The sequence below is a fragment of the Cryptosporangium japonicum genome (assembly GCF_039524755.1).
GTDB lineage: Bacteria > Actinomycetota > Actinomycetes > Mycobacteriales > Cryptosporangiaceae > Cryptosporangium > Cryptosporangium japonicum.
In genome coordinates, this window is sequence record NZ_BAAAGX010000025.1 from 57,672 (window position 1) to 112,548 (window position 54,877).

Below are 54,877 nucleotides of genomic sequence, written 5' to 3' on the forward strand. Positions count from 1 at the left end.
CGCCTACCACCACCCGGGGACCCTCGACCCGTGGGTCGCGGGCGTGCTCGCCTCGCTGCTGACCACGTGGGTGACGTTCGTGCCGTGCTTCCTGTTCATCCTGCTCGGCGCCCCCTATGTCGAGCGCCTGCGCGGCAACGACGCGCTGTCGGCGGCATTGACCGGCATCACCGCCGCCGTGGTCGGGGTCATCGCCAACCTCGGGCTGTACTTCGCCGTGCACACGCTGTTCGCGGAGAACGACACGATCGTTACCGGCCCGCTGAACCTGAACGTTCCGGACGTGACGACGCTCCGCCCGGTGTCGCTGGGCATCGCGGTGGTCGCCGCCGTACTCATCTTCCGGCTGAAGTGGCCGGTGCTGCGTGTCCTCGGGGTCAGTGCCGCGCTCGGGCTGGTCGCCGGTTCGCTCGAGACGCTGGTGAGCTAGCCGGTCAGTCGCCGGCGACCGCGCGTATCGCGGCGGCGGGTTCGGCGTCGTCGCCCCGGTCGAGGTGGTCGGCGTGGAAAAGTGCCTGGCGCAGCAACCGGCGGACGTGGTCGTCGGCGGCGGAGTAGTACACGAACGTGCCTTCCCGGCGGCCCTTCACCAGGCCGGCCAGGCGCAGCTTGGCCAGGTGCTGGCTCACCGCGGTCGGGGCGGCGCCCGCGAGCTCGGCCAGGCAGGCGACTGATGACTCGCCTTGCAGCAGCGCCCAGAGCACCTGGTCGGTGCCGGAGGTGCGGTGGGCGGCTCTGGCGACCGCTCTGTTCGGGCTCGGCCTGGCCGTGCAGCTGACCGGCGGACCGGCCTGGACCTACTGGGCGCTGTACCTGGCGTGTTATGCCGCCGGCGGTTGGGAGCCCGGGCAGGCGGGGCTGCTGGCGTTGCGGGAGCGGCGGTTGGACGTCGACCTGCTCATGGTGGTCGCCGCGCTCGGCGCCGCCTCGATCGGACAGGTCCTCGACGGTGGCCTGCTGATCGTCATCTTCGCCACCTCGGGTGCGCTGGAGGCGGTGGCGACCCGTCGCACCGAGGAGTCCGTCCGCGGGCTGCTGGATCATGCGCCGGAGACCGCCACGGTGCTCACCCCGGACGGGGAGCGGACGGTGGAGGCTCAGGCGCTCGCGGTCGGTGATTTCGTGCTGGTGCGTCCGGGGGAGCGGATCGCGGGCGACGGCGTGGTGACCGAGGGCTGCAGCGACGTGGAGCAGGCGACGATCACCGGTGAGCCGCTGCCGGTAACCAGACAGCCCGGTGACGAGGTGTTCGCCGGCACGCTCAACGGCCGCGGCGCTTTGCGGGTCCGGGTGACCAGCCCGGCGACCGAGACGGTGCTGGCGCGAATCGTGGCGATGGTCGCCGAGGCCAGCGCCACCAAGTCACGCACCCAGTTGTTCGTCGAGCGGATCGAGCAGCGTTACTCGGTCGGCATGGTCGCCGCGACCGTCGCGCTGTTCGTCGTGCCGCTGTTGCTCGGCGCGGAGCTGGAGTCGGCGTTGCTGCGGGCGATGACGTTCATGATCGTCGCCTCCCCGTGCGCGATCGTGCTCGCGACGATGCCGCCGCTGCTCTCGGCGATCGCCACCGCCGGCCGCCACGGTGTGCTGGTCAAGTCCGCGGTGGTGCTGGAGCGGCTGGCGTCGGTGGACCGGGTGGCCTTCGACAAGACCGGCACCCTCACCGAAGGCACACCCCAGCTCACCTCGGTGCACGTCCTGCCGGGGGCGCCGCTGGCCGAGGATGAGCTGCTCTCGGTCGCCGCCGCCGCGGAAGCGCCGTCGGAGCACCCGCTGGGCCGAGCGGTCGTCGCGGCCGCGAAGCAGCCCATCGGAACGGCCACCGACTTCACTTCCGCACCCGGCCACGGCATCAGCGCGCGAGTAGGAGGACAGCTCATCGAGATCGGTCGACCCGGTGCTACGGCTCCGTTGGTCGCGGCACGGGAAACGGACGATCGGACCGTCGTCGTGGTTCGGGTCGACGGGACACCGGCCGGGGTGCTGGGCTTCGCCGACCGACTCCGCCCAGGCGCCGTCCACGCGGTCGCCGCCGTACGGGCGTTGACCGGCTCCACGCCGATCCTGTTGACCGGGGACGGTCCGGCGGTCGCGCGACGGCTGGCCGCCGAAGCCGGCATCGACGACGTGCGCGCCGGGCTACTCCCGGAAGACAAGGTCACCGCGGTTCGCGAGCTGGAGGCAGCCGGACACCGCGTCCTGCTGGTCGGCGATGGTGTCAACGACGCTCCTGCCCTGGCCTCCGCGCACGTCGGCGTGGCGATGGGCCGCACCGGCTCGGACCTGGCGCTGGACACCGCCGACGCGGTCATCACCCGAGACGAACTCACCACCGTTCCGGCCGCGATCACCCTCGCGCGCCGCGCGCACCGGGTCGTCGTCGCCAACCTCGTGATCGCCGCGACGTTCATCGCTGTTCTCGTCGCCTGGGACCTCTTCGGCACGCTCCCGCTGCCGCTGGGCGTCGCCGGACACGAAGGCTCCACCGTGCTGGTCGGCCTCAACGGGCTGCGGCTACTGCGCTCAGCGGCCTGGCCACGAGCGACCGTTCAGTCGTAGCGGACCGGACTACATGGAGCTTCCCCGCTCCACTGCGACGAGGCCCGTCTCGGGACAGCCCGAGATCCTGCAGTCGGGTGGCGAGGCCGGTCCCAGCCGAGCAGCATCGTCGGTTGAGTCGGTCAAGGGCGGGGTACCCGGCGGTTCCCGGCCTCGCAGGCGGCGAGGCGAGTACAGGAGAGGCTCGGGCCATGGGCGCGGAAGACAAGCTGAACAACAAGGCCGAAGAGCTCGGCGGCAAGGTGAAGGAAGGCGCCGGGAAGGCGACCGACGACAAGGACCTCGAAGCCGAAGGCAAGGGCGACCAGGCCGGGGCGAACCTCAAGCAGGCCGGCGAGAAGGTCAAGGACGTCTTCAAGTCCTGACGCAGGCGAGTGCCTCGACTCAGCGCCGGGCGCCGGCGCTGAGTCGGAGGTCGATCGTCTGGCCGCCGGCGCCCTTCTAGGCTCCAGGTAGTGACGCTGCTGCTGAAACTGCTTCTCGCTCCCGCGCTCGTCGCCGGATCTTCGTGGGCCGGTCGCCGATGGGGCGCCCCGGTCACCGGCGTGCTGGTCGCCCTACCGATCATGGCCGGGCCGATCCTGCTGATCACCTGCCTGGAGCAAGGCCCCGAATTCGGATCACGCGCCGCGGCTGCCGCTCTGCTCGGCCTGCTCACGTTGGCCTTGTTCACCGTGGTCTTCGCGTGGTGCGCACGGTTCACCGGCTGGGTCGGCTCGCTCGCTCTGGCCTGGACGGTCTGTCTGGCCGCGGACCTGGGGCTGGCTCGGCTGACCCTGCCGCCCATCGGGGCACTGCTCCTCGTCCTGCTGGCCGCCCGCGGCGCCCTCGCGGCCTTACCGACCGACCGCGCGGGCGACGACACCGGCACCGCACCGCCCTGGCCCTGGTGGGACCTGCCCGGGCGCGCCGCCGCCACCGCCGTGCTCGTCGTCGCCGTGACCGCGGCCGCCGGGACGATCGGGCCCGGACTGACCGGCGTCCTGGCGCCGTTTCCCGTCGCGACCAGCGTCGTCGCCGCGTTCGTCCTGGCCCGTCAGGGCGCCGACGCCGTGGCCAGGACGCTGCGTGGCGTCCCGCGTGGGCTGCTCGGCTTCGCGGTGTTCTGTTTCCTGGTCGCGGAGCTCACCGAGCCACTCGGTGTGGCCACCGCGTTCGTCCTCGCGGTCACCGCCACGCTCGGCGTTCAACTCGTCGCCGGTCGGGTGACGCCGACCGCGGATCGGTAGCGTCACCGCCGTGCCACTGCTCTTCTCGTACGGAACGCTCCGCGAACCCGCCGTCCAGCGCGCCACCTTCGGCCGTGAGTTGACCGGACACCCCGACACCCTCCTCGGATACCGACGGAGCCTGCTGGAGATCAACGATCCGCACGTCCTCGCGGTCAGCGGCCAGACCCACCACCCGATCCTCACCGCCACCGGCGACCCGGCCGACACCGTCGACGGAACGGCGTTGGAGGTCACCGAGGCCGAACTGCTCGCCGCCGACGAGTACGAGGTCGACGACTACCGCCGCGTGCGGGCTCCGCTCGCCGGCGGTGGCACCGCCTGGGTCTACGTCCGAGCCTGAGCCGGGAACGTGATCCGCATCAGCCGGCTTTCGGCCCAGTCCTCCAGCCGCGTCGGCCGGATCGTGCCGGGATCGTGGGGCTGATTGAGGTCCGCCACGATCTCCGCCAGCACCGCCCGACGTTCGGCCGGATCGGTGACCGGCGTGGCCCGGGCGGGCAGGTCAGCGCTGACCCCGTTCTTCAGATGGACGACGAAGTCGGGGTGGGCGAGAAGGTTCGCGTGCCAGTCGGTCGCCGCCCCGCCCGCGCCGCTGCACAGATACGTGTTGCCGCCGGCCCGGTAGAAGAAGATCTCGATGCGGCGAGGTCGGCCGGTTCGGCGTCCGACCGTCGTGATGTCGATGATTCGTTCGCGGGTGCCCGCGGCGGGGGTGATCTCGAGTGCTCGCCGGACGTGCTCGGGAAGGTGCGACAACGACATGGCGGCTACGCCTGGAGCGCGGGTCCGAGGAGGAGCCCACCGTCGACGACGTACTCCGAACCCGTGACGAACGACGCGTCCGACGACGTCAGGAACAGCAGTAGGCGGGTGACGTCAGCCGGTTCTCCGAGGCGGGGGATGGCGAACGGCTCGGGGGAGTAGAAGTCGGCGATCGCCGCGGTGGCGCCGGCCGCTGGTTCGTGGATGAACGGGGTCGCGATCACGCCGGGATGGATGGTGTTGACGCGGATCTGGTCGCGGCCGAGTTCGAGCGCGGCCGTCCGGGTCAGACCTCGCACGGCCCACTTGCTGGCGACGTACGGCGCGTAGTGCGCCGTGCCGCCCAGGCCCATCGTCGAGGCGATGTTGACGACGGCTCCTCCGCCGGCCCGACGCAGGGCGGGGGCGGCGGCCTTGATGCCGAGGAAGGTCCCGGTCAGGTTGACGCCGAGGATGCGGAACCACGTGGCCTGGTCCGTCTCCTCGATCGGCGCCGGCGGGTTCTGGACACCCGCGTTGTTGACGAGCACGTCGAGGGCGCCGAAGGCATCCTCGGTCGCTCGCACGGCGGCCGACCACGAGCTCTCGTCGGTGACGTCGAGGTGGAGAGCGCGGGCGCGGGGGCCGAGTTCGTCGGCGAGGGCGGCGCCGCGTTCGGCGTCGATGCCGGCGATCACCACGTTCGCGCCCTCGGCGTGGAAGGCGCGGACGTGGCTCGATCCCTGGCCACCGGTGCCGCCGGTCACGAGCACGGTCTGGTCGTCGAAGCGGCGCATCACACCAGGTCCTTCGATGGGGGAGTGGTGAGCCGATCGACTCACCACTGCCCGACAGTAGGTCGGCGGCAGTGGTGAGTCAAGCCACTCACCTCGTATGCTCGAGCCGTGACGACGTACCACCAGCGCATCGCCCAGGAGAAGCGCGCGCTGATCCTGGCGGCGGCGACGGCGCTGTTCCTCGAGCTGGGCTACGACCGGACGTCGCTGGCGCGGATCGCGGAGCGCTCCGGCGTGTCGCGGGCCACCTTGTTCAAGCAGTTCCCCACCAAAGCCGCCTTGTTCGACGCCATGGTCACCGAGTCCTGGTCGGCCGCCGACGAAGCGGACCCGCCGCCGGCAGGCGATCTCGCCGACGGGCTCGGCGCCATCGGCCGCCGCTACGCCGAGCTACTGGGCCGCCCCCGGATGAGCGACCTGTTCCGCATCGTCATCGCCGAGCTGCCGCGGTTCCCGGAACTCGCCGATGCGCAGTTCTCGCACGGCAAGATGCCGTACTTCGAGTCCGTACGCGCCTACCTGCGGTCCGAACACGAGGCGGGAACGGCGCGGATCGACGACGTGGAACTCGCCGCCACCCAGTTCCTGGGCATGATCTCCAACTACGTCTTCTGGCCGACGCTCCTCGTGCCCGGCTGGGAGGTGAGCGCCGAACGCGTCACGCAGGTGGTCGACGAGGCCGTCCGCACGGTCGTCGCCCGGTACGCCGTGGCCCCGACCGTCCGGCGTCCGGTGAAGAGTCCCGGCGGCGTTTGCGGCGGGGGAGCGCGGGAACCCGGCCCCCGGTTCGCCGCGTCCATGCGGCGGCAGACCGAAGTGGAGAAGCCGTGACCGTCGCCGGAATCATCAGCGCGCTCGTTGTCGGTCTGATCATCGGCGCTCTCGGGCGCCTGGTCGTACCCGGCAAGCAGAACCTCCCGATCTGGCTCACCATCGTCGTCGGCATCGTCGCCGCGCTGCTGGGCACGGCCATCGCCCGGGGCCTGGGCGTGGCCGACACCAAGGGCTTCGACTGGATCGAGCTGATCGTCCAGATCGTGCTCGCCGCGGTCGGGGTGAGCCTCACCGCCGGCCTCTACGGGCGTCGCGGGCACCGCGCGCACTGAGTCGATGAACCGAGGGGGGNNNNCCCCCCTCAGTGTTCGGTCGGGACGACGCCGCGAGCGAGCACTCGCAACGCGGCCGCCGCGTCGTGCAGCGGCTCGGCGCTCCCGCGCACCCTGGCCAGCATCTCGGCCCCCTCCAACAGCGCCAACGCGGTGACGGCCAGCGACCGGGCCGGTTCGTCGGCCACCCCGGCCGCGGTCAGGTGGCGCTGCAGCGTGACGATCCATCGGTCGAACGCCTCCGCCGCGGCGGCCCGTAGCGCGGGCGAGCGCCCGATCGACTCCAGCGCGGTCGCGGCCACCGGGCATCCGTCCAGCCAGTTCGACCGGGTGAGCGCGTCGGCGAGCGCGAGCGCGCAGTCGGCGAGGCCGTCCTCCGGTGCCGACGCGCGGGCCAGCGTCCCACGCAGCAGAGCGTCGACTCCCTCCGCGCCCTGGGCGAGCGCGGCCAGGGCGAGTTCCTCCTTCCCGCCGGGGAAGTGGAAGTAGAACGAGCCCATCGGAGCGGCCGCCTCGGTGGTGATCTGTTTGACGGCCGTCGCCTCGTAGCCCTGCCGGCTGAGCAGCGACACGGTGGCCGCCACCAGCCGCTCTTTCCCGCTCGGCCCCGCTTGCGCTGCTCCCATGAGCGCACTATACAGAACGCTCTACTACCAACGGGGAGTGCGATGATTCTCGAGTTGCGCCAGTACACGCTCCACCCGGGACGGCGTGACGTGCTGATCGAGCTGTTCGAGCGGGAGTTCGTCGAGCCGCAGGAGGAGGTCGGCATCGAGGTGGTCGGCCAGTTCCGCGACCTCGACCGACCGGACCACTTCGTCTGGATACGCGGGTTCCCCACCATGGAGGCGAGGAAAGCGGCCCTCTCCGCGTTCTACGGCGGACCGGTCTGGGCGGCCCACAAGGACGCCGCCAACGCGACGATGATCGACTCCGACGACGTCCTGCTGCTGCGTCCGGCGGGTCCGGACACGGGCTTTCCGTCCGAGCCGGGCGCGGACGACGCCGCGTTGACGACGGCCACCATCTACTCGTTCGCCGAACCCGTGACCGACACCGTGCTCGACCTCGTCGAGCGCGAGGTCGAACCGCTCCTGCCGCACCGGTCGGCGCTGTTGTGCACCGAGTCGTCGGCGAACACCTACCCGGCGCTGCCGGTGCGCGAGGGCGAGCAGGTGATCGTCCGATTCGGACGCTACGCCGACGAGCACGCGCACGCGGCCGCCGACTCCGCGCGCCGGCAGGCCACGGCGATCCTGGCGCCGCACCTGCGGTCCGCTCCGGTCGAGTTGCGCCTCGCGCCGACGCCCCGGTCGTCTCTGCGATAACGCCCAATGGCAGTAATTCGACGGGCGCTTCCGACCCGTCGACGCGGTCATGCTCGGTTCGTCCCCGAACGAACCGAGGAGCGTCGTCATGCCCGCGAACCCACACAACGTCTCGCTCGAGCCCGCCGCCCAGCAATTCGCCGAGGCCACGGCCGAGCCGCCCTACCTCTACGAACTCGCCCCCGCCGACGGCCGCAAGACCGTCGACAGCGTGCAGGACAGCCCGATCGACAAGCCCGAGATCGACGAGAAGTGGATCACGGTGGACGGGGGCCCGACCGGCTCGGTCAAGGCGCGCATCGTCAAGCCGAAGAACGCCGCCGGCCCGCTGCCGGTCGTGCTCTACACGCACGGCGCGGGCTGGGTGTTCGGCGATGCCCACACCCACGACCGGCTGGTCCGTGACCTCGCGGTCGGCACCGGGGCGGCGGTGGTGTTCCCCGAGTACGACCGGGCCCCGGAGGCCAAGTACCCGATCGCGAACGAGCAGTCGTACGCGGTGGCGACCTGGGTCGCGCGGCACGGTGCCGACGAGGGCTTGGACAGCTCCCGGATCGCGATCAGCGGTGACTCGGTCGGCGGCAACATGGCGATCGCGCTGACGCTGATGGCCAAGGAGCGCGGTGACGTCTCCTTCACAGCCCAGGCGCTGTTCTACCCGGTGACCGACGCCGGCTTCGACACCGACTCCTACCACCGCTGGGCCGAGGGGTACTGGCTGACCCGGACCGGGATGAAGTGGTTCTGGGACCAGTACACGACCAGCGAGGAGGACCGGGCCCAGATCACCGCGTCACCGCTGCGGGCCACCCCGGACCAGCTGCGCGGCCTCCCGCCGGCGCTGATCATCAACGCGCTCGAGGACGTCCTGCACGACGACGGCGCCGGTTACGCCGACAAGCTGCGCGCCGCCGGGGTGCCGGTCACCCACGTGACGTACTCCGCGATCATCCACGACTTCGTGATGGTCAACTCGCTGCACGACACGGACGCGTCCCAGGCGGCCGTCGCCCAAGCCGTCGCGTTCCTGAAAGCGGGGCTGAGCGCATGATCCCGCAGCTCCGAGACGTCCCGATCGGCCTCACCGACACCGGCACCCGGCGCGAGTTCGACAGCATGGGCTCGATCGACGTGCCCGCGGACCGGTACTGGGGCGCCCAGACCCAGCGTTCGCTGATCCACTTCTCGATCGGCCGCGACCGGATGCCGGTGGAGGTGTACCACGCCTACGGGTACGTGAAGAAGGCCGCTGCGCTGGTCAACCAGGCCGCCGGGCGGTTACCGGAGTGGAAGGCCCAGGCGATCGTGCGTGCCGCCGAGGAGGCCATCACCGGGCAGCTGGACGAGAACTTCCCGCTCTTCGTCTGGCAGACCGGGTCGGGCACGCAGAGCAACATGAACGTCAACGAGGTGCTGTCCAACCGGGCCATCCAGCTGCTCGGCGGGCAGCTCGGTTCGCAGGAGCCGGTGGGCCCCAACGACGACGTCAACATGGGCCAGTCGTCGAACGACTCGTTCCCGACGGCGATGCACGTCGCCGCGGTCACCGAGCTCGACGACCGGCTGCTGCCCCAGGCCCGGCAGCTCGCCGCCACCATCGAGGCCAAGGCCGCGCAGTGGGCCGACGTGGTCAAGATCGGCCGCACGCACCTCGAGGACGCGGTCCCGCTGACCGTCGGCCAGGAGTGGTCGGGCTGGGCCGCGCAGCTCCGGGCGTGCATCACCGCGATCGAACACAGCCGCGAAGGCCTCTACGAACTGGCCCTCGGTGGCACCGCGGTCGGCACCGGCCTCAACGCCCCCGCCGGCTTCAGCCGGGACGTCGCGGCGAAGATCGCCGAGCTGACCGGCAAGCCGTTCGTCACCGCGCCGAACAAGTTCGCCGCGCAGGGCTCGCTCGACGCGATCGTGCGCGCGCACGCCGCGCTGCGTGGCCTCGCGGTGGCGTTGATGAAGATCGCCAACGACATGCGCTGGCTCGCGTCGGGGCCGCGGACCGGCTTCGCCGAGCTGCTGCTGCCGCAGAACGAGCCCGGGTCGTCGATCATGCCGGGCAAGGTGAACCCCACCCAGTGCGAGGCGATCGTCATGATCGCGATCCAGGTGCTCGGCGACGACAGCGGCGTCGCGTTCGCCGGGTCGCAGGGCAACTTCGAGCTCAACGCGATGCGGCCGATCATCATCAACAACGTCCTGCACTCGGCCCGGATCCTCGGCGACGGGATGGAGAAGTTCCGTACGTTCAGCGTCGAGGGCACCGAGCTGAACCGGAAGAAGATCGCCGGGTACCTCGGCGAGAGCCTGATGCTGGTCACCGCGCTGAGCCCGGTCATCGGGTACCAGAACGCGGCGCACATCGCCGAGGCCGCGCTGGCCGACGATCAGACGCTGCGCGCGGCCGCGCTCGCGTCCGGCAAGGTCACCGCGGAGCAGTTCGACCAGATCGTGCAGCCGGAGAAGATGGTCGGCCACGGAGTGGGCGGAGCCTGATGACCGCCACCCCGACCGGTACCGCGGGTACCGCGGTGATCGCGGACGCGGTGAGCGTGCTGCATTCCAGCGGCGCCGAGACCGATCGCACGCTGGAGCGCGCCGAGCAACTGGCCCGCGCGGTCGGGGTGGAGCGGATGCACCTCGAGCCGGGCTGGTCGGTCTCCGTCCTGGAGACCGGCCCGCCCGTGGTGGCGGTCCCCGCGGCCGTGGCCATGAACCGGGTCGTCGCCGCCGACCGGGCCATCGACGACCTGGCCGCGCACCGCACGAGCGTGGAACAGGCCCGGGAACGGCTGGCCGCGGCGGCCGCGCTGCCGCCGGTGAACGTCGCGGTGTTCGCGGCGGCCTGCGCGGTCGGAGCGAGCGGGCTGGCCGTCCTGCTCGGCGTGCGGCACGTGGAGACCGTGCTGCTGATCGCGGTGTCGGCCGCGGCCGGCGCGGTGCTCCGCCGCGCGATCGGCCGCCTCGGCGGCAACAACTTCTGGCAGGTCGGCGCGGCGGCGCTGCTCGCCGGGCTGATCGGCGCGCTCTCGATCGTGCTCGACGACAGCTCGGCGCTGCGCCTGGCCGCGGTGTGTCCGTGCATGGTGCTCGTGCCCGGCCCGCACCTGCTCAACGGCGCGCTCGACGTCGCCGCGTACCGGATCCCGCTCGGGCTGGCCCGGCTCACGTTCGCGTCGGTGACGCTGCTGTGCATCGGCACCGGGCTGCTGCTGGGGCTCGGGGCCGTCGGCGCCGACCTGGCGCCCGACCCGGCGGGACGCGAGGTCCCGCTGCTCGTCGACGTCGTGGTCGCCGGCGTGGTGGCGGTCTGTTACGGCGTCTTCTACTCCGCGCCGCTGCGGATGCTGGCCTGGCCGCTGGTGGTCGGCGGGCTCGTCCACGGGGTGCACTGGCTGGCCCAGGCCCGGCTGCACTGGGACGCCGCCTCGTCGGCCGGCCTGGCCGCGCTGCTCGCCGGGCTCGTCCTGGTCCCGGTCTCGCGCCGGTTCCGGGTGCCGTTCGCGGGGATCGGGTTCGCGTCGGTCGTCTCGATGATGCCGGGCGTGCTGGTGTTCCGGGCGATGAGCGCGTTCGTCCAGCTCCGGCCCGACGACGGAGCCCTGCTCGTGCGGGCGGTCGACGACCTCACGCTGGCCGGGGCGACCGTGGTCCTGCTGGCGCTGGGGCTGCTCGTCCCGGCGGCGATCGACCGCGCGGTCCGGCGCGGGCGGCCCCGATGGTGACCCGGGCGTTGCCGCTCAGCCTGAGCTTCCTCGCCGGCCTGGTCGACGTCACCACGTTCGTCAGCCTGAACGGGCTGTTCAGCGCGCACGTCACCGGCAACGTCGTGGTGATCGCCGACCACGTCGTCACGGGCCGGAGCATCGGGCCGGCCGTCGCCATCGCGGTGCCGCTGTTCGTCGCGGTCACGGTGGCCGCCACGCTCGTCCGGGACCGGCTGGGCGACGACCGGAGACGCTCGACGAGCGTTTTCCTGACCGCGCAGACCGTCCTCGTCGCGCTCGCCGGTGCGATCGCGCTGTTCGGACCGGCGGGCGCGGCGGGCCTGCTCACCGGCCTCGCCGCGGTGGCCGCGATGGCCGTGCAGAACGCCATGCTCCACCTCGACGTCCGGCCGGTGCCCTCCACCGCGGTGATGACCGGCAACGTGGTCGCGGCCGGCATCGCCGCCACCCGGCTCCTGACCGCACGGGACGCCGCCCGCGACGACGCCCGCCGCTCGTGGTCGGCGCACTGGCCGCTGATCGCCGGGTTCTTCGCCGGCGGCCTCGTCGCGGTCGCCGCCTACCAGGCCATCGGCGCGGGCGGCTGGCTACTGGCCGTCGCCGCGTCGATCGCCGCCACACTCACCTGGCGCAGCACCGCGGTCCCGGCACCACAGCCCGAAGGAGACACCCGTGGATCGTGATGGACTGAGCGTGATGCCGGAGACGGCGCGTGCGCCCGTCGCGCGGCGGCGGGGTACGTTCCGGGCGCTCTCGTCGCGTCCGTTCCGGCGGTACTTCGCCGGTCAGGTCGCCTCGGCCAGCGGCACCTTTCTGCAGCAGACGGCGATCGGCTGGCTCGTCCTCCAGCTCACCCACTCACCCAGCACCCTGGGGCTGGTCCTGGCCGTCGGCGGGATCCCCTCGCTGCTGTTCGGCCCGTGGGGCGGCGCGCTCGCGGACCGGATCGACCTGCGCCGGCTGCTGCTGGCCACGCAGGCGCTGTACGCCGTCTGCGCCGGCCTGCTCTGGGTGCTCGCGGCCTCCGGGCACGCGTCGGTGCCCGCGATCGTCGCGATCAACGTCGTCTCCGGTGTCGTGTCGATCGCGGACTCCCCGGCGCGGCAGGCCTTCGTCAGCGCGTTGGTGCCGCCGGACGACCTGGCCAGCGCCGTCAGCCTCAACGGCGTCGTCGTCAACGGCGCGCGGGTGATCGGGCCCGCGCTGGCCGGTGCGTTGATCGTCACGGTCGGGACGACGCCCTGCTTCGCGGTGAACGCGGTCTCGTACCTGGCCGTCATCGTCGCGTTGCTGTTCGTCCGGCCGATCGCCACCGCACGCCGACCGGCCGGCGGCTCCGGCGTGCGTGCCGCGCTGACGTACGCCCGCGGCCGGGAGCAGCTCTGGGTGCCGCTGGCGATGATGGCGCTGGTCGGGCTGCTCGCGTTCAACTTCGCGGTCATCCTGCCGGTGCTGGCCGACCGGACGCTGCACGGCGGTGGGGGCACCTACAGCCTGCTCTCGACGATGCTGAGCATCGGCTCGGTGGCCGGGTCGCTGGCGGTCGGTCTGGTCCGCCATCCGCGCCGCCGGTACCTGGTCGCGGCGGCCACCGCGTTCGGCGTCGGGCTGGCGTCGACCGCGGTGGCCCCGGGCACCCTGGCCGCCTGCGTGACGCTGCTGGTCACCGGCGTGGCGGCGTTCTGTTTCGTCACGCTGTGCTCGACGACGTTGCAACTGCACTCGTCGCCGGCGTTCCGTGGCCGCGTGATGGCGCTGTGGGTGTTCGTCTACCTCGGCACCACGCCGATCGGGAGCGCGCTGACCGGCTGGATCGTCTCGGCCGGTGGGCCGCGGGCCGCGCTCTGGGTGGGCGCCGGTGCCTGCCTGGTCGCCGCGTTGATCGCCGCGCGGGTACGCACGCCCCCGCACCCCGACGACGCCTACACCGACCTCGCGCGGTGACCGGCGTCAGCGCAGCACCGACGCGGTCCACTCGGCGATCCACGCGTCCCGGTGCTCGTCGATCTCCCCGGCCGGCACCGTGAGCGGCCGGGCCGGGAGCGGCGCGTACTCGGTGAACTCGCGCGGTAGCGGGGTGTCGGGCCGGACCGGGAACATGAACTCCTGGAGCGGCAGGTCGCGCTGGAACTCGGCCGAGACCAGGAAGTCGATCAGCTTCCGGCCGCCGGCCGGGTTCTCCGCCCCGGCGAGCAGCCCGGCGAACTCGATCTGCCGGAAGCAGGTGTCCACCAGCACACCGGACGGGGCGGTCGACGGTCGTTCGGCCGCGTAGAGCACCTCGGCCGGTGGGCTCGACGCGTAGGACACGACGAGCGGCCGGTCGCCCCGGCCCTGCGAGCCCACCGTGAACCGCTGGTCGTACGCCTCGCTCCAGGTGTCGGTCACCAGCGCCCCGTTCGCCCGGACGCGCTTCCACCAGCCCGCCCAGCCGGCCGGGCCGTACGTGGCGACGGTGCCGAGCAGGAACGCCAACCCCGGCGACGAGGTGGCCGGGTTCTGCACCACCAGCTGGTCGCGGTAGGCGGGCCGGGTGAGGTCCTCGAAGCTCCGCGGCGGCGCCAGCCGGTGCTCGGCGTACCAGGCCTTGTCGTAGTTGACGCACACGTCGCCGTAGTCGACCGGGTTGACGGCCGGGTCCAGGTCGAACTGCCGGGGCACGGTGGCCGGGGCGCGGTACGGCGTGAAGATCCCGGCCTTCACCGCCCGCGAGAGGAACGTGTTGTCGACGCCGTAGAGCACGTCGCCCTGCGGGTGGCCCGCGCTCAGGATCGCCTGGTTGACCAGCGCGCCGGCGTCACCGGAGCGCAGTACCCGCACCCGGAGACCGCTGCGGTGCTCGAAGTCGGCCAGCACGGCGGGGCTGACCCGGAACGAGTCGTGGGTGAGCAACGTGACGACCGCCCGGTCGTCCGGCGACGAGCAGGAGCCGATCGCCAGCGAGGCGGCGACGCAGATCAGCGCCAGCAACCGTCTCACGGGCGTCATGCTAACGCCGGGCCCGCCTTGGGTCAGATGACGGATGCGCCGTCGCGGTCGCTGGGCTTGGCTGGGACCGTCAGCGTCCGCCGGAAGGAGCCTCGCGTGAGCCACACCGTCGCCGATCAACTGGTCGCATTTCTCGCCGACGCCGGTGTGCGCCGGATCTACGGCATCGTCGGCGACAGCTTGAACGCGTTCAGCGACGCCGTCCGGCGCAGCGGCCGGCTGGAGTGGGTGCACGTCCACAACGAGGAGGCGGCCGCGTTCGCCGCGTCGGCCGAGGCGCAGGTCACCGGTCAGCTGGCGGTCTGCGCCGGTAGCTGCGGGCCGGGCAACACGCACCTGATCCAGGGTGTGCTCGACGCCCACCGGTCCGGGGCGCCGGTGCTCGCGCTGGCCTCCCACATCGCGTCCCGCCAGATCGGCACCGGGTTCTTCCAGGAGACCAAGCCGGAGGCGCTCTTCGCCCCGGCCAGCCACTACTGCGAGACCGTCGCCCAGCCCGAGCAGCTGACCCGGATGGCCCGGTTGGCGGTGCAGAACGCGGTCGGCCGGCGCGGCGCCGCGGTGCTGGTGCTCCCCGGTGACGTCCTGGCCGCGGACGCGGTCGGGTCCGGCGGGCCGGAACGCCTGGTCACCGCGGCTCCGCGGACCGCGCCCGACCCGGCGGAGATCCGCGAGCTGGCCGACCGGATCACCCGCGCCGACAAGGTCGCGATCTTCGCCGGTATCGGCTGCGCCGACGCCAGGGCCGAGGTGCTGGAGCTCGCCGGGCGGGTGCAGGCGCCGATCGGTCACACGTTGCGCGGCAAGGACATCTTCGGCTGGGAGAACCCGTTCGACGTCGGCATGACCGGGCTGCTCGGCTACGGAGCCTGTTACGAGGCCCTGCACGACGCCGACCTGGTGCTGCTGCTCGGCACCGACTTCCCCTACGACGACTTCCTGCCCGGCGCCCGTACCGTCCAGGTCGACCGCGACCCGGCTCGGCTGGGGCGGCGCACGCCGCTGGTGCAGGGCGTGGCCGCCGACGTCGGGCTGACGCTGCGCGCGCTGCTGCCGTTGCTCGAGCAGCGCACCGGCCGCAAGTTCCTCGACCGCATGTTGCGCCACACCGAGCACACGCTGCGCACGGCCATCGAGGCGTACACCGACGAGCACCACCAGCGCACCCCGATCCACCCCGAGTATCTGGCCCGCCTCGTCGACCGGGCCGCGGACGCGGACGCGATCTTCACCGTCGACACCGGCATGTGCTGCACCTGGGCGGCCAGGTACCTCACGCCGACCGGGCGGCGCCGCATCCTCGGCTCGTTCGTGCACGGCTCGATGGCCAACGCGCTCCCGATGGCGTTCGGCGCGCAGCTGGCCGCGCCGGGCCGCCAGGTCGTCTCGTTCTCCGGCGACGGCGGGCTGGCGATGCTGCTGGGCGAGCTGCTCACGGTCAAGCAGCACCGGCTCCCGGTCAAGACCGTCGTGTTCAACAACTCCAGCCTCGGCATGGTGCGGCTGGAGATGATGGTCGCCGGGGACCCGCCGTTCGAGACCGACCACGAACCGGTCGACTTCGCGGCGATCGCCGCCGCCGCCGGCCTGTACGCCGAGCGGGTCACCGACCCCGCTAACCTGGCGGGCGCGGTCGAGAAGGTGCTCGCCCACGACGGCCCCGCGCTCCTGGACGTCGTCACGACGCCCGACGCTCTGGAGGTGCCGTCGCACGTGACCGTGGCCGAGGCCAAGGGATTCGCGCTGTCGCTGGGCAAGACCGTGCTCGGCGGCGGGGTGGGCGCGGCGATCGAACTGGCGCGGCAGAACGTCCGCAACATCCCGCACTGAGCGCACGTGGACGAACTGGCGCGCCGTCGCGTTCCGCCGATCCTGGCCGAGCAGCTCGAACACGGCTTCGGTCAGGTCTCGGCGGCGGCCCGGCAGGTGGCCGGCGTGGCCGCGTTGCTCGGCCGGCGGTGGCGGCCGGAGGACGTGGCGGCACTGCTCGGCCGGCCGGAGTCGGCGGTCCGCGCGGCGGCCGCCGAACTGGCCGCGGCCGACCTGGTCGACGCCGGGAGCTACGCGTTCCGGCACGAGTCGTTCCAGCGGTTCGCCGTCCGGTTCGTGCCACCGGCCGACCGGCGCGGCCACCGGCGGGCCTGGGTGGACCTGCGGCTGGCCGCCGGAGCGTCCCCGGTGGAGGTGGCGTCGGTGCTCGCCGTGGTGGCCGAGCCCGGCGACACCGACGCGGTCGCGATCCTGGCCGCGGCCGCCCGCGCGCTCGGCGAGAACACCCCGTCCCCGGCGGCGGACCTGTATCTCCGCGCGCTGGACCTGGATCCGCCCGGGACGCCCGCGCACGCGCGGCTGGCCGCCGAGGCCGCCGTCGCGCTGTGGGCCGCCGAACGCGGCGCGGACGGCTCCGCGGTCAGCGACGCGTCGCTGCGCGACTTCCCGGACGCCGCGACCGAGGCCGGCGCCCGGCTCGAGCTGGCGCTGCGGGTGGCGAACTACTCCTCGGTCGAGACGATCCGGCAGTGCCGGCTGGCGCTCGCGCTGCCCGGCCTCGGCGCCGAGCTGCGTGCGCGGCTGCTCTCCCTGCTTATCGGCGCGCTCTACACCGCCGACGAGTACGAGGACGTGCCCGAGCTGCAGGCGCCGGCCCGGGCGGCGGCCGGCCAGACCGACGACGTCCAGGCCCAGCTGACGACGCTGGAGTCGGGCTCGGTCGTCGCGTTCTACGCCGGCGACTGGGAGGCGGCGCTGGCCGCGCAGGACGAGGCCGACGCGCTCCGGACACTCACCCGGACGGCGGCGCCCCGGCCCGCTCCGTACGACCTGTGGCCGTGCATGCTGCTCAGCGCGGTGGGGCGGGCCTCCGACGGGCTGGCGCTGGCCGCGCCCGCGGTGTCCGGGCCCGGTCTGGCGATGCTGCGCTGGGGCGCGGTGCGCGCGCAGCTCCAGTTCAACCTGGGCCGGGTGACGCTCGCCCAGGCCGAGGCCGACGGCGTCCGCGAGTTCGCCGAGGTGGTCGACCCGGACGGCTTCGCCGGAGTGCTCGTGGCCCGGGTGCGCGCACGGGTCGCGGCGCGCCGGGGCACGGCCGACGACGTGGCCGACGCGCGCCGCGAGGTGGCCGCCCGGCTACGCAGCGAACTGCGCTGGCAGCGGGGCACCGCCCTGCTCGACGCCGCTCTCCTGGCCGAACGGGCCGGTGACGAGGACTCCCTCGCCGAGCTGATCGGCCGGGTGGGCGAGAACCGCGAACCCGAAGGCGTGCGCTTCTTCGCGGGTTCGGACGCCGCCGACGAGTTGCTCGTCGCCCGGCTGGCGCTGCGTGCCGGGCACGAGGCCGTCGCGTTGGACATTCTGGACACTTTCCACCGGCTCGAGCTCCGGAACCCGCGGCTGCCGTTCCTGCACGGCCTGACCCTGCACCTCACCGGGCTGGTCCACCGCGACCCCGGCCCGATCCTGCGCGCCGCGACCGCGTACGCGGCCTGCGACCGGGTCCTGATCCGAGCCGACGCCTACGCCGACGCCGGGGCGATGCGGATACCCGGCGGACCGGACGACGACACCGCGCTGCACCGGGCGCTGCGGCTCTACCGCGCGGCGGGGTGCCACCACGACGTCGCCCTGGTCCGGGACCGGCTGGCCGCCGCGGGCCGGCCGGTCGGACCCGTCGACGAGCCGCCGGGCCCCGAGGCGCGCGCCGCCGATCTCGCCGCGGCCGGCGCGAACACCGGGGAGATCGCGGCGGCCCTCGACGTCCCGCCGCCCACCGTCCGGGCGCTGCTCCGGCTGGCCGCCCGCCGCCGGCCGGGTCAGTGATCCTCGGTCAGCACGATGCGGGCCAGCTCCACCCGTGAGCGGATGCCGAGCTTGGCGTAGGCGTTGCGCAGGTGCGTGCTCACCGTGTGCGGGGAGAGGAACAGCCGGTCGGCGGCCTCGCGTTTGGTGGCGCCGCGGCCGATGATGCGCACCACCTCGAGCTCGGTCGCGGTGAGCGCCGCCCAGCCGGTGAGCCCGCGGGCCCGCCCGGCCCGGCGGCGGTGCACGCCCAGTTCACGCAGGAGCGCGCGGATCCGGGCGGCGTCGCGGTGCGCGCCGTGCGCGGTGAAGAGCAGCAACGCCCGGTCCAGGTAGCCGACGCCGGCCTCGGCCAGCCGGCCGGCGTCCTCGAGCGCGGCGGCCAGCGCGAGTGGACGGTCGCCCGGCTCCAGCAGGGTGACGGCCCGGTCGAGGAGGGACGCGCTGCGCTCGGCCAGCCCACGGGCGTGCGCCTCGCCGGCGACCAGCGCGGGCAGGTCGGGGTTGCGCGCGGCGTCGGCGGCGGCCCTGGCCACGACCCGGTCGGCCAGCCGCTGGTCACCGGCGCGCAGCGCGATGCGGACCAGCAGCGCGGGGTCACCCGGGTCGGGCGGCTCGGCCAGCCACGGGCCGACGCTCTCCAGCCGGGCCAGCGCGGGCGCGGCCAGCTCCAGCGCCCGCGCGGGCTCGCCGTGGGCGTCGGCGACCAGCGCGGCGAGCCAGGCACCGGTGCAGCGCACGGCGAGCGAGTCGGCGTCGAGCATGCGTTGCGCGTTGCGTGCCGCCGTGGTGATTCCGGTCTCGTCGCCGATGGCCAGCGCGGCCCGGCCCGCCGTGTAGAGACCGACGATCGCCGCGGTGTGGTCGGGCTCCATCGTCTCCGGGCGTTCCGGCACCGCCGCGGCCAGTTCGGCCGCCTCGGCCAGCGCACCCGCGTCCAACTTCAGGCGCGCCCGGAGCGCGTGCTGGAAGAAGTTCCGCGCCGGCTCGGCGTCGATCGCGGCGAGCGCGGTGCCCACCTCACCGGCCATGGTCGCGCAGACCACCGTGAGCAGCGCCGGGCTCCACAGCAGCGGCGGCGGGCCGCCCGCGAGCACCGCACGCGCCGCGGCGAGGGACTCCCGGGCGGCGGTGATGCCCTCGGTGTGCAGGCGGACGCAGGCCTGCGCCGCCAGCAGCGCGGAGACCGCCTGGACGTCGCCGATGACCCGGGCCAGCCACAGTGCGCCGGGCACGAACGGGGCGGTGGCCTCGATCTCGTAATCGCGGATCCGGATCAGCAGCTGGGTGGCCAGCAGCCGGACCCGGGTGCGGGCGGAGATGCCGGTCAGGCCGAGCGCGGTGGTGCTCTGCCGCACCGACTGCACGAACGAGTACTCCCGGTGGACGACCGCGATCGACAGCCGGATGCTCGCCTCCACCTCCGGGTCGAGCGGGCCCTGCAGTGACCGTTCGGCCAGCGCGAGCCCTTCGGCGACGCGGTCGGCGAGCACGTGTGCGCCCACCGCGTCGGCGATCAGCGTGCCCCGGTCGCGGTACTCGGGCGGCGCCAGCTCGAGCGCACGGGCCAGCAGCTCGGCGGCCCGTTCGGGCGCGGCCGCGAGCGCCGCCCGCCGGAGCAGGCCCACCGCGGCCACGTCACCGGGCAGCGCCGAGTCGAGCAGCGCGTCGGCCACCTCGAGCACCGGCCGGCCGGCCGCCAGCTCGACGTCGACGGCCTGGCGGCGTAACGCGCGGACCAGGTCGACCGGCAGGTCGGCGCTCAGCGCCTCGCGGACCAGCCCGTGCCGGAAGTGCTGCTGCTCACCGTCGGACGTGAGGATGCCTTCGCTCGCCAGCTCGCCGAGCGGGTCGGCCAGGGCCGCCGGGGAACGGTCGAGCAGCGCGGCCAACTGGCTGACGGTGAACCGGTCACCGACCGCCGCGCCGATCCGGACCGCCTCCTGGGCCGGCTCGGAGAGCCGCTCGACGCGGCGGCTGATCACCGCGCGCAGCCGGCCGGGGACCGTGCCCGACGGCTCGGCCAGGCCGCGCAGCACCTCGACGAGGAGCAACGGCTCGCCGCCGGCCCGGTGGACGAGATGCCGTTCACCCGGTTCGAGCGGGCGTCCGAGCACGTCCGACGCGACCGCGTCGACGGCGTCGTCGTCCAAGGGGTGGAGCGTGCGAACCGTCGCGCCGGCCGCGGCCAACCGGGCCGTCGTCGGGTCGGCCTCGGTGAGCCGGCTGGTCAGCACCCAGGCGACGCGATGGCCCTCGAGGCGTTCCGGGAGCGTGCGCAGCACCAGCCGGGTGACGTCGTCGGCCCAGTGCAGGTCGTCGACGGTGATCAGCAGCGGCGCGCTGCGGGCCGCCCGTTCCAGCCGGTCCTGGAGCTCCTGCAACAGCGCGAACCGCTCGTCGGTGCCGGTGGCGAGGCGGCGGGCGAGATCACCGCCGAGGATCTCCTCGACCGGGCCGTGCACCGCGTCGAGCAGCGGCGCCAACGGCACCAGCCGCGTCTCCGCCTCGGCCGCACCACCGAGCGTGCGTACCCCGGCCGCGCCGGCCAGCCCGTGGACCTCGGCCAGCAGCCGGCTCTTGCCCGACCCGGCGCCGCCCTGGAACACGACGACGCCACCGCGGCCCTCGGCCAGGCGATCGAGCAGCCCGGTCAGGACGTCGAGTTCGGCGTTCCGGCCGCGCACCGGAGACGGTCGGCGCCGGGTGCGGCGCGCCGCGTCCGCCGGGACGCCGACCGCCCGCTCCGCCGCCATCGCACCCCCCATTCGTCGTTCCTCCCCGATGGTGCCCGCCCCGTCGCGGCTCGAAAAGCGGGCGTTCGAACGAGGTATCGTCCGGGTGCTGACCGGAGTCAGGAGTGACGTGCCCGCACTGCACGGCCGAGCCGCGGAGATCGGGCTGATCACGGCGGCGCTGGCCGCCGTCGGCCGGGGCAGCGGCGACACGATCCTGGTCGTCGGCCCCCGCGGCTCCGGCCGGACCGCGCTGCTCGCGGACGCCGTCGCCAGGGCACCCGAGCACGGCGTCACGCCGCTGACCGAGCTGCCCGCCACTCCCATGGGCGAACAGCCACTGCTGGTGGCGCTGGACGACCTGCACACCAGGGACGGGGCCACCCTGCGTGCCCTCCGGCGCCGGCCCGCCACCGCGCCGATCCTCTGGCTGCTGGCCTCCGACCCCCGCCCGTCGTCGCCGGACGCCCGCGCCACGCTGGCCGCCCTGGCCGCGTCCGGCACCGAACTCACGCTCGCCCCGCTGCCCATCGACGCGATGCGCGCGATCCTGCGTGACCTGGTCGGCCCGTTCGACGACGAGGTGGCGGCGCTGGCCGAGCGGAGCGGCGGCGACCCGGGCCTGCTCGTCGGTGTCGTCGACGCGCTCCGGGACTCGCTGACGACCTCGGGTGGCGTCGCCCGGCTGGCCGGGGACCGCCGTCCGGAGCGGATGCGTGGGCTGGTCGAGGCCCGGGTGGAGCAGCTCTCGCCGTCGGCCAGGGCCACGCTCGAGGTGGCCGCGACCCTGCCGCGGCGCTTCCGGGTGGGCGACCTGGCCCAGGCGTTGCGTCGACCACCGGCCGCGCTGTGGGGCCCGGTGGCCGAGCTGACCGCGGCCGCGCTGCTGGTCGACCGGGACGGCCCGCTGGAGTTCCGGCAGGCCGTGCTGCGCGACGCGCTGGCCGGTGCGCCGCCGACGGCCGGCCGTCCGGTGATTCCGCCGGCCATCACGGAGGCCTACCGGCGCTTCGACTGGGAGCAGACGCTCACCCGGCTCGACGCCGAACTCACCGCCGCTCCGGACGCGGGCCGCGGCCTTCCCGGCGCCGCCAGGGCGTTGTTCTACGGCGGCGTCGGCTGGGCCGAGTCGGCGCTCACCGAGGTGCGCGACCGCGGTGACGGCGAGCGGCTCTGGCAGAAGGTGCGGTTCCGCCTGCTCTGGGACGCCGGCCGGCTGACCGAGGCCCGCGCGCAGCCCATCCCCGGCCTCGACCCGGCCGACCCGGTGGACGCGGCGGTGCTGGACGCCGCCGGTCGGCTCGCGCTCCGGTCGGGCGATCGGGCCGGCTACGAGCGTGCGGTGGCCACGGCGGCCTCGTCCGCGGCGACCGGCCACGCCGCGTTCGGCCTGGTCGGCGCGTGGCTCGCCGCCCTGAGCGCCGACGACCCACGACGCGCCGTGACGCTGGCCGCCACCGGCGAGCTCTTCACCGGCATCGACCTGCCCGCCGGTGTGCTCTTCGACCCGGCCGACCAGCCCCGGTACGTCCGGCTGGCACTGGCCGCCGGCGCGACCCGGGAGGCCGCGCTGGCGGTCGAGCTGGCCGAGCGGCGCGCCGAGCGCAACCCGCGGTTCACGCTGCTGGCCGCGGCCGCGACGCACGCCCGCGGCCTGCTCGAGGACGATCCGGCCGGGCTGCTCACCGCGGCCGCGCTCTACCGCGAAACCTCCCGCCGCCTGGACCTCGCCGCGGCCTGGGAGGACGCTGCCCGCCGCGGCGCCGACCCGGCCCGGCTGGACGCCGCCGCGGCGCTGCTGGAGCAGGCCGGTGTCCGCCGTCCCCGGGCGGCCGGCAGCGGACAGCCGCTCACCGCCGCCGAGCGTCGGGTCGTCGAGCTGGTCGTCGCGGGCGTGACCAACCGGGAGGCGGCCGCGCAGCTGCGGTGCTCGCCGCACACGGTGAACGCCCGGTTGCGGCGTGCGTTCGCCAAGCTGGGCGTGCACTCCCGCGTGGAACTGCTGCAACTCGCCGCCGACGACGAGCTCTGACCCGCCGTCCACGGTCAGGCCGAGTCCTCTGTGGGCGGATCGAGGCGGGCCAGTACCTCGTGCAGCTGGGCGCGGGAGGAGATCCGGAGCTTCGGGTAGATCCGGTACAGGTGCGAGCTGACCGTCCGGTGGGAGAGGAACAGCTGCTCGCCGATCTGGCGGTTGGACTTGCCGCTCGCGGCCAGGCGGGCGATCTGCAGTTCGGCGGCGGTCAGGTCGGTCAGCCCGGCCGACGGGGGCGCGTCGCCACGGATGCCGGAGCCGAGCAGCTCGGCCCGGGCCCGGTCGGCCCAGAGCGGCAGCCCCAGCGCGGTGAACGCGGCGTGCGCCGCGGCCAGCTGGTGCCGGGCGTCGGACACCCGGCGGCGTCGCCGCAACCATTCGCCGTAGCTGAGCTGCAGGCGGCTCCTGGTGAACGGACCGGTCACGTGTTCGCTGCTCAACGCGGTCCGGAACAGTGCCTCCGCGGTGTCGTCCGCGGCGAGCAGCGGCCGGGCGTAGAGCAACGCCATCCGGGCCCGCGGGCTCCCGGTGCGTTCCGCCGTGACCTCGACCCGCTCGATCAGCGGCTGCACCTCGTCGGTCCGCCCGGCACGCACCGACGCCTCGGCCAGGTCGCCGATCACCCAGCTCCCGGCCAGCGCCGAGCAGGCCGGGTCGCCGGCGGTGAGGAGCCGGAGGAAGGCGTCGACGGCCTCGCTGTACTGCCCGGCCGTCAGCAGCGTCAGGCCCCGGGCCACCTGCACCTGGGCGAGCAGCCGCCCGGCGCCGTGCGGCTGGACGACGTGCTCCACCCGGTCGATCGACGCCAGCGCGGGCTCGGTGCCACCGCGCACGCCCCCGACCACCGCTTCGGCCAGCGCGCTCGACGCGGAGCACCGTGGACGGCCGGTCCGCCGGGCCAGCCGGCCGGCCTCGGTGGCGTCGTCGAGCGCCGCCGACCACTGCCGGAGCTGGACGTGCGCCCAGGCGCGCTCGGTGAGTGCCTCGGCGAGCATGCTCTGCCGGTGCTGCGCCTTGAACCGGCGGGCGGCCTCGGTGAGCAGCGGAACCGCGAGCGCGAACTGACCGACCGCGGCGGCCGCGGTACCGAGCAGCCGGTTGCGGTCGCCGGGGGTGGGCCCCTCGTCCGCCACCGGCAGGTCGGTCAGGAGCTCGGTGAGGCGCCGGGCGGTGGCCTCCGGTGCGGCGAGCGCCTCGACCGCGAGCCGCTCGGCGACCGGCAGCCGGCCGGCGGCGGCTCGCAGTGCCTCCCGGGCTCGGCGGCCCGGATCGGTCCAGCGGCTGTGTTCGGCCACCGTGAGCAGCAGCGAGCTGGCCGCCTCCGGTGCGGCGTCCGCGGCGTGGCGGGCGGCGTCGCGGACCACGGCGGGTGCGGGCGGCGTCGGCTCCTGGGCCAGGCGGAGCAGTCGCACCCGCTGCTGGTCGGCCGGTGCGAGCGGCAGCGCGTCGGCCAGGTCGGCGGTGCGCAGAGCGTCGTCGCGGTCACCGAGCTGATCGGCGAGAACGGCGGCGTCCACCAGCCGGCGGCCGCGGTGCTCCGGGTCGGCGGAGAGCCCGGCGGCGGCCTCGTAGCACCGTGCGGCCAGCGCGACGCGGCCGCGCCGGCGCACCTGTTCCGCCACGGTGTCCAGCGCGTCGGCGAGCGCGGCGTCGGGTCCGGAGGCGATCGCGGCCCGGTGGTAGACGCGCCGGTCGATGCCGGTGCCGTCGTCGGCGTGCGGCTCGAGGACCTGGACGAAGGCCTGGTGGGCGCGGTACCGGTCGGCCCGGGACGCGTCGGCGTAGATCGCCCAGCGCAGCAGCGGCTGGGTGAACGCCGGCCGCCCGGCGGTGAGCGTGACCAGGCCGCCGTCGAGCGCGGGCAGCAGCTCGGCCGGCTCCACTGGACGCCCGGTGAACCGCGCGCCCGCGGCCAGCAGCTCGGCCAGCGTGCCGCCGGCGTCGGCGGCCAGCAGCAGGAGCAGTGCCCTGGTCGAGGGCCGGAGCCCGAACAGTTCGCTGGCGAAGGCGTCGGCCAGCCGCGGGGTGAGCGGTACGCCGTCGAGCTGGTCGGTGCGGGCGCCGCGGCTGCGCGGCAGCTCACGCAGGGCCAGTGGGTTCCCGGCCGCCTCACGCAGCCAGCGTTCGCGCAGGACCGCCGGCGCGTCCGGGTGCTCCTCGGCCAGCAGGCGGACGGCGAGCTCGGCCGGGAGCGGCCCCAGTCGCAGCTCCGGCCAGTCGAGCCCGGACCGCGGCTCCGGGCTCGACCGGCGGGCCACCACCAGCCCGACCGGCTCGCCGTCCAGCCGCCGGGCGACGTACGCCAGTGCGCCGAGCGTCTCCTCGTCCAGCCACTGGGCGTCGTCGACCAGGAGCAGCAGCGGCTCGTCGCGCCCGGCCGCGGAGAGCAGGTCCAGCGTGGCCAGCGCCACCAGGAACGGATCGGCCGCCGCCCCGCCGAACGCCGTGCTCAGCGCGGCCGGGAGAGCGTTCGCGCCGGCCAGCAGCGGACGCAGCAACCGGTGCAGGCCGCCCCACGCCAGCGCGAACTCCGGTCGGCACCCGGCGACGCGCAGGACCCGCGGGCCACCCCGCTCGGCGTACGCGGCGACGAGGTCGAGCAGGAGGGTCTTGCCGGTCCCGGGTCCGCCGCGCACCGAGAGCGCCGCGCCGCCGGCCGCGTCCACCAGGCCACGCAGGCGGTCCAGCTCGGCTTCCCGGCCCAGGGGCGCCGGCGCGGTCTCTCGGGCTACGACTGTCATGACCGTACTGTCGGCGCCTCCGCCGCCGGGCACATCGCACGATCGTGTGCACACATGTCCGACGTAGTGAACCGCCGTGCGAGACGCAGTAAATCGACGGATGCGTGGTCCGGGCCGGACGCAGCAGCATTCGGGTCGAACCGGTCCCGCCGACCCGTAGGAGTTCCCATGCCCGGTCCCACGATCGTTCTCGTCCACGGCGCGTTCGCCGACTCCGCGAGCTGGGCACCGGTGACCCGGCTGCTGCTCGACGCCGGGTACGACGTCCGGGTGCCGCCGGTGTTCAACCGCAGCCTGTCCGGCGACGCCGCGTACATCAAACGCTTCGTCGAGCAGATCGACGGCCCGGTGCTGCTCGCCGGGCACTCCTACGGCGGCGCCGTGATCACCGTCGCCGGCGTGGCCGAGAACGTGGTCGGCCTCGTGTACGTCTCCGGGTACGCGTTGACGGAGGGCGAGAGCCTCGGCCAGCTCCAGGGCGGTTTCCCCGACTCCGACCTGGCCGCCAACCTGGTGTACGAGCCCTACACGCTGCCGGACGGCACGGACGGCACCGACGTCTCGGTGAAGATCGACGCGTTCCCCGCGATCTTCGCCGCCGGTGTCGACCCGAGGACCGCCGAGGTGCTCGCGCACTCGCAGCGGCCGCTCTCGGCGATCGCGTTCGGTGAGGGTGCGACCGACGTGGCGTGGAAGTCCAAGCCGGCGTGGGGGATCGTGTCGACCGCCGACCACACGATCAACCCGGACGTCGAGCGCTTCGGCTACCAGCGGGCCGGGCTGCGCGGTGTCGTCGAGATCGACGCGCCGCACCTGGTCATGCACTCGCACCCGGCCGAGGTCGCCGCGGTGATCACCGACGCGATCGCCGACCTGGCCTGACGGTCAGCCGCTGCGGTCGCGGCGGACCTGGCTCGGGGTCGTGTCCGTCCAGCGCTTGTAGGCCCGGCGGAACTCGCGGGGATCGTGGTAACCGAGCTCGGCCGCGATCTCCGTGATCGACCGGCGGGTGTTCGTCAGCAACGTGTCCGCGTGGCGGCGTCGCACCCCGTCCTGGATCGCGCCGAAGCTGTGCCCGGCGTCGGCCAGCCGGCGGTGGAGGGTGCGGGGGCTGACGCCGAGTTCGGCCGCGACCTGCGTCGCGGTTTTCCGGCGGCGGAGGTCGGCGCGGAGCGCGCCCTCGACGGCGGCGACGAGCGCGTCGACCGGCTCCGGGTCGAGCAGCGCCCGCGTCGCGCTGAGCGCGGCCTCGAAGTGGGTCGCGTTCGCGGTGGGGATGCGTCGCGTCTCGAGGGTGCGGGGGAGCGTCAGCGTCGTGCGGTCGCTGTCGAACGTGACCGGGAAGCGCCAGAGCCGCGCGTACGCCGACGCCCACGGCGGCGGTGGGTAGGACAGGTGCGCGGCCGCCGGCCCGGACGACGCGCCGAACGTCAGCCGGATCAGCGTCACGATTCCGGCGAACGCCTCCTCGGTGAGGAACACCAGCAGGTCCGGCTCGCGGGTGCGGGGTACGAGCTCGACGACGGTCTCGTCGCCGGTGTGGGTGCTGAAGAAGTCGACGAGCGTGCCCGAACCCTGGTGGTAGTCGAGCGCGACGCGGATGGCCTCGGCGACGGTGGCGGCCGAGCGCATGGCGATCCCGAGCGGCCCCCAGGTGAGCAGCGGGTCCCGGTTGCCGATCAGCAGGCCGAGCGGCCCGGCGGGCAGCGTGGCCAGCGCGCGGCGGATCACGGTGATCGCCTGCCGGTAGGACACCAGCGTGCCGGGCTCCTCCAGCCGGGCCCGGTCCAGCCCGGTGCCGGCGAACCAGGCGCCGGTGGCCACCTGGTGCTGGTCGGCGACATCGAGCAGGCCGGTGAGCACCCCGGGCGGGATGGTGGCCCGCGAGAGCGTCCGGTCCTCCACGGGCTCCGTCCTCGCCAGGTAGGTCTTCGCGCCACGACGGGGGGCAATGTTGCCACAAGCGTCGTGCGACGCACATCGACCAGCGGTTTTGTTCTTACGTTCTCCCACGTTCGCGCATCGACGGGGAGGAGTACGGATGAGGATCGGCTGCGTCGGCGTTCACGTCCTCGATCACCTGGTGATCGGGATCGAGTCGATCCCCGAGCACGGTGGCGGGCAGCTCGTCGAGACGATCCGGCTCAGCGCCGCCGGTACCGCCGGGGGCACCGCGCTGGTCGCGGCCCGCCTCGGGGCCGACGTCCGCAGCATCGGGGCGATCGGCGCCGACGCGCTCGGCGACACCCTCGTCGCGCTGCTGTCCCGCGAGGGGATCGACACCGGCGGGCTGGTGCGCACCGACGGCCACCAGACGTCGGCCTCGGTGTTGCCGATCCGGCCCGACGGCGCCCGCCCGGCCTGGCACTGCATCGGGGCCAACGGGGCGTTCACCGTCGACGACGTCTCCGACCAGCAGCTCGACGGCCTGACCCACCTGCACCTGGGTGGCCCGGAGTTCCTCGGCGGCGACGCGGCGGCCCGGCTGTTGCGTCGCGCCCACGAGCGGGGCGCCACGACGTCGGTCGACGTGCTGGCGCCCGGCGAACCCTGGCTGCTGGAGTGGATCGCGGCCGCCCTGCCCTACACCGACTACCTGCTCCCCAGCGACGAGCAGGTCCGGGGCTTCACCGGCGCGTCCGACCCGGCCGACGGCGCCCGGGCCCTGGTGGAGCTGGGCGCCGCCTGCGTCGCGGTCACCCGGGGAGCGCGTGGTGCGTCGGTGGTCACCGACGACGGGGTCCTCGACGTTCCCGCCTACGCCACGCGGGTCGTCGACACCAGCGGATGCGGTGACGCGTTCAGCGCCGGCTTCCTGCGCGGCCGGTCGATCGGGCACCCGCGTGCGTCGGCCGAGCTCGGCTGCGCGACCGCGGCCCAGGTGGCCGGTGGCCTCGGCACCGACGCCGGCTCGTACACCCTGGACGACGTGGTGGCCTTCGCGGCGACCGCGGATCGGCTGCCGGTCCGGTGAAGCCGGCCACGCTGATGGTGTCGGCCGCGTACGCCGCCCAGGGCGTGGGGTACGCCGCGGTCGTCACCGCGCTGCCGGCCGCGAAGGACCGGATGGGCCTTCACGACGCCGTGGTCGCCGCGATCCTGCTCGGGGTCTGCGTGGCCGCCGCGCTCGGCTCCGGGCTGGCCGACACGATCGCGGTGCGCCGCGGGAGCCGGACCGCGCTGTGCGTCGGGTTCGGTGTGCAGTGCGTCGCGCTGGCGGGGATCAGCCTGGCCCACCACCTGCCGGTCTACCTGGCCGCGGTCGCGCTGTACGGGCTGGGGCTGGGCACGGTCGACGCCGGCAGCAACATGCAGGCCGTCGCGCTGCAGGCGCGCGCCGGGGTGCCGATGCTCGGCCGCCTGTACTCGGTCTTCACCGTCGGGAGTGTTCTCGGCGCGCTCCTGTCCGCGGCCGTGGCCGCCCTGCACGTCTCGGCGTTGACGCTCGTCGGCGCCGTCGCGTTCGTCCAGCTCGGGCTGGCGGCGGCCGGCCGGAGGTGGCTGCTGCCGACCGTTCCCGCCCGGGACACCGGCGCGAAAGCGCGGGCGCCGCTGCCGCGGACGGCGATCTGGGCGGTCGGGTCGCTCGTGCTCGTCGCCTACGTCCTCGACTCCGCGGTGTCGACGTGGAGCACGATCTACCTCTCCGACGGCCTGCGTGCCTCGGCCGTGCTCGCACCGGTCGCCTACGCGGTCTACCAGGCGACGGTCCTGCTCACCCGGCTCGCGACCGACCCCGCGGTACTGCGCTGGGGCCGGCGCGCGGTGGCGGTGGCGGCGCTGCTCGGCGGAGCGACCGGGTGCGCGCTGATCGTGCTCGGGCCGACCGCGGCGGTGGCGGTGGTCGGGTTCGCCGTCGCCGGGCTGGCCGTCGGCGCGGTGGTGCCGATCGCCTTCGCCGCGGCCGGCCAACTGCTCCCGGCCCGGAGCGACGAGGTGATCGCCCGCGTCAACGTCTTCAACTACGCCGGTGCCGTCGCCGGCTCGGTCGTCCCCGGCCTGCTCGGCACCGGCGCGGCGCTCCGCTTCGGGTTCGTCGCCCCCGCGCTCGCGCTCCTGCTGGTGCTGCCCGTCGCACGCCGGCTCCGCCCTTCCGTCCCCTGAGGAGAACCAGCATGACCGACGTCGACGTCGTCGTGGTGGGTGCCGGTCTGTCCGGCCTCACCGCCGCACGCGCTCTGCAGCAGCGCGGCCTTCGTGTCCGGGTGTTCGAGGCGCAGGACCGGGTGGGCGGCCGGGTCCGTTCCGCCACCGTCGCCGGCGCCGTGGTGGATCTCGGCGGCACGTTCGTCGGTCCCGGCCAGGAGCGGATCCTCGCGCTGGCCGACGAGGTCGGCGTCGCCCGCCACCCGACGTACGACTCCGGCGACAACCTGCTGCTGTGGCGCAAGGACCGCAGGCGTTACCGCGGCCTCGTCCCACCGCTGGGCGTGGCCGGTCTCCTCGACCTGGTCCGGGTGCGGTCCGCGCTGGAGCGGCTGAGCCGCAAGGTCCCGGTCGGCCGCCCCGGCGACGCGCCCGACGCGGCCGGCCTCGACGCCCGGACGCTCGGATCCTGGCTCACCGCCAAGCGCGCCGGCCGAGGCACGCACGACCTGATGGCCGTGGTCAGCCGCACCTCGTGGGGATGTGAGCCGTCCGAGCTCTCGCTCCTCTACGCGCTGCACTACGTCGCCCAGGCCGGCGGCCTCGACGCGCTGCTCGGGACCCGCGGTGGCGCGGTCGAGCAGCACTTCGTCGAGGGCGCCCACGAGGTGGCGGTCCGGGTGGCCGACGCGCTCGGCGACGGCACGGTCCGGCTCGGCTCGCCGGTGCTGCGGATCGACCGGTCCGGTGACGGCGTCACCGTCTCCACCGACGACGGCCCGACCACCGCCCGCCGGGTGATCGTCGCGGTCCCACCGGCCCTGCGGCGGCGGATCCGGTTCGCTCCGGAGCTGCCCTCGGCGCACCGCCGGCTCGCCCAGCGCTGGTCGCCCGGGATCCTGTCCAAGGTGTACGCGGTCTACGACACGCCGTTCTGGCGGGGTGATGGTCTGAGCGGCATGGCCGTCTCCGACGAGGGACCGGTCTTCATCACGTTCGACGCCAGCCCTCGCGACGCGTCCCGTGGTGTTCTCCTCGGGTTCGTCGGTGGGGACTACGCCCGCGACTGGGACGCCGTCGACGCCGCCGAGCGCCGTATCCGCGCGCTGTCGGCCCTGGCCGACCTGTTCGGGGAACGCGCGCTCCGGCCGCTCGGCTACACCGACCACCGCTGGGCCGAGGAGGACTGGCTCGGTGGCGGCCCCACCGCGGCGCCGGGCCCCGGTGCCTCCGGCGCGCTGCACGCCCGGCTGACCGAGCCGGTCGGCCCGATCCACTGGGCCGGCACCGAGACCGCGACCCGCTGGGCCGGTCACCTGGACGGCGCGGTCTCCGCCGGGGAGCGCGCGGCCAGGGAAGTCACCGTCGCACTCACGCTGGAGGCCGTCCGATGACCTGGAGCCACCACCACAGCGAGCTGACCACCGCCACCCCGGCCCAGCTCTGGACCCGCTGGACCACCGCCGGCTACTGGCACGTCGACGACCCCGGCGTCGAGTGGGCCCGCTTCGACGGCGCGCTGGTCGAGGGAGCCACCGGTGTGGTCAAGACCCACGGCGTTCCGGCGCAGACGATCGAGTTCACCCGCGTGGAACCCGGCCGGGCGATGGACTTCACCATCCGGCTGCCGCTGGCCACCCTCGCGATCACCCACGACATGGCACCGGCCGCGGGCGGAACACGCACCACGCACGGCGTCGTCCTCGACGGTCCGCTGCACCGGATCTACGCGCTCCTGCTCGGCGGGACGCTCGCACGCGGCCTGCCCACCGTCGTCCGCAACGTGACCGCCGGCGCGCTCCGGGACGGCGACGCGTGACCGCCCGGCTCTCCGCGCTCGCCGCCGTGCCCGGCGACCGCGGCCGCATCGCCGTCCACTGCCCGGTGGACGGGGAGCGGATCGGTGACATCGCCCGCGCCCGCCCCGAGGACGTCGCTCCGGCCGCCGCCCGCGCCCGTGCCGCCCAGCGGACGTGGAGCCAGGTGCCGGTCCGGGACCGCGCGCACGTCGTCCGCCGCTTCGGACGGCTGGTGCTGACGCGTCGGGCCGAGATCCTCGACGTCATCCAGCGGGAGTCCGGGAAGTCACGGGCGGACGCGTTCGAGGAGGTGCTCGACGTCGCCCAGGTCAGCCGGTACTACGCCACCGTCGGCCCCGGTCTGCTGCGCACCCGCCGGCGACGGGGCGCCATCCCGGGCCTGACCGTCACCCACGAGGCCCGCCACCCCAAGGGCCTGGTGGGTGTCCTCTCGCCCTGGAACTATCCGCTCGCCCTGGGCATCTCCGACGCGCTGCCCGCGCTGCTCGCCGGCAACGCGGTGCTGGCCAAACCCGATCACCTGACGCCGTTCTCGTGCCTGCTGGCCAAGGAACTGCTGACCGAGGCCGGGCTGCCCGACGACGTGTTCACCGTGGTCACCGGCATCGGGGCCGAACTCGGCGAGGCCGTGGTCAGCTGCGTCGACTACGTGATGTTCACCGGCAGCACCCGGGTCGGACGTCTCCTCGCGGCCGGCGCCGCCGAGCGCCTCACCGACTTCTCGATGGAGCTCGGCGGCAAGAACGCCCTGCTGATCTGCGCCGACGCCGACCTGGACCGGGCCGTACCCGGCGCGGTGCGCTCCTGCTTCGCCAACTCGGGCCAGCTGTGCATCTCCACCGAGCGGCTCTACGTCGACACGAACGTCTGGGACGACTTCGTCCCGCGGTTCGTCGACGCCGTGCGTGGCCTGCGGCTGGGCTCCGGGCTCGACTGGTCCTACGACCTGGGGCCGCTGATGTCGACGCGCCAGCTCGGAACCGTCCAGCGGCACGTCGACGACGCGGTCGCGCACGGCGCCACCGTGCTGACCGGGGGCCGGGCCCGCCCCGACCTGGGCCCGACCTTCTACGAGCCCACCGTGCTCACTGGCGTCACCCCGGCCATGGCCGTGTCCGCCGAGGAGACGTTCGGCCCGGTCGTCTCGCTCTACCGGGTCGACGGCGACGACGACGCCGTCGAGCGGGCCAACCGGAGCGAGTACGGGCTCAGCGCCTCCGTCTGGACCCGCGACCGCGCCCGCGGCCGACGACTGGCGTCGCGCCTGCACAGCGGCAACGTCAACCTCAACGAGGGGTACGCCGCCGCCTGGGGTTCCGTCGACGCGCCGATGGGCGGGTGGGGCGCCTCCGGCACCGGGACCCGGCACGGCTCCCACGGCCTGCTGAAGTACACCGACCCGCAGACCGTCGCCCGGCAGCGCCTGCGGAACCTGAGCCGGCCGCCCGGCGTCCGCGGCGAGGTGTACGCCCAGGTGATGACCTGGGCGCTCCGCGCGCTCGACCGCGCCGATCTCAGGCGAGGGTGAGCTCGGCGGCGCCGAACGACACCGAGAAGCGCTTGCACCAGATCGTGACGCTGCGCAGACCCTCCACATCGGTCGTCGCGGGCAGGTCGTACACCTGGTTGCCGCGGTTGCCGCGCAGCGCCGCCACCTCCAGGTAGCGGCCGTCGTCGAAGACGTGCCAGCCGGCCCGCCCCGGGCGGACGGCCTGGTCGGTGAGCCAGACCCGCAGGTCCGGTCCGTCGGAGGTCCGCAGCCCGAGCAGGACGAGCTGGTGCGTGCCGCCGGGGCGTTCGATCAGCTGGACTCGGCCGGAGGTGTCGTGCTCGTGGGTGACGAACGTGCCGGTGGCCACCAGCCGGTTGCCGACCGGCGGGGCGCTCGCCGACGCGCTCGCCGTGGGCGCGGGTGCCGGCACCACCGGTACCTCGTCGGCGACCGTGGTGTTCGTGGCCAGGCGCCACGGTTGGAACCAGTACAGGCCGAAGCCCGCAGCGGCCAGCAGCACCGGGATGAGCACCCACGTCAGCGGTCTCGCGAACATGGTTCCCAGGCTAGGGGTGGCCGCGGCGCCACGACCCTTACGAACCCCTTACGTCCAGTTGACCGTGGCCCGGCGGCGCCACGTGTCGAGCACGCCGGGGTCACCGTCCACCGTGAGCCGTTCGGTCCCGGCGCGGTTCCACAGCAGCCGGTAGAGGTCGGTCGCCGGACCGGTGAGGCGCAGCGTGGCGGGGTGGTCGCCGGGGACGACGCGGAGACCGGCGGGGGCGAGGTGCACGGTCCAGGCCGCGTCGACGTCGTCGGCGGCCAGCGAGAGCGTCACGGCCGGGTCGGCGGTGATCCGGCCGGGACGGCGGGCGAGGAAACCGTGGAGCAGTTCGTCGATGCCGTCGGCGGCGAACGCCGGCTCCCAGTCCGGGATCGACGCGCCGGCGGCCTCGGCGTCGGCGCGGTGGATCGCGGTCTCATGCGCCTGGCGCCGGGCCCAGAACGCCAGCGGCGAGGGCGCGGTGAGGAACGTCCAGCAGTGGATCGTCGGCTCGGCGTCGGTGAGGGTGCGGACGAGGTCGCGGTGCCCCTCGCGGAACCAGCCGAGCAGCGTGTCGTCGGCCGGGGCGGCGAAGAACCGCTTCTCCTCGTCCGCGCCGAACGGCTCGGGCCGCTGCGTGGCGACCAGGGCGGCGGCCCACCGGTGCACTCCGCCGACGTGGGCGAGCAGGTCACGCACCTGCCAGCCGGGACAGGTCGGCACCGGGGCGTCCGGGCCGGCCCGCTCGGCCGCCCGGCCCAGCGCCTCACCGTCACGACGCAGCACGTCCACGAAGTCGTCGATCCGCACCCGGTCATCGTGCCGTACGACGCCGCCTCGCGCGCCCATGCCGTGGCCCGGGTGGCGCGGTGGGCCGTGACGGCCAGCGCCAGCCCCCACCCGACGAACACGAAGAGCGTGCGGAACACCGCCCGGCCTTCGGCGACGTCCGACCACAGCCAGTACACCCGGATCAACGCTTCGCCGGCCAGAGAGATCAGCACCATGTGATCCAGGCTCGCGGGACCGGGCTCCACGGTCTCGACGCCGACGCCCAGCTCACGACCGATCTCCGCGTTGGACCGCCCGGTCGCGAGCAGGCGGAGGACGTCGAGCTCGCGACGATCCGCCGGGCGTCGTACACCTAGTCGTCGTTCTCGAACGTGGCGACGACCAGGACACGCGGCGGGGCCACCGAGCGGGGACAGCAGCAGGCGGGTGGCCTGCAGCCCGTCGACACCCGGCATCCGGACGTCCGTCGTCGACGCCGCCGGCCCGGACGTCGGCGCACCGGCGCGGTAACTCGGGTGAGCTCCGGTGCGTGCGTGGCCTCGTCGCCGCGGAGGGCGCCGAGCGCGTGGTCCAGATCGGCCACCGCGCTCCGGCTCGTCTCCTCGATAGTCGCCAGCGCCCGCCGGGTCGGTGTCGAACACCCGCTGGGCCGCGGCGTCCTGCAGCGTGGCCGCGGTGAGCGTGTGCCCGATCGGATCGTGCCGCTCGCGGGCGAGGCGGTTCCGTTCGGCCAGCGGGCGTGCCGTCTCCTCGGCCGCGGCCGCCTGCTCCGCGGCGGACGGCCCGAGCAGCACCGGTGCCATCACGGCGGCCAGCGCCCCGAAGCCGGCGGCGACGTACCCGACCACGACCGCAGCACCAGCACCGCCCCGCTCATCACTGTCGGTCAGCCACCGAAGATAATATCCTCCTTGACAAAAATATTTTTCGGTACGACGCTGGGCCCATGCAGGACATCGCCGTGATCGAGGACGCCGCCGCGGCGGAAGCTTCGCTCGATCCGATCCGGGCCCGGATCCTCGCCGAACTCGCGGAACCCCACACCGCCACCACGCTCGCCGCCCGCCTCGGGCTGGCCCGCCAGAAGGTCAACTACCACGTCAAGACGCTCGAGCAGCACGGGCTCGTCGAGCTCGTGGAGGAGCGGCGCAAAGGCAACATGACCGAGCGCGTCGTGCGCGCGTCGGCCGCCGCCTACGTCATCTCCCCGGCCGCGCTCGCGGCGGTCGCCCCCGATCCGGCCCGGTCGCCCGACCGGTTGTCGGCGCGGTGGCTGCTCGCGCTCGCCGCCCGGCTGGTGCGTGAGACCGGCGCGCTCATCAACGGGGCGGCGCGGGCCAACAAACCACTGGGCACGTTCGGCCTCGACGCCGAGGTGCGGTTCGCCACGCCGGCCGATCGGGCCGCGTTCCTCGGCGAGCTGACCTCGTCGCTCGCCGAACTGGTCAGCAAGTACCACTCGGAAACCGGGCGAGGGCACCGCGTCGTCATCGCGGTGCACCCGAGCCTCACGGAAGGCGGAGACAAGTCATGAGCCACCCCTTCGAAATCCACGGCGAGATCACTGTGGACGCCACCCCGGAACAGGTCTGGGACGCGATCACGACCGGGCCGGGTGTCGACTCCTGGCTCATGGGCCGCACCGTGGTCGACAGCGACAGCAAGACCAGCACGTTCGACATGTTCGGCGCCACGTCGACCGCGAACATCACCGCCTGGGAGCCGGGGCGCCGGTACGCGACCGAGGAGGACAAGAACCCGGACGGCACGTTCACGGCGTTCGAGTGGCTGATCGAGTCACGCGACGGAGGTGGCACCGTCGTGCGTTTCGTCCACAGCGGCGCGCTCGGTGACGACTGGGAGGCCGAGTACAACGGGCTCTCGGTCGGCGACCAGGCGTACCTGAGCAAGCTCGCGGTGTACCTCGAGCACTTCGCGCCCCGCACGGCGGAGCACTCGACGTTCCTGCCCGGGCCGGTCGCCGAGGGCCCGTGGGCGGCGATGACCGCGGCCGTCGGCGCCGGCCTCGACGCGGCGGACGGGCAGCCGGCCCGGCTCAGCGTGCCCGGCATCGAGCCGGTCGACGGCGTCGTCGAGTTCGTGCACTCGACCAGCTTCGTCGGCATGCGCACCGGCGACGCGATCTACGTGCTGATCCACGGCTACACCGGCATGGTGTTCGCGACCGCGCACTACTTCGACGGCCGCGACCGGTCGGCCGAGATCGAGGCGTGGCAGGCCTGGCTCGGCTCGCTGGGGTAGTGCAGGCGCTACCTCGGCTGACCAGTTGGCGGCAATGTTCGCCGGCGGCCGTCTCGCCAGGATTGAGCCATGACGAACACGGCGAACATCTTCGGGAAGACGGCGCTCGTGCTGGCCGCGGCGGCCGCGCTGACCGGCGTCGCGACCAGCCCCGCGTCGGCCACCGGCGGGCCCGGGGTCGACGACGCACTGCAGCGCGAGGTGGCCCAGCACGTGCTCGAGGCCGGCCCGCCCGGGTACCTGGCCCGGATCGACAACGGCCGCCAGGTCTACACGCTGGCGCGTGGCGTCGCGGACCGGTCGACCGGCCGCCGCATCAAGGCCACCGACCAGTTCGAGGCCGGCAGCAACACCAAGACGTTCACGTCGGTGCTCACCCTGCAGCAGGTCGACCGGGGCCGGGTCAGCCTCGACGCCCCGGTCGAGAAGTACCTGCCGGGAGTGGTGCCGAACGGCAAGAACATCACCGTCCGGCGGCTGCTCAACCACACCAGCGGCCTGTTCAGCTACACCGGCGACGAGAACTTCTTCGCCGGTATGGCCAAGAACCCCCAGCACGTCTACACCGACGCCGAACTGCTGAAGATCGCGTTCAAGCACCAGCCCTACTTCGCGCCGGGCCAGGGCTGGCAGTACTCGAACACGAACTACACGCTGCTCGGGATGATCCTGCAGAAGCAGACCGGCAAGTCGATGGCCACGCTGGTGCAGGAGCGCATCGCCGGCCCGCTGGGGCTGGAGGACACCTACTACGCCGACCCGCGGGCGACCGACACCGGGGACGGGTTCGCGCACGGGTACGCGATCGAGTTCGCCAGTGGCAAGCCGGTCTACACCGACACGTCCGACTGGCCGATCGGCAGCTGGGGCGGCGCCGCGGGTGCGATCGTCACCACGGCCGACGATCTCTCCACGTTCTTCTCCGGTGTGCTGCAGGGCAAGCTGTTCTCGCAGGCCCAGCTCACGCAGATGAAGACGACGGTTCCGCTGCCCGCGGCCTTCCCGATCAAGGGCGGCTACGGCCTCGGCCTGTTCAAGACCGACTCGCCGTGCGGCACGGTGTGGGGCCACGGTGGCGACACGATGGGACACCACAGCACGGCAGTGGCCACCGAGGACGGCCGGCGCACCGCGGTCACCGACGCGACCGGTGAGCCGCTCGAGGCCACCGAGAACGCCGGCGTCACGCGCTACTACGAGACCCTCGTCTTCGGTGCCGACGCGGTGACCACGTGCCAGATGCTCGGCCAGCCGGTTCCGGCGAAGGTGCTGGCGAGCCTGCGAGGCAAGTGAGCCTCGCACCCCGCCGAACCCGGATCCGACGTAGAGCCAGCTCTACGTCGGATCCGGGGCTCTGCCGTCCTGCCCGGGGCGGTCGGCCTTGATGTGCTGGATCGATGACACGACGTACGACGATCTGGCCGTTCCTGCTCCTCGCGTTCGGTATCGCCTGGGGCTGGGGTGCGCTCGCCTACTTCGTGTTCGACCTCTCGCTGGTGAACCCGCTCGTGCAGATCCCGGGCGGGTTCGCGCCGGCCGTCGCGGCGGTGGTGGTGCGGCGCTGGATCAGCCGCGAGGGCTTCGCCGACGCCGGCGCCCGCCCGCGGCTCCGGGCGGCCTGGCCCTACTACCTGCTGGCCTGGCTCGCTCCGCTGGGCGTGGCCGCGGTCGTGCTGGCGGTCGCGGCCACGTCGGGCCAGTGGGAACCGGGCCTCGGCGACGTGGTCCCCGGCGTGCCGGTCTGGGCGGTGCCGCTCGTGCTCGGCCTGCTGGCGCTGGTCACGACCCCGCTGTTCTGGGGCGAGGAGTTCGGGTGGACCGGCTATCTGCTGGTGCGCATCGCCCCCGGCCGCCCGCGCGTCGCCGCGCTGGCGGCCGGTCTGGTGGCGGCGATCTGGCACTACCCGCTGGTCTTCACCGACTACGGCCAGTACCGGAACGTGCTGTTCGGCCTGGCCGGCTGGACCGCGTGGATCATGTGCCAGGAGGTGCTGCTGGCCTGGCTGCGTGAGCGCAGCGGCAGCGTCTGGCCGGCCTGTCTGGCGCACGCGGGCAACAACATGATCCTGGCCCCGCTGACCGGAGTACTGACGACCTCGGGCGCGGTCAGCAACGAGGCCGTGCAGGTGCTCGTCGTCGTGGTGCTGGCCGCTCTGGCGCTCCGGCCGCTGCTCACCGCCCCCCGATGAGCCGGTCGGCGAGCGCGGCGAGCGTGCGGAAGTCCTCGGCGGCCGGAAGGCGGTCGCGGGGGTGGTCGGGGTTGGAGTCCAGGACGACGTACTCCGCGCCCAGTTCGATCAGCGTGCGGAAATCGGCCGCGACCTGGTCGAGGCTGCCGGTGCCGGGCGCACGATCGGGTGCGGAGTCGTGCGCCGTGACCCGAGCACGCATCCGGGGACAGAACGCGACCCCCTGCGTCTTCGGGAGACCGACGTCACGCAGCCAGTCCAGCGGAGCGTTGTTCGGATGCCAGGCGTCGCCGTGCGCCACCGCCCGGCGCAGCACCGCGGGCGCGGTACCACCGATCCAGATCGGAGTGTGGCGGGCGGCCCCGGTCGCGACGTCCCGGTAACCGACGAACTCGCCGCTCGCCGACGTGACCTCGTCGCGGAGCGCGGCGCGGATCGCGGCCACGTACTCCTCCGACATCCGTCCGCGGGCGTCGAAGTCGAGCCCCAGCGCGTCGAACTCGTCGGCGGCCCAGCCGGCGGCGACGCCGAGCACGAAGTGCCCGTCGGTGAAGTCGTGGAGCGCGGCCGCCATCGAGGCGGTGAGCAGTGGGTGGCGGTACGGCAGGATCGTGACGGTCGTGCCGAGCTCGAGCCCCTCGGCGTACCCGGCCACCCAGCCGAGGGTGGTGAACGGGTCGTAGAACGGCGGCGGGTAGAGGTCGGCCACCTGCGGGGTGACGGCCACGTGGTCGGACATCATCGCCAGCGTGAAGCCGTGGTCCTGGGCGAACCGCACCCAGTCGCGCATCTCGCGCGGCGAGGTGCTGAAGTTCGGGATGTTGATGCCGAGTTTGACCATCGCGCTCAGCCGTTCAGGTAGCGCGCGAACGGCGCGGTGCGGTCGGCGTGGTCGGCGTGGCGCGCCTCGAAGACGGCCGGCGCGGGCACCGGGTAACCCAGGTCGGGGATGTCGGTGGCCGGCGCGGCGTACCAGATCACCGCGATTCCGGTGGCGCTCGCCGTCCCGCAGCACATCGGGCAGGGCTCGCAGCTCGAGTAGACCTCGGCGCCGCGCAGATCGAGGGTGCCGAGGCTACGGCAGGCCGCCCGCACGGCTTCCACCTCGGCGTGTGCGGCCGGGTCCAGGTCACGGAGCACGGTGTTGACGCCGGTCGCCAGTACTTCGCCGTCGCGGACCACCAGTGCGCCGAAGGGGAGTTGCCCGGAGGCGGCGTTCCGGGTGGCGAGGTCGACCGCGCGACCCAACAGGTTCGGATCCATGCGGACCTTGTTATCAGTCGCTGAAAGCCGCTCATTTACATATGTAGTTCATCGTCATATGGTGGCGCCCGTGCGAGAACCGACCTACTTCATCCTGGCCGCGCTCCAGGACGAGCCCCGCTACGGCTACGCGATCATCAAGCGGGCCGAGGCCCTGTCCGAGGGCCGGGTCACGCTGGCCACCGGCACGCTCTACTCCGCGCTGGATCGCCTCACCGCGGAGGGCTTCGTCCGGGTGGTGCGTGAAGAGATCGTCAACGGCCGGGCCCGGCGCTACTACGAGGTCACCCCGGACGGCCTGGCCGCCCTTCGCGTCGAGGCCGCGCACCTGGCCAACGCGGCCAAGGTGGTGACCGACCGGATGGCGCTGCGCCCCGCGGCCGGCCTCGCATGAGCAGCCGGCTCGAGCGACGCTACGCCCGTGTCCTCCGCCTCTACCCGAAGGCGTACCGGGAGGAACGCGGCCCCGAACTGATGGCCACGCTCCTGGAGGCGCCCGGCCGCCCGATGCGCCGCGAGCTGCCGGCGCTCCTGCTGGGAGCCCTCCGCGCCCACGCCGGGTCGGCGCGCCGGACCACCGCCGGAAGCTGGCTGATCGCGTCGCGCATCGCCGCGCTGATGGTCCTGATCTACTCGATCACCACCCCGCCCGTCCGGGCCGGCCTCACCCTCGTCTACGGCCCTCCGCACGACTGGTGGTTGCTCGAGCAGAGCCTGCCCGAGGTGCTGGCGGCGCCGGTGGGGCTGCTCGCGCTGGTCGCCGGCACGCTGGGACGGCACCGGATGGCGCTCGCCGTCACCGCCGTCGCGTTCCTGGTGGGGTTGGGCACGTGGCTGACCGACACCGCGCTGGAGGCCGGCTTCTTCCACTACCTGTTCGCGGCGGTGCTGCTGCTACCGGTGGCCCGGAAGGCCCCGCCGCCGGTATCCGGGCTGCTCAGGTACGCCCTCTACGCGCCCTTACTGCTCATCGCCGCCGACCACGTCGGGGACAACCTGCTTCCCGCCGTGGCCGGGATCGTGCGGTTCGGCGCGTTCGTCGCCGTCTGGGTCGTCGCGCTGCTCTGGGCCGTCGTCGACGAGCGCGTCACGATGGCCGTCGGGCTGTTCTTCCTCGCCGAGGCACTGGTCTGGTCGATCCGGCTGACGGCCGTCTTCGTCGGAGGCACCGGCGTGGTCCTGAGCTCGCTCGTCGTCTCGGCGGCGCTCACCGCGCTCGTTCCCACCGTGTTGCTCTCGGTCTCCGCCCTCGCCGGCCGCCGCCAGGCGCGGTTGTAGGACCCCGGAAACCCTTCGATCCGCCCGCACCCGGCCGATGGGGATCTGACGAGGATCCTCCGAGCCGGGGAGGGGCGTGCTCGACGGACTGCGCGGCCGGCTGAACGCCGGCCGCTTTCGGCGTCCGGTGATCGCCACCGGACCGGCGATGGCGGCTATGGCGGGGGCGGCGTACCTGGTCGGTGGGGTCATCGGCCTGTTCTCGGCCGCGCTGGAAAACGACCGCGACGGCAACGCCTACGTGCTGGCGATGTCGCTGCTCGCGGTGGCGCTCGGGAGCGGGCTGGGGCTCGTCGCGGTCCGCGGGCACCGGCTGCCCGACACCTTCTACCACCTGCTGGCGCTCGCCCCGATCGGCGTGATCACGCTGGGCGTGCGGTCCGAGCGGGGGAACCTCCTGGCGATGGCGCTGGCGTCGCTGCTGATCCTGGTGACGATCTTCGCGTTCGCGTTCTTCACCTGGGTGGCGGCGTGGAGCCTGCAGATCCTCTCGGTGGCGGCGCTGATCGGCACCAAGCTGGCCTGGAACGCGATGCCGTGGATGGCGGTGGTCGCGATGTCCGTGCAGAACGTCATGCTCGCGGTGATCCTCGGCTGGCTGGTGCGTGCCGCGGCGCGCGCGGAGACCGACGATCTCACCGGGTTGCCGGACCGCCGCGGGTTCGAGCGGGCGCTGGCGTCCGCGCTCGACCGGGCGGCACGCGTCGACCGCCCGCTGAGCCTCGCGTTCCTGGACCTGGACGACTTCGCCGCGGTCAACGATCAGCGGGGGAGAGCCGCCGGGGACCAGCTGCTGCACCTGGTCGCGCAGGAGTGGGCGGCGGTGGTCGGGTCCGACGGGGTGCTGGCGCGCTACGGCGGCGATCGCTTCGCGCTGCTGTTGCCGCTCTCGGGCTCCCAGGCGTCCGCGGTGCTGGAGCGGTTCCCGCGTGAGTTCTCGGCCGGTATCGCCGGCCGGTGCCTCGACGACACGCCGGTCACGCTGTCGGGCCGGGCGGAGGCCGCGCTGGAAGAGGCCCGCCGGGCCGGGGGCAGGCGCATCTTCTGCAGCGCGGACAGCGCCGCGGACAGCTGGGCCGAGATGGCCGCCGCGCTGTCGGCGGGCGAGTTCACCGTCGTCTACCAGCCGATCGTCGACCTCCGCTCCGGGCGGGTCACCGGGGCCGAGGCGCTGCTGCGGTGGGCGCGGGCGAACGGCACCCGGGTGTCGCCGGTCGACTTCATCCCCCGGGCCGAACGCAGCGGTTTCGTCACCGAGCTCGGCCGGTTCGTGCTCGAGACCGCCGGCCGGGAGGCCGCGTCGTGGCCCGTCCCCGCCAAGATCACGGTCAACGTGTCCGGCCGGGAGCTGCACCAGCCCGGCTACTACGACCAGGTCGCGGCGACGCTGATGACGACCGGCCTCCCGCCGGAGCGCCTCGTCCTCGAGGTCACCGAGAGCATGCTCGAAGCCGACTCGCCGGTCGCGCTCACGACGCTGCGCCGGCTGCGGGCGCTCGGGATCCGGATCGCGGTGGACGACTTCGGCACCGGGTGGTCGTCGCTGAGCCGGCTCGACCGGCTGCCCGCGGACGTCCTGAAGATCGACCAGTCGTTCGTCGCCGCGATCGCGCCGGAGGCCACGTCCGCGCCGCTGATCGCCGCCATCACGGCGCTGGCGGCGGCGCTCGGGCTGCGTACGGTCGCCGAAGGCGTCGAGGAACAGCACCAGGCGACGGTGCTCGCCCGTCACGGGTGCGAGGAGGTGCAGGGCTGGCTCTACGGACGCCCCGGCGACAGCGCGTCGATCCGTGCGGCGCTGCGCCGCCACGTGGCCACCGATGCTCCCGTTCCCGGCGAGCCGCTCAGGCCCGTTTCTTCTCCGTAGCGCCGTCCCGTCGCCGATGAGCAGCACGTGAGACCTGTTCCCGGGTGGCTCGTGCCGCTGTTCGCCGCGGCCTGCGGTGTGCCGTCGGCGATCGCGCCGGGCAACGCGTGGGCGCACGGCTGCTACCTGCTCGGGTTCGCGTCGTTCGTCGTCCTCGGCTGGGTGCGCCTGCGCATGGTCTCCGGACCCGCGCGCACCGGCTACGGTCTCATCCTCGGCGCGCTCAGCGTCTGGCTCGTCGGCGACCTGCTGTACGACGCGCTGACCCGCGTCGTCGGGCCGCCCGGCGACGTGAGCCCGGCCGACGTCTTCTGGGTCAGCGGCTATCCGCTGTTGGCGATCGGGTTGGTGCACCTGGTGCGGCTGCGCACCTCCGGGCGCCTGCGCGAGGGCCTGCTCGACGCGATGACGCTGGCCACGGTCATGGCCTGGCTGTGCTGGCAGTTCGTGATCCTCCCGGCCGCCGAGAACCAGCGGCTCGCGCTGCCGGTGGTCGTCGGTGCGCTCTACCCGCTGGGTGACGTCGTGCTGTTCGCCGTCGTCGCGATCCTGGTGATGGCGCCCGGCTCGAAGCGCGGACCGACCCGTTTCGTCGTCGGCGCGCTGGCCCTGACGTTGTGCGGCGACGTCCTCATCTCGATGCTGCCCGCGGTGTTCACCGACCTGTCCCGCGCCGTGCAGGCCGATCGCCTGGACGGGGTGCTGCTGGTGGCGAACAGCTTGTTCGTGGCCGCCGTCCTGCACCCGGACGCGGCGAAGATCGCCGAGCCGTCCGCGACCGGGCACCAGAAGTTGCACCCGGCCCGGGTGGTCTTCCTCGGGATCCCGCTGGTCACGATGCCGTTGTTCGCCGGTCTGAACACGTTCACCGGCGTGGCCAGCCGCGTCTCGCTGATCGTGTCGATCGTGCTGCTGACCTCGCTCGTGCTGGTGCGGTTCGTGCTCGTCGTGCGCGGGCAGGAGGCGATCCGCGCCGAGCTCGCCCACCAGGCCCACCACGACCAGCTGACCGGCCTGGCCAACCGGTCCGCGCTGCGTACCGTGCTCGACCTGTCGTTGTCCGGCCCGCGGGGCGGGTACGGGCCGGTGCTCTTCTACCTGGACCTCAACGGCTTCAAGCAGATCAACGACCGGTACGGGCACGCCGCCGGAGACGTCGTGCTGGTCGAGTTCGCGAACCGGCTCACCGGCGTGCTCCGGCCCGGCGACGTCGCGGCCCGCCTCGGCGGGGACGAGTTCGTGGTGCTCTCCGAGGGCATCGGGACGCCGGCCGAGGCGGGCGCGATGGCCGGGCGGCTCCAGGCGTTGACCGTCACCCCGGTCGTGAAGGACGGCGTGGAGCTCGCCGTGGGCGTCAGCATCGGCGTGGCCGCGGCCGGTGATCTGGAGCACCCCGACGTCGACGGGCTGCTCGCCGCCGCCGACGCCGAGATGTACACCCACAAGACCGCCCGCCGGACGCTCCAGAACGCCTAGACGAGGGTCTGGGTGCCGAGCACGATCGCCAGGTCGAGGCGTTCGGCGTCGGAGGTGCCCGGCTCGGCGGTGTAGACCATGATGCGCAGCTCGTCGGTGGCGACGACGAGCGTGTCGCAGTCGAGCGTGATCTCCCCGACCGTCGGGTGGTCGATCACCTTGTGCCGCGACGGCTCCCGTTCGGCGTTCGACGAACCGGATTCCCACAGCTCGACGAACCGCGGGCTCGACGCGGACAGCTCCGCGACCAGGTGGGCCAGTGAGCGGTCCGCGGGGTAGCGGGCGGACGTCAGCCGCAGGTCGGCGACCAGGCCCGCCTGCAGGTCGGCCTCCTCCTCCGGGGTGTGCACGGTCCGGTTCCGCGGCCCGACGAGGTGCCGCCACACCGCGTTGCGTTCGATTCCGCGCCAGCTCGACGTGTCACCCATCAGCGCTTCGTAGGGCGCGTTCGCGACGACGAGCGTCCAGCTCGCGTCGTACACCACGGCCGGTGTGTTCGAGAGCCGGTCGAGCAGCCGCTGGACGCTCGGAGCCAGCCTCGACGGCACCACGTCACGACCGGGCGACGCGTGCCCGGCCAGCTCGAACAACAGCTCGCGCTCGGCGTCGGACACGCGCAGTGCCCGGGCGAGTGCCTCGACGACCTGCACCGACGGTGACGTCGCCCGCCCCTGTTCCAGGCGGGTCAGGTAGTCGGCGGAGATGCCGGCGAGGCCGGCGAGCTCCTCCCGGCGCAGGCCGCTGGCCCGGCGCCGCCCGGTGGCGCGCAGACCGACGTCCGCGGGTGCGACCCGGTCACGCCGGCGACGCACCATCCGACCGAATTCCCACGTGTCCACGCCGCCAGTCTGCGCCTCCGCGGCCCGATCAGCCTGGCCCGGCCAGACCTACGACGGCGGCCGGGTCTTCGGCACCACCGAGCCGTCCACCAGCGCTCCGCCGAGCTTCTTCTGACGGATCGTGGCCTGGTCCTTGGTGCTGGCGGAGACCGTCCACCCGGGGCCGACGACGTACCACCCGCCGAAGCCGGCGGCCTCGTAGAGCCACACGTCCCGGAACTTGTCCGCCGGGAACGTGGTCACGGCGAACAGGGCGTCGCCGGTGCCGCACATGCCCTGGCGCAGCTCCTCGGCCTGGATGCGGATCTCGGGGGTGCAGTCCAGGCGCGACGCGATCTGCTCGACGGTGCCGGTGACCGGCGGGGACACGCTCGGCGACGGGGACGAGGTCGGTTCCGGCTCCGCACCGGAACACCCGGCGAGCACGCCGCCGAGCAGGGCCACGGCCAGTACCTCGGAATGCCTCCGTCTCATGACCGGGTCTACGTGAGGCGCGGCGGCCCGGTTCACTGGCGTGGCCGGATTAGCCTGGGTAACCGTGGCAGTCAAGCGCATCGTGGTCGCCGTGGTCGGAGCGGTTCTGCTCCTCGTCGGCGTGGCCCTGTTGGTGCTGCCCGGCCCGGGCCTGCTGCTCGTGCTCGCCGGGTTGGTCGTTCTCGCGTCGGAGTTCCCGGGGCTGGAGCGTCACGTCGAGCCGGTGCGCAGGCAGGCGATGCGTGCGGCGGAGGAGAGCGTGTCCGCACCGTGGCGTATCGCCGGGACGGTGGTGTTCGGCCTGTTCATGATCGGTGCCGGGGTGGTGTGGGGCGTCGTGGACTCGCTGCCGCTCAGCGGGTGGAGCACCGGGACGAGCCTGATCCTGTCCGGGCTGGTCGTCCTCGGCCTGCTTGTCTGGAGCTACCGCCGCGTGCGCTCCCGCGCGCGCGTCCGGTCCGGCCCGTAACCGGATCCGGACGCGCCGACGAGGGTCGCTCACCTGGGCGGCCGGGACGGCCAGTCGGAGGGTGGGGTCAGCGTCACCCGGGTGCGTGCCTCGGGAGTGCGGTCGAACCACTCGTAGTCGGCCTGCATCGTGACCACGCCCTTTCCGGGCTCGGGCTCGACCGACGAGCGCTGACGCACCAGGACGTCGGTGTCGGCCGTCACCCAGACGTCGAGGTCCGGGTCGGCGGTACCCCTCCTCGACAAGTGGATCGTGTCCACACCGTTGATCTTCTCCCGACCGACCGGGCGCAGCGCGGTCTCGGTCTTGAGCCAGGCCCGCATCATCTCCGGCGTGGCCAGCGGAATCTGCTCCCCGCCGTTGTCGCAGGACCACCAGGTGCGGTTGTTCCGGTCGACGCAGACGGCGGTCATCGACTTGCGCTTGTTGTGGCCGACGTCGATGCCCGGCCCTGCGCCGTCGATCTCGACCTGGTCGCCGGTGACCGGATCGCGCCAGATCTCGATCTTGTGTTGCTCGCCCGGCTCGCCCGGCCCGTAGGTGCGCGTCGTGATGTGCAGGATGTAGGGGCCGGCGGTGCGCAGCGTGCGGTCGAGCGGCGGGGCGGCGCTGACCAGCCGGTCCGTCGACGGGCCGCCCGGGTCGGCCACCGCGTAGCCGACTCCGCCGATGGCCAGCACGGCCACCGCGGTGGCCGCGACGACGGCCCGGCGGTGTCGCGTCCGGCGGCGGTGGGCCGTGCGCGCCCCGGCGATGAGGTCACGGTCGACGTGGTAGCCGGCGGCGACCTCACGCATCCCGGCCATGAGCTGGTCTTCGAGCGGGCTGGTCATCGACGTGCTCCGTTCGGTTCCGGCGCGTCCTCGAGTGGCCAGGAGGCGGTGAGCGTGCGCAGGTGCTTCAGGCCGCGGGCGGCGGTGGACTTGACGGTGCCGGTGGAGCAGCCGAGCGCCGCGGCGATCTCGACCTCGCTGAGCCCTTCGAAGTAGCGCAGCACCAGCACGGCGCGCTGCCGGGGCGTCAGCTCGCCCAGTGCCTGCACCAGCGCCAGGCGGAGCGTGAGCGCCCCGGAGCCGTCGGGCTGCGCCACCGCGGGAGCGAGGTCGGTGAGCACCTCGGGCCGGCGCCGCCGCCGTCTCCAGCTGTCCACCGCCAGGTGGTAGAGGATCCGGCGGAGGTAGGCCTCCGGATCGCCCTGGATCCGGTGCCACTGGCGCATCATCTTCTCGATCGCCGCCTGCAGCAGGTCCTGGCCCGCTTCCCGGCCACCGGCGAGCAGGCCCGCGGTGGCCAGCAGCGCGTCACTGCGGGTGGCGATCAGCGCGTCGAGGCCTTCGTAGTGAGTTTCTCGGTGACGTAACAACGCCTCCCCTTCCCGTCACCCTCCAAGGACGTCGGCGGCGGGGCGCGCGTTGTCGGGGCGGGCGGAAATTCCGAACTGGACGACGCGGACCACCGCGAGTGTCCCGGCGAGCACGATCACCGCGACCAGAGCGAGCCCGATGTCGGGCGTCCAGAGCAGGGTCTGGCCCAGGCCGACGCCCATCAGGGCGGGGAAGCCCCAGGCCGCGAACACGATCAGCGCTCCGCACGGGACCAGCCCGGCGATCAGCCGCCCCACGGTGCGCCGCCGCCGCCGGACGGACCAGGCCAGCCGCGCCACCAGGACCAGCACGACGACCAGGAGGACGATCAACGCGGCCGCGAGGAGCGGGTCGGCCTCGGCGCCGGTCGGCGTTCCCCCGGTGGCGATCCGGGCCAGGTCGAACGCGGCCGCGGCCAGCTCACCGTCGACCGCCGGGGAGTAGGCGTTGGCCAGCACCACCACGCCGAGATCCGAGCCGGGCACCAGGACGACGTGGCTGAAGAAGCCGGGCGTCGCGCCGGCGTGCCAGACGATCCGCTCGCCGTCGAGCTCGCTCTCCCGCCAGCCGAGCCCGTAGCGCCCCGCGCCGAACTCGGCCGCGCCCTTCTGGGTCAGCGTGATGCCGGCCGGCGAGAGCAGCTGGGCGCGGCCGTAGCGTCCGCCGCGTAGTTCGGCGGTGACGAAGTGGGTGACGTCCTCGAGATCCGCACCGAGGTAGCCGTAGGAGACGCCGGACGCGTCGTAGGCCGGGTCGAAGCGGCGGGGATGGCCGAGATAGTAGCGATGACCGGCCGGGAGCGACTCGGCGTCGGCGGGGGTGGCCACGGCGTTGTCCATGGCGAGCGGGTCGAGCACGGCGCGGTGGAGGTGGTCGCCGAAGTGCTCACCGGTCACCGCCTCGACGACGGCGGCCGCGGCCAGGTAGTTGGCGTCGCTGTACTCGTGTTCGCCGGGGGCGCGGCCGGGTTCCAGCTCGCGGACGGCACGGTCCAGCTCCTCGGCGTCGGAACCGAAGCGGTCGGTGCGCAGGGCCCACTGCGCCAGGCCGCTGGTGTGGGTGAGCAGGTGGCGGACCGTGATGCCGGCCGGGAACTCCGGCCGGTAGGTGCGCACCGGCGCGTCGAGGTCGATCTGACCGCTCTCCACCAGCTGCATCACCGCCAGCGCGGTGAACGGCTTGGACACCGAGCCCAGCAGGAACGGGGTGTCGGCGGTGACCGGCTCGCCGTCGCCGTCGGTGCCCCAGGTACGGCTGTGCACGACCTCGTCGCCGCGCACCACCGCGAAGGCCAGGCCGGGCAGCCGGTGCTCGGACTGGTAGCGGCGCATGTAGTCGTCGGTCGGATCGGACTCGGCCGCGGCGGCCGGACCGGCCCCCACCACCAGCAGGACCAGCACTAACAGAAGAAGACGCATCCCCGTGCTCCGTTGTCATATCGCCATACGGTTATTCGCGATGGATACCGTACCGCGATATGGTTACGGCGTGCCAAGGGTTGCCGATCACGAAGCGCGCCGGCGTCAGGTCGCCGAGGCGGTCGAGCAGCTGATCGCCGACGACGGGTACGACGGCGTGACGGTCGCGCGCACGGCCGCGCGGGCCGGGATCTCCGTCGGCCTCGTGCAGCACTACTTCGCCACCAAGGACGACATGCTGCTGCACACGTTCACGTTGCTGCGTGAACGCGTCGAACGGCGAACCATGCACGACGCCGACCGAGCCGGTCAGGCGGGGGAGCGCATCGAGCACATCCTGGTCCCGGCGTTGCGCGAGATGCTGCCGCTCGACGAGCGCCGCCGCCGGGAGCGTCGGGTGCTGCAGGCGTTCGCCGGGCGCGCGGTGGAGAACCCGCGGTTGGCCGAGGCGCTGCGGGCCAGCGACTCGCACCTCGAGGGCGTGCTGGCCCGGGCGATCGGCAACGGCAAGCTCTGCGGTGAGGTCGTCGACGACGTGAACGAGGCCGACGAGGCCGCGCTGCTCCTCGCGCACGTCGACGGGCTCGCCCAGCTCCTGTACTTCGACCCCGCCCGCTCGGCGGCCGAGTCGGCGCTCGCCGACCACGTCCACCGCCTGTTCCCCGGCCCCTGCAACCATCCCCGCCCATGAGACGCGCCGTCCTGACCTCCATCGCCGCCTACCTCGCCACCCGACGCCCTGGCCACCCGCTGCGCGTCGGCATCGACGGCATCTGCGGCGTGGGCAAGTCGACGTTCGCCCGCGAGCTGTACTCGGCCCTGGCCGAAACCGCCCGGCCGGTCGTCCTGGTGGACTCCGACGGGTTCCACCACGTGCGTGAACGCCGCTACCGGCAGGGCCGCGACTCCGCGCGCGGTTACTACGAGGACGCGTACGACTTCGACGCGCTGGTCGCGAACGTCCTCGTCCCGCTCGGCCCCGGCGGGTCGCGGGAGTACGCGCGCCGGGTGCACGACATGGCGTCGGACGAGGTCGTGGTGGGGGACACCGCGACCTGCCCGGCCGACGCGGTCGTCCTGTTCGACGCCACCTTCCTGCAGCGGAACGGCCTCCGGGAGTACTGGGACGAGGTCGTCTACCTGCACGCCGACGTGGAGACCGCGACCCGGCGCGGGGTGGCCAGGGACGCGGGCAGGCTCGGTGGCCCGGAGAACGCGAGGGCGGCGTTCGAGCGCAGGTACGCGGCGGCCTGCCGGATCTACCTCGACGAGCAGCGGCCCCGGGAGCGGGCCTCGATCGTCGTCGGCCACGACGACCCGATGGTGCCCCTCCTGGAGCGAATGCCCGGTTGAGGCACGTCACTCCGGGAAACTCCTGGGGAAGCCCAGTCGTCAGACGGGTGACGGGGAGGTGCGATGAGCTGGAGTGCGGTGGTCAGCGTTGCGCTGGCGGTGGTGACGGTCGCGGTCGCGTTCGGGGTCGTGATGGCGAGCCGCCCGGCGACCCGACGGCTCGTCGGTGTGCTTCCCGTGCCCAGCCGCACGGCGCAGAGCGTGATCGTGCTGGTGGCCGGTGCGACCGTGGCCGTCGCGTTGATCAACGTCTTCCTGGCGATTCTCGACGGCGTCCGGGAGAACGACGACCTCACCCGGTTCGACCGGCCGATCGTCGAGTGGGTGGCCTCGCACCGCACCGGCTGGGCGAACTCGCTGGTCATCGCACTCACCGACATCGGCGGCAAGGCCGGGCTCACGCTGCTGCTGACGGCGGTGGCGATAGCGGTCGCGGTGCGGCTGCGCTCGTGGCGTCCGGTGCTGCTCGCCGTGGTCTCCGGCGGCGGCGGGGCGCTGCTCGTCACCGGCATCAAGGTCCTGGTCGCGCGGGACCGCCCGGACCCGTTGCTCCGTGCGGTCACCGAGGACGGGTTCTCGTTCCCCTCCGGCCACGCGGCCAGTTCGCTCGTCGTGCTCTGCACGGTCGCGTGGCTCGTCTCCAAGGTCGCCACCAGCAACACCGTCCGGGCGACGATCTGGGTCGCGGCCGTGCCGCTGGCCCTGGCGATCGGGCTGTCCCGGATCTATCTCGGCGTGCACTACCCCACCGACGTGCTCGCCGGCTGGGTGCTCGGCGCGACCTGGCTGATCACGGTAGCTCTCGCGGTGCGGCTTCCCGGCTCCCCGCTCGTTCCGCTGCTCCGCCGCCGCCGACGGGCACCGGAGTCGGCGTCGGCGCCGGTGTCGGAAGCGGACGAGCCGGCCCCGGAACCCCACGCGCCGGTGGAAGCTGACGCTCCAGCGCGTCGATGAGCGCGCGCATCTGGGCGAGCTGCTCGCGCACCGAATGCTCCGGTGAGCCCACGCCGAGCTTCAGCTTCGCGTCCCGCTCGTCATCGTGCGCCTCCTGCAGCGCGGTGAGCACCAGCCCCACCAGCAGGTTCGTCAGCAGGTAACACGCCGCGACCATGTACGAGACGTAGTACAGCACCGCCCACGACGTCACCTCGCGGCCGGCTTCGAGCGCGTCGGTGATGCCGTCCAGCGACAGCAGCAGGAACAGCGTCAGCATCGCCTGGCCGACCGTGCCGTAGCGCTCTGGGTACGCGTCGCCGAACATCATCCAGCCGAGCATCGCGTACCCGTAGAGCACCAGCACGGTGACGAGCAGGAAGCTGGCCAGGCCGGGCAGGCTGCGCCGGATCCCCACCAGGATGACGCGCAGGCTCGGGAACAGCCGGAACGTCCGCACGATCCGGGCCAGCCGGAGCAGGCGGAGCAGCGTCACGTTCTCACGTACGCCGGGGAGCAACGGCGCCACGACGATCGCCAGGTCGAACAGGTTCCAGCGGTCGCGGAAGAACCGGCCCGGTGACTCCAGGTGCGCCCCGAACCGGATCGACAGTTCGACCGCGAACCCGATCACGCACGCGTACTCCACCGCGTGCAGGACCGGGCCCGCGGCCGACACCACCGGGTCGTACGTCTCCAGCCCGAGCGCGACCGCGTTCACCAGGATCACGACGAACCCGGCCAGGTTGAACCAGGGCGCCGCGACGAACTCCCGGCACGACCCGGCGAGCCGGCGCAGCACTATCCGGATCATGCGGTCGCGGTCTCCTCCACCGACTGGGTGTCGAGATCGGACCCTATGTCAGCGCTCGGTGAGGTTCGGGGCGGGGGTGCGCAGGGCCCAGCGGAACGCGCCGACCAGGAGGTCGAACACCAGGAACGCACCGAGGGTGACGCCGAGCAGCGGCATCGCCCAGGCGACGAACAGCGTCACCGGTACGCCGACGACCAGGAACCACCGCGGGAGCGTCCGCCACCCACCGCGCGGCGGCGCGAACCCCAGCGGCGCTTTCCGGTCGGCACGCGTGGGACGACGCTGCCACCACATCCGGTAACCCCAGACGATCACGCACAGCAGCCCGAGCGCCAGCGCCGCGAGCAGCACCTGGTTGACCACCCCGAACAGCTCGCCCATGTGCGCGCGGATGCCGATCTTCGTCAGCTTGGCGAGGAACGGCCACTCCGCGTACGCGACCCGCTCGGTGACCTCGCCGGACACCGGGTCCACCGCGACCTGGTCGAAGCTCACCGGCCAGTCCGGCTTGTCCTGCGCGACGCTGTACGCGGTGCCGGCGTCGGCCGGGATCGTGATGTCGCGCCGGCCTTCCATCGGGCCGGCGGCCGCGAGCACCTCCTCGAGCGTCTTGCCCGCCGGGAGGTCGGTCGTGCGCTCGCCGGTCGGGGCACCGCCGCCGTGGTGACCGGCGGCCGGAGCGGCGTCGCTCACCCCGAGCGCGGTGTTCAGCGCGGGCGCGTGGCCCTGGACGGCGTCGAGGGCGGCACCGAACCGGGCGCCGGCGTACTGCGACCAGGTCAGCCCGGTCGCGGACAGGAACAGCAGCCCGACGGTGATCCAGACGCCGATCGACGCGTGCCAGCCGCGGGTGCGGCGCACACCCTTCGCGGAGAGGTCCGGCACCAGCGCCCGACGCCGGGCCGCCCGCTCACCCCGGTACGCGCGCTTGCGTCCGATCCAGAGCACGAGGCCGCCGAGCGAGATCACCCAGAGCCAGGAGGCGGCGAGCTCGGAGTACATCCGCCCGGTGTCACCCAGGTTGAGCGTGCGGTGGAAGCCGTCCAGCCAGGTCTGCAGCGGCGTCGCGTTGTACCAGGTGGTGAGCTGGCCCCGGACCTCGCCGGTGTACGGGTCGACGTAGACGGTGTGGACCTTCTCGTCCGCGGCGAGCTCCGGCACGGAGAAGGCGATCTGGGTCGTGGCCTCGGGGTCGTCGAGGACGGAGACCGTGCTCAGCGTGCCGTCGGGGTGGGCTTTGCGGGCGGCGGCGACCTGGTCGGCGAGCGGCACCGTCGTGTCGCCGACCCGGTCGACGGAGAGCTCGTGGCCGTAGACGACGTCGTTGAGCTGCGGGGCCAGCGTGTAGGCCAGGCCGGTGAGCGCGGCGACGAACAGGAACGGCGCGACGAAGACACCGGCGTAGAAGTGCAGCCGGCGCAGCAGGGCCCACCGGGCCGGCCGCTTCGGCGCTGGTGCCGGTGTCTCCACCGGGGGATCGGCGAGCGCGGTGGCGGTCGATGTCACGTCGTCGCGTGGGGGATCGGCGTTGATGGTCATCGGAACTCCAGGAGTCAGCGCGGTGGGACGCGGCACGGCGTCCACCGGAGAAGGCGAAGGAGCCGCTGACCTGGGGTCAGCGGGAAGTCGAGCGAGCGGCCCCGGAACGGGGCCGCGGCGTTCAGCGCGGCGCGGGCAGCAGCGCGGGCGGGCCGCGGCGGGTGGTGCTGCGCAGCCAGGTCGGCTCGGGCAACGGGGCCGCGAGCTCGGCCGTGCGCGGGCGGAACCGGCGCGGCGCGGGCGCGGGGATCCGCAGCGCCGCGAGCGCGAACACCACCCCGAGCGCGGGCAGCCGCTGGGCCAGCCGCCGGACCAGGCGCCAGACCGCCACCTCACCGGCGTGCAGCCAGAGCGCGGCCAGCCCGCCGGCGACGACGTGCCCGGCGATCATCGTGCCGGTGCCGTGGGCCGGGATCATGACGTGCTGGCTCGGCATCACCGAGAACACCAGGTGCAGCCCCAGCTGGGTGACCGCCAGCGCGCCGGTGATCATCGGGAGCCCACGCTGACGTCCGGTCAGCGGCAGCGCCACGGACAGCACGAGCCCACCGCCGGCCAGGACGGCGAGCAGCGGCGGGATCTCACCGTGCGCCCAGCTGTGCAACGCGACCGAGAGGCTCAGGCAGACGAGCACGAAGACCAGGGCGCGCGCTTCACGCAGCAGCCCCGGTCCGGTCATGCCCGCGATCATGTCACGATCCCGCCCACATCCCTCCGACGAGTCGCGCCGCTACCCGGTTCAACCCGGAGGACGGGTGAAGTGAACGGTGGGGCGGCCGTCGGGCCCGGTGGCCACGCGCGCCGACACCCCGTACACCTCCTGGAT

General features: G+C 73.6%; 55 protein-coding genes and 4 pseudogenes (2 of these 59 only partly in view). 35 read left to right on the forward strand and 24 right to left on the reverse strand.

The features are described from left to right. On the forward strand, positions 1-430 hold the end of the coding sequence (gene chrA, locus ABD437_RS29915; RefSeq protein ID WP_344652280.1) for a chromate efflux transporter. Its footprint begins 965 nt before the window's first position; 430 of the gene's 1,395 nt are visible here — the last part of the coding sequence; its start codon lies off the left edge, out of view; it ends in the stop codon at positions 428-430. A 4-nt stretch (positions 431-434) separates the two neighbouring features. Here chrA and ABD437_RS29920 read toward each other — a convergent pair. Next, positions 435-707 (reverse strand): annotated as a pseudogene (locus ABD437_RS29920) (ArsR/SmtB family transcription factor); the annotation flags it as partial. Between the two features lie 13 nt (positions 708-720). On the opposite strand from ABD437_RS29920, the gene ABD437_RS29925 reads away from it, so the two are divergent. The 4 genes from ABD437_RS29925 (at position 721) to ABD437_RS29940 (ending at position 4,131) form a co-directional block, all read left to right on the forward strand. Further along, positions 721-2,559, forward strand: coding sequence for a heavy metal translocating P-type ATPase (locus tag ABD437_RS29925; RefSeq protein ID WP_344652281.1), 1,839 nt, complete (start codon positions 721-723; stop codon positions 2,557-2,559). 191 nt (positions 2,560-2,750) lie between these two features. Then, complete coding sequence (locus ABD437_RS29930) at positions 2,751-2,924, forward strand: CsbD family protein (RefSeq protein WP_344652282.1); 174 nt, start codon at positions 2,751-2,753, stop codon at positions 2,922-2,924. A 90-nt stretch (positions 2,925-3,014) separates the two neighbouring features. After that, on the forward strand, positions 3,015-3,788 hold the full coding sequence (locus ABD437_RS29935; protein WP_344652283.1) for a hypothetical protein: 774 nt from the start codon (positions 3,015-3,017) through the stop codon (positions 3,786-3,788). A 10-nt stretch (positions 3,789-3,798) separates the two neighbouring features. After that, complete coding sequence (locus ABD437_RS29940) at positions 3,799-4,131, forward strand: gamma-glutamylcyclotransferase family protein (RefSeq protein ID WP_344652284.1); 333 nt, start codon at positions 3,799-3,801, stop codon at positions 4,129-4,131. Here the strand turns inward: ABD437_RS29940 and ABD437_RS29945 are convergent. Together ABD437_RS29945 and ABD437_RS29950 are read right to left on the reverse strand one after the other, a co-directional pair. Then, the gene (locus ABD437_RS29945; RefSeq protein ID WP_344652285.1) at positions 4,116-4,553 is read right to left on the reverse strand and encodes a nitroreductase family deazaflavin-dependent oxidoreductase; all 438 of its coding nucleotides are present in this window, start codon (positions 4,551-4,553) and stop codon (positions 4,116-4,118) included. The genes ABD437_RS29940 and ABD437_RS29945 overlap by 16 nt on opposite strands. Positions 4,554-4,558: 5 nt before the next feature. Next, positions 4,559-5,329 carry an SDR family NAD(P)-dependent oxidoreductase gene (locus ABD437_RS29950; protein ID WP_344652286.1) on the reverse strand — a complete coding sequence of 257 codons (771 nt, stop codon included), beginning with the start codon at positions 5,327-5,329 and terminating at the stop codon, positions 4,559-4,561. Positions 5,330-5,437: 108 nt separating this feature from the next. Between ABD437_RS29950 and ABD437_RS29955 the strand changes: the two genes are divergently transcribed. Together ABD437_RS29955 and ABD437_RS29960 are read left to right on the forward strand one after the other, a co-directional pair. After that, on the forward strand, positions 5,438-6,160 hold the full coding sequence (locus ABD437_RS29955) for a TetR/AcrR family transcriptional regulator (protein WP_344652287.1): 723 nt from the start codon (positions 5,438-5,440) through the stop codon (positions 6,158-6,160). Further along, positions 6,157-6,435, forward strand: a complete 279-nt coding sequence (locus ABD437_RS29960; RefSeq protein WP_344652288.1) for a GlsB/YeaQ/YmgE family stress response membrane protein — start codon at positions 6,157-6,159, stop codon at positions 6,433-6,435. The genes ABD437_RS29955 and ABD437_RS29960 overlap by 4 nt, the downstream gene beginning before the upstream one ends. Before the next feature lie 29 nt (positions 6,436-6,464). Here ABD437_RS29960 and ABD437_RS29965 read toward each other — a convergent pair whose 3' ends face one another. Further along, positions 6,465-7,061, reverse strand: a complete 597-nt coding sequence (locus ABD437_RS29965) for a TetR/AcrR family transcriptional regulator (protein WP_344652289.1) — start codon at positions 7,059-7,061, stop codon at positions 6,465-6,467. 42 nt (positions 7,062-7,103) lie between these two features. On the opposite strand from ABD437_RS29965, the gene ABD437_RS29970 reads away from it, so the two are divergent. The 6 genes from ABD437_RS29970 (at position 7,104) to ABD437_RS29995 (ending at position 13,429) form a co-directional block, all read left to right on the forward strand. Beyond that, the gene (locus tag ABD437_RS29970; protein WP_344652290.1) at positions 7,104-7,763 is read left to right on the forward strand and encodes an NIPSNAP family protein; all 660 of its coding nucleotides are present in this window, start codon (positions 7,104-7,106) and stop codon (positions 7,761-7,763) included. A gap of 88 nt (positions 7,764-7,851) precedes the next feature. Continuing rightward, complete coding sequence (locus ABD437_RS29975) at positions 7,852-8,814, forward strand: alpha/beta hydrolase (RefSeq protein ID WP_344652291.1); 963 nt, start codon at positions 7,852-7,854, stop codon at positions 8,812-8,814. Beyond that, positions 8,811-10,253, forward strand: a complete 1,443-nt coding sequence (gene fumC, locus ABD437_RS29980) for a class II fumarate hydratase (protein WP_344652292.1) — start codon at positions 8,811-8,813, stop codon at positions 10,251-10,253. The genes ABD437_RS29975 and fumC overlap by 4 nt, the downstream gene beginning before the upstream one ends. Then, positions 10,253-11,482 (forward strand): threonine/serine exporter family protein, encoded by a 1,230-nt coding sequence (locus ABD437_RS29985; protein ID WP_344652293.1) that lies wholly within the window; start codon positions 10,253-10,255, stop codon positions 11,480-11,482. Before fumC ends, ABD437_RS29985 begins: the two co-directional genes overlap by 1 nt. Further along, positions 11,476-12,168 carry a YoaK family protein gene (locus ABD437_RS29990; protein WP_344652294.1) on the forward strand — a complete coding sequence of 231 codons (693 nt, stop codon included), beginning with the start codon at positions 11,476-11,478 and terminating at the stop codon, positions 12,166-12,168. The genes ABD437_RS29985 and ABD437_RS29990 overlap by 7 nt, the downstream gene beginning before the upstream one ends. Further along, a complete protein-coding gene (locus ABD437_RS29995) occupies positions 12,158-13,429 on the forward strand; it encodes an MFS transporter (protein WP_344652295.1) in 1,272 nt (423 codons plus the stop codon). The genes ABD437_RS29990 and ABD437_RS29995 overlap by 11 nt, the downstream gene beginning before the upstream one ends. Positions 13,430-13,435: 6 nt before the next feature. Here ABD437_RS29995 and ABD437_RS30000 read toward each other — a convergent pair whose 3' ends face one another. Further along, a complete protein-coding gene (locus tag ABD437_RS30000; protein WP_344652296.1) occupies positions 13,436-14,473 on the reverse strand; it encodes a thiamine ABC transporter substrate-binding protein in 1,038 nt (345 codons plus the stop codon). 96 nt (positions 14,474-14,569) lie between these two features. On the opposite strand from ABD437_RS30000, the gene ABD437_RS30005 reads away from it, so the two are divergent. Both ABD437_RS30005 and ABD437_RS30010 read left to right on the forward strand, forming a co-directional pair. Beyond that, positions 14,570-16,303, forward strand: coding sequence for a thiamine pyrophosphate-dependent enzyme (locus ABD437_RS30005; protein ID WP_344652297.1), 1,734 nt, complete (start codon positions 14,570-14,572; stop codon positions 16,301-16,303). Positions 16,304-16,309: 6 nt separating this feature from the next. Beyond that, positions 16,310-18,289, forward strand: a complete 1,980-nt coding sequence (locus ABD437_RS30010) for a hypothetical protein (RefSeq protein ID WP_344652298.1) — start codon at positions 16,310-16,312, stop codon at positions 18,287-18,289. Here the strand turns inward: ABD437_RS30010 and ABD437_RS30015 are convergent. Then, positions 18,283-21,036, reverse strand: coding sequence for an ATP-binding protein (locus ABD437_RS30015; RefSeq protein WP_344652299.1), 2,754 nt, complete (start codon positions 21,034-21,036; stop codon positions 18,283-18,285). The genes ABD437_RS30010 and ABD437_RS30015 overlap by 7 nt on opposite strands. A 97-nt stretch (positions 21,037-21,133) precedes the next feature. Between ABD437_RS30015 and ABD437_RS30020 the strand changes: the two genes are divergently transcribed. After that, complete coding sequence (locus ABD437_RS30020; RefSeq protein WP_344652300.1) at positions 21,134-23,035, forward strand: helix-turn-helix transcriptional regulator; 1,902 nt, start codon at positions 21,134-21,136, stop codon at positions 23,033-23,035. 14 nt (positions 23,036-23,049) lie between these two features. Here ABD437_RS30020 and ABD437_RS30025 read toward each other — a convergent pair whose 3' ends face one another. Next, positions 23,050-25,779 (reverse strand): AAA family ATPase, encoded by a 2,730-nt coding sequence (locus ABD437_RS30025; protein WP_344652301.1) that lies wholly within the window; start codon positions 25,777-25,779, stop codon positions 23,050-23,052. 168 nt (positions 25,780-25,947) lie between these two features. Here ABD437_RS30025 and ABD437_RS30030 point away from each other — a divergent pair, with 168 nt between their 5' ends. Continuing rightward, positions 25,948-26,661: an alpha/beta fold hydrolase gene (locus ABD437_RS30030; RefSeq protein WP_344652302.1), complete on the forward strand. Its 714-nt coding sequence runs from the start codon at positions 25,948-25,950 to the stop codon at positions 26,659-26,661. Positions 26,662-26,664: 3 nt separating this feature from the next. Here ABD437_RS30030 and ABD437_RS30035 read toward each other — a convergent pair whose 3' ends face one another. Beyond that, positions 26,665-27,684, reverse strand: a complete 1,020-nt coding sequence (locus ABD437_RS30035; RefSeq protein ID WP_344652303.1) for an AraC family transcriptional regulator — start codon at positions 27,682-27,684, stop codon at positions 26,665-26,667. 136 nt (positions 27,685-27,820) lie between these two features. On the opposite strand from ABD437_RS30035, the gene ABD437_RS30040 reads away from it, so the two are divergent. From ABD437_RS30040 to ABD437_RS30060, 5 genes are read left to right on the forward strand one after another with little or no spacing between them, the layout of a single operon-like run. Next, positions 27,821-28,753 carry a carbohydrate kinase family protein gene (locus tag ABD437_RS30040; RefSeq protein ID WP_344652304.1) on the forward strand — a complete coding sequence of 311 codons (933 nt, stop codon included), beginning with the start codon at positions 27,821-27,823 and terminating at the stop codon, positions 28,751-28,753. Next, positions 28,750-29,883 (forward strand): MFS transporter, encoded by a 1,134-nt coding sequence (locus ABD437_RS30045; RefSeq protein ID WP_344652305.1) that lies wholly within the window; start codon positions 28,750-28,752, stop codon positions 29,881-29,883. The genes ABD437_RS30040 and ABD437_RS30045 overlap by 4 nt, the downstream gene beginning before the upstream one ends. A gap of 11 nt (positions 29,884-29,894) precedes the next feature. After that, positions 29,895-31,259 carry a flavin monoamine oxidase family protein gene (locus ABD437_RS30050; protein ID WP_344652306.1) on the forward strand — a complete coding sequence of 455 codons (1,365 nt, stop codon included), beginning with the start codon at positions 29,895-29,897 and terminating at the stop codon, positions 31,257-31,259. Continuing rightward, positions 31,256-31,684 (forward strand): SRPBCC family protein, encoded by a 429-nt coding sequence (locus tag ABD437_RS30055; RefSeq protein WP_344652307.1) that lies wholly within the window; start codon positions 31,256-31,258, stop codon positions 31,682-31,684. Before ABD437_RS30050 ends, ABD437_RS30055 begins: the two co-directional genes overlap by 4 nt. Further along, complete coding sequence (locus ABD437_RS30060; RefSeq protein WP_344652308.1) at positions 31,681-33,213, forward strand: succinic semialdehyde dehydrogenase; 1,533 nt, start codon at positions 31,681-31,683, stop codon at positions 33,211-33,213. The genes ABD437_RS30055 and ABD437_RS30060 overlap by 4 nt, the downstream gene beginning before the upstream one ends. Here the strand turns inward: ABD437_RS30060 and ABD437_RS30065 are convergent. Continuing rightward, positions 33,200-33,733, reverse strand: coding sequence for a DM13 domain-containing protein (locus ABD437_RS30065; protein ID WP_344652309.1), 534 nt, complete (start codon positions 33,731-33,733; stop codon positions 33,200-33,202). The genes ABD437_RS30060 and ABD437_RS30065 overlap by 14 nt on opposite strands. Before the next feature lie 48 nt (positions 33,734-33,781). After that, positions 33,782-34,531 (reverse strand): maleylpyruvate isomerase family mycothiol-dependent enzyme, encoded by a 750-nt coding sequence (locus ABD437_RS30070; RefSeq protein ID WP_344652310.1) that lies wholly within the window; start codon positions 34,529-34,531, stop codon positions 33,782-33,784. A gap of 9 nt (positions 34,532-34,540) precedes the next feature. On the opposite strand from ABD437_RS30070, the gene ABD437_RS30075 reads away from it, so the two are divergent. Further along, positions 34,541-34,732 (forward strand): hypothetical protein, encoded by a 192-nt coding sequence (locus ABD437_RS30075; protein ID WP_344652311.1) that lies wholly within the window; start codon positions 34,541-34,543, stop codon positions 34,730-34,732. A 62-nt stretch (positions 34,733-34,794) separates the two neighbouring features. Here ABD437_RS30075 and ABD437_RS43120 read toward each other — a convergent pair. The 3 genes and pseudogenes from ABD437_RS43120 to ABD437_RS30090 all read right to left on the reverse strand — a co-directional run. Further along, a pseudogene (locus ABD437_RS43120) lies at positions 34,795-34,932 on the reverse strand (hypothetical protein); the annotation flags it as partial. Next, a complete protein-coding gene (locus tag ABD437_RS30085) occupies positions 34,866-35,096 on the reverse strand; it encodes a hypothetical protein (RefSeq protein ID WP_344652313.1) in 231 nt (76 codons plus the stop codon). The pseudogene ABD437_RS43120 and the gene ABD437_RS30085, both read right to left, overlap by 67 nt. Positions 35,097-35,181: 85 nt before the next feature. After that, a pseudogene (locus ABD437_RS30090) lies at positions 35,182-35,316 on the reverse strand (histidine kinase); the annotation flags it as partial. A 143-nt stretch (positions 35,317-35,459) separates the two neighbouring features. On the opposite strand from ABD437_RS30090, the gene ABD437_RS30095 reads away from it, so the two are divergent. From ABD437_RS30095 to ABD437_RS30110, 4 genes are all read left to right on the forward strand, one after another. Then, entirely contained in the window at positions 35,460-36,047 is a 588-nt protein-coding gene (locus tag ABD437_RS30095; RefSeq protein ID WP_344652314.1) for an ArsR/SmtB family transcription factor, read from the forward strand. Beyond that, complete coding sequence (locus ABD437_RS30100) at positions 36,044-36,775, forward strand: SRPBCC family protein (RefSeq protein ID WP_344652315.1); 732 nt, start codon at positions 36,044-36,046, stop codon at positions 36,773-36,775. The genes ABD437_RS30095 and ABD437_RS30100 overlap by 4 nt, the downstream gene beginning before the upstream one ends. A gap of 69 nt (positions 36,776-36,844) precedes the next feature. After that, entirely contained in the window at positions 36,845-38,068 is a 1,224-nt protein-coding gene (locus ABD437_RS30105) for a serine hydrolase domain-containing protein (RefSeq protein WP_344652316.1), read from the forward strand. A 104-nt stretch (positions 38,069-38,172) separates the two neighbouring features. Then, a complete protein-coding gene (locus tag ABD437_RS30110; RefSeq protein WP_344652317.1) occupies positions 38,173-38,964 on the forward strand; it encodes a CPBP family glutamic-type intramembrane protease in 792 nt (263 codons plus the stop codon). Here the strand turns inward: ABD437_RS30110 and ABD437_RS30115 are convergent. Together ABD437_RS30115 and ABD437_RS30120 are read right to left on the reverse strand one after the other, a co-directional pair. Then, positions 38,948-39,805, reverse strand: a complete 858-nt coding sequence (locus ABD437_RS30115) for an LLM class flavin-dependent oxidoreductase (RefSeq protein ID WP_344652318.1) — start codon at positions 39,803-39,805, stop codon at positions 38,948-38,950. The genes ABD437_RS30110 and ABD437_RS30115 overlap by 17 nt on opposite strands. 5 nt (positions 39,806-39,810) lie before the next feature. After that, a complete protein-coding gene (locus ABD437_RS30120; protein ID WP_344652319.1) occupies positions 39,811-40,227 on the reverse strand; it encodes a nucleoside deaminase in 417 nt (138 codons plus the stop codon). A 70-nt stretch (positions 40,228-40,297) separates the two neighbouring features. Between ABD437_RS30120 and ABD437_RS30125 the strand changes: the two genes are divergently transcribed. From ABD437_RS30125 to ABD437_RS30140, 4 genes are all read left to right on the forward strand, one after another. Continuing rightward, positions 40,298-40,621 carry a PadR family transcriptional regulator gene (locus ABD437_RS30125; RefSeq protein ID WP_344652320.1) on the forward strand — a complete coding sequence of 108 codons (324 nt, stop codon included), beginning with the start codon at positions 40,298-40,300 and terminating at the stop codon, positions 40,619-40,621. Then, positions 40,618-41,505 (forward strand): hypothetical protein, encoded by an 888-nt coding sequence (locus ABD437_RS30130; protein ID WP_344652321.1) that lies wholly within the window; start codon positions 40,618-40,620, stop codon positions 41,503-41,505. Before ABD437_RS30125 ends, ABD437_RS30130 begins: the two co-directional genes overlap by 4 nt. Positions 41,506-41,581: 76 nt before the next feature. Next, positions 41,582-43,372 carry a putative bifunctional diguanylate cyclase/phosphodiesterase gene (locus ABD437_RS30135; RefSeq protein ID WP_344652322.1) on the forward strand — a complete coding sequence of 597 codons (1,791 nt, stop codon included), beginning with the start codon at positions 41,582-41,584 and terminating at the stop codon, positions 43,370-43,372. 27 nt (positions 43,373-43,399) lie between these two features. Continuing rightward, positions 43,400-44,848: a diguanylate cyclase domain-containing protein gene (locus tag ABD437_RS30140; protein WP_344652323.1), complete on the forward strand. Its 1,449-nt coding sequence runs from the start codon at positions 43,400-43,402 to the stop codon at positions 44,846-44,848. Here the strand turns inward: ABD437_RS30140 and ABD437_RS30145 are convergent. Further along, on the reverse strand, positions 44,845-45,687 hold the full coding sequence (locus ABD437_RS30145) for a helix-turn-helix transcriptional regulator (protein WP_344652324.1): 843 nt from the start codon (positions 45,685-45,687) through the stop codon (positions 44,845-44,847). The genes ABD437_RS30140 and ABD437_RS30145 overlap by 4 nt on opposite strands. A gap of 48 nt (positions 45,688-45,735) precedes the next feature. After that, a complete protein-coding gene (locus tag ABD437_RS30150) occupies positions 45,736-46,161 on the reverse strand; it encodes a hypothetical protein (RefSeq protein ID WP_344652325.1) in 426 nt (141 codons plus the stop codon). 64 nt (positions 46,162-46,225) lie between these two features. Between ABD437_RS30150 and ABD437_RS30155 the strand changes: the two genes are divergently transcribed. Next, positions 46,226-46,630: a PGPGW domain-containing protein gene (locus ABD437_RS30155; protein WP_344652326.1), complete on the forward strand. Its 405-nt coding sequence runs from the start codon at positions 46,226-46,228 to the stop codon at positions 46,628-46,630. A 29-nt stretch (positions 46,631-46,659) separates the two neighbouring features. On the opposite strand, the gene ABD437_RS30160 is transcribed toward ABD437_RS30155, so the two are convergent. From ABD437_RS30160 to ABD437_RS30170, 3 genes are read right to left on the reverse strand one after another with little or no spacing between them, the layout of a single operon-like run. After that, on the reverse strand, positions 46,660-47,463 hold the full coding sequence (locus ABD437_RS30160; protein ID WP_344652327.1) for a LolA-like protein: 804 nt from the start codon (positions 47,461-47,463) through the stop codon (positions 46,660-46,662). After that, complete coding sequence (locus ABD437_RS30165; protein WP_344652328.1) at positions 47,460-47,993, reverse strand: SigE family RNA polymerase sigma factor; 534 nt, start codon at positions 47,991-47,993, stop codon at positions 47,460-47,462. The genes ABD437_RS30160 and ABD437_RS30165 overlap by 4 nt, the downstream gene beginning before the upstream one ends. A gap of 15 nt (positions 47,994-48,008) precedes the next feature. Further along, positions 48,009-49,412, reverse strand: coding sequence for a serine hydrolase domain-containing protein (locus tag ABD437_RS30170; RefSeq protein WP_344652329.1), 1,404 nt, complete (start codon positions 49,410-49,412; stop codon positions 48,009-48,011). A 70-nt stretch (positions 49,413-49,482) separates the two neighbouring features. Here ABD437_RS30170 and ABD437_RS30175 point away from each other — a divergent pair, with 70 nt between their 5' ends. The 3 genes and pseudogenes from ABD437_RS30175 to ABD437_RS30185 all read left to right on the forward strand — a co-directional run. Continuing rightward, on the forward strand, positions 49,483-50,103 hold the full coding sequence (locus ABD437_RS30175; protein ID WP_344652330.1) for a TetR/AcrR family transcriptional regulator: 621 nt from the start codon (positions 49,483-49,485) through the stop codon (positions 50,101-50,103). Then, on the forward strand, positions 50,100-50,765 hold the full coding sequence (locus tag ABD437_RS30180) for a nucleoside/nucleotide kinase family protein (protein WP_344652331.1): 666 nt from the start codon (positions 50,100-50,102) through the stop codon (positions 50,763-50,765). Before ABD437_RS30175 ends, ABD437_RS30180 begins: the two co-directional genes overlap by 4 nt. 132 nt (positions 50,766-50,897) lie before the next feature. Further along, positions 50,898-51,509 (forward strand): annotated as a pseudogene (locus tag ABD437_RS30185) (phosphatase PAP2 family protein); the annotation flags it as partial. 46 nt (positions 51,510-51,555) lie between these two features. Here the strand turns inward: ABD437_RS30185 and ABD437_RS30190 are convergent. The 4 genes from ABD437_RS30190 to ABD437_RS30205 form a co-directional block, all read right to left on the reverse strand. Next, positions 51,556-52,512 (reverse strand): ion transporter, encoded by a 957-nt coding sequence (locus ABD437_RS30190; protein ID WP_344652332.1) that lies wholly within the window; start codon positions 52,510-52,512, stop codon positions 51,556-51,558. Between the two features lie 48 nt (positions 52,513-52,560). Beyond that, positions 52,561-54,051 (reverse strand): PepSY-associated TM helix domain-containing protein, encoded by a 1,491-nt coding sequence (locus ABD437_RS30195; protein ID WP_344652333.1) that lies wholly within the window; start codon positions 54,049-54,051, stop codon positions 52,561-52,563. Positions 54,052-54,172: 121 nt separating this feature from the next. After that, positions 54,173-54,730, reverse strand: a complete 558-nt coding sequence (locus tag ABD437_RS30200) for a hypothetical protein (RefSeq protein WP_344652334.1) — start codon at positions 54,728-54,730, stop codon at positions 54,173-54,175. Between the two features lie 60 nt (positions 54,731-54,790). Continuing rightward, positions 54,791-54,877, reverse strand: partial view of an ABC transporter ATP-binding protein gene (locus ABD437_RS30205; RefSeq protein ID WP_344652335.1) — the 3' end only. Its footprint extends 681 nt past the window's final position; the window shows 87 of its 768 coding nt (coding positions 682-768); its start codon lies beyond the right edge, outside the window; it ends in the stop codon at positions 54,791-54,793.

Bases quoted from the DNA above. Each gene is read 5' to 3' on its own strand.
- ABD437_RS29930 (WP_344652282.1), top strand. From the start codon at position 2,751: ATGGGCGCGGAAGACAAGCTGAACAACAAGGCCGAAGAGCTCGGCGGC.
- ABD437_RS29945 (WP_344652285.1), bottom strand. From the start codon at position 4,553: ATGTCGTTGTCGCACCTTCCCGAGCACGTCCGGCGAGCACTCGAGATC.
- ABD437_RS29950 (WP_344652286.1), bottom strand. From the start codon at position 5,329: ATGCGCCGCTTCGACGACCAGACCGTGCTCGTGACCGGCGGCACCGGT.
- ABD437_RS29965 (WP_344652289.1), bottom strand. From the start codon at position 7,061: ATGGGAGCAGCGCAAGCGGGGCCGAGCGGGAAAGAGCGGCTGGTGGCG.
- ABD437_RS29970 (WP_344652290.1), top strand. From the start codon at position 7,104: ATGATTCTCGAGTTGCGCCAGTACACGCTCCACCCGGGACGGCGTGAC.
- ABD437_RS29975 (WP_344652291.1), top strand. From the start codon at position 7,852: ATGCCCGCGAACCCACACAACGTCTCGCTCGAGCCCGCCGCCCAGCAA.
- fumC (WP_344652292.1), top strand. From the start codon at position 8,811: ATGATCCCGCAGCTCCGAGACGTCCCGATCGGCCTCACCGACACCGGC.
- ABD437_RS29985 (WP_344652293.1), top strand. From the start codon at position 10,253: ATGACCGCCACCCCGACCGGTACCGCGGGTACCGCGGTGATCGCGGAC.
- ABD437_RS29990 (WP_344652294.1), top strand. From the start codon at position 11,476: ATGGTGACCCGGGCGTTGCCGCTCAGCCTGAGCTTCCTCGCCGGCCTG.
- ABD437_RS30000 (WP_344652296.1), bottom strand. From the start codon at position 14,473: ATGACGCCCGTGAGACGGTTGCTGGCGCTGATCTGCGTCGCCGCCTCG.
- ABD437_RS30015 (WP_344652299.1), bottom strand. From the start codon at position 21,036: ATGGGGGGTGCGATGGCGGCGGAGCGGGCGGTCGGCGTCCCGGCGGAC.
- ABD437_RS30025 (WP_344652301.1), bottom strand. From the start codon at position 25,779: ATGACAGTCGTAGCCCGAGAGACCGCGCCGGCGCCCCTGGGCCGGGAA.
- ABD437_RS30030 (WP_344652302.1), top strand. From the start codon at position 25,948: ATGCCCGGTCCCACGATCGTTCTCGTCCACGGCGCGTTCGCCGACTCC.
- ABD437_RS30040 (WP_344652304.1), top strand. From the start codon at position 27,821: ATGAGGATCGGCTGCGTCGGCGTTCACGTCCTCGATCACCTGGTGATC.
- ABD437_RS30050 (WP_344652306.1), top strand. From the start codon at position 29,895: ATGACCGACGTCGACGTCGTCGTGGTGGGTGCCGGTCTGTCCGGCCTC.
- ABD437_RS30055 (WP_344652307.1), top strand. From the start codon at position 31,256: ATGACCTGGAGCCACCACCACAGCGAGCTGACCACCGCCACCCCGGCC.
- ABD437_RS30065 (WP_344652309.1), bottom strand. From the start codon at position 33,733: ATGTTCGCGAGACCGCTGACGTGGGTGCTCATCCCGGTGCTGCTGGCC.
- ABD437_RS30095 (WP_344652314.1), top strand. From the start codon at position 35,460: ATGCAGGACATCGCCGTGATCGAGGACGCCGCCGCGGCGGAAGCTTCG.
- ABD437_RS30100 (WP_344652315.1), top strand. From the start codon at position 36,044: ATGAGCCACCCCTTCGAAATCCACGGCGAGATCACTGTGGACGCCACC.
- ABD437_RS30105 (WP_344652316.1), top strand. From the start codon at position 36,845: ATGACGAACACGGCGAACATCTTCGGGAAGACGGCGCTCGTGCTGGCC.
- ABD437_RS30110 (WP_344652317.1), top strand. From the start codon at position 38,173: ATGACACGACGTACGACGATCTGGCCGTTCCTGCTCCTCGCGTTCGGT.
- ABD437_RS30115 (WP_344652318.1), bottom strand. From the start codon at position 39,805: ATGGTCAAACTCGGCATCAACATCCCGAACTTCAGCACCTCGCCGCGC.
- ABD437_RS30120 (WP_344652319.1), bottom strand. From the start codon at position 40,227: ATGGATCCGAACCTGTTGGGTCGCGCGGTCGACCTCGCCACCCGGAAC.
- ABD437_RS30130 (WP_344652321.1), top strand. From the start codon at position 40,618: ATGAGCAGCCGGCTCGAGCGACGCTACGCCCGTGTCCTCCGCCTCTAC.
- ABD437_RS30150 (WP_344652325.1), bottom strand. From the start codon at position 46,161: ATGAGACGGAGGCATTCCGAGGTACTGGCCGTGGCCCTGCTCGGCGGC.
- ABD437_RS30160 (WP_344652327.1), bottom strand. From the start codon at position 47,463: ATGACCAGCCCGCTCGAAGACCAGCTCATGGCCGGGATGCGTGAGGTC.
- ABD437_RS30170 (WP_344652329.1), bottom strand. From the start codon at position 49,412: ATGCGTCTTCTTCTGTTAGTGCTGGTCCTGCTGGTGGTGGGGGCCGGT.
- ABD437_RS30180 (WP_344652331.1), top strand. From the start codon at position 50,100: ATGAGACGCGCCGTCCTGACCTCCATCGCCGCCTACCTCGCCACCCGA.
- ABD437_RS30190 (WP_344652332.1), bottom strand. From the start codon at position 52,512: ATGATCCGGATAGTGCTGCGCCGGCTCGCCGGGTCGTGCCGGGAGTTC.
- ABD437_RS30195 (WP_344652333.1), bottom strand. From the start codon at position 54,051: ATGACCATCAACGCCGATCCCCCACGCGACGACGTGACATCGACCGCC.
- ABD437_RS30200 (WP_344652334.1), bottom strand. From the start codon at position 54,730: ATGACCGGACCGGGGCTGCTGCGTGAAGCGCGCGCCCTGGTCTTCGTG.